This is a genomic window from Tabrizicola sp., assembly GCF_016793705.1.
GTDB lineage: Bacteria > Pseudomonadota > Alphaproteobacteria > Rhodobacterales > Rhodobacteraceae > Tabrizicola.
This window is the reverse complement of the sequence record NZ_JAEULO010000035.1, coordinates 1-55,124: the sequence shown is the minus strand read 5'-3', so window position 1 is coordinate 55,124 and position 55,124 is coordinate 1. Positions and strand designations below refer to the sequence as shown.

At 65.5% G+C, this 55,124-nt stretch carries 57 protein-coding genes; 37 read left to right on the top strand and 20 right to left on the bottom strand.

The annotated features are described in order from the left end of the window. Positions 1-169 precede the first annotated feature (169 nt). The 4 genes from JNJ68_RS07580 to xdhA are packed head-to-tail and all read right to left on the bottom strand — an operon-like array spanning position 170 to position 6,446. Complete coding sequence (locus JNJ68_RS07580) at positions 170-1,723, bottom strand: ABC transporter ATP-binding protein (RefSeq protein ID WP_294980958.1); 1,554 nt, start codon at positions 1,721-1,723, stop codon at positions 170-172. Further along, complete coding sequence (gene xdhC / locus JNJ68_RS07575) at positions 1,683-2,657, bottom strand: xanthine dehydrogenase accessory protein XdhC (protein ID WP_294980956.1); 975 nt, start codon at positions 2,655-2,657, stop codon at positions 1,683-1,685. The genes JNJ68_RS07580 and xdhC overlap by 41 nt, the downstream gene beginning before the upstream one ends. Further along, on the bottom strand, positions 2,650-5,073 hold the full coding sequence (gene xdhB, locus JNJ68_RS07570; protein ID WP_294980955.1) for a xanthine dehydrogenase molybdopterin binding subunit: 2,424 nt from the start codon (positions 5,071-5,073) through the stop codon (positions 2,650-2,652). The genes xdhC and xdhB overlap by 8 nt, the downstream gene beginning before the upstream one ends. Continuing rightward, positions 5,070-6,446, bottom strand: coding sequence for a xanthine dehydrogenase small subunit (gene xdhA, locus JNJ68_RS07565; RefSeq protein ID WP_294980953.1), 1,377 nt, complete (start codon positions 6,444-6,446; stop codon positions 5,070-5,072). The genes xdhB and xdhA overlap by 4 nt, the downstream gene beginning before the upstream one ends. 301 nt (positions 6,447-6,747) lie before the next feature. Here xdhA and JNJ68_RS07560 point away from each other — a divergent pair, with 301 nt between their 5' ends. From JNJ68_RS07560 to JNJ68_RS07545, 4 genes are all read left to right on the top strand, one after another. Continuing rightward, complete coding sequence (locus tag JNJ68_RS07560) at positions 6,748-7,287, top strand: DUF2269 family protein (protein ID WP_294980952.1); 540 nt, start codon at positions 6,748-6,750, stop codon at positions 7,285-7,287. Between the two features lie 42 nt (positions 7,288-7,329). Then, a complete protein-coding gene (gene dnaE / locus JNJ68_RS07555; protein WP_294980949.1) occupies positions 7,330-10,776 on the top strand; it encodes a DNA polymerase III subunit alpha in 3,447 nt (1,148 codons plus the stop codon). Continuing rightward, positions 10,776-12,305 carry a phospholipase D family protein gene (locus JNJ68_RS07550; RefSeq protein ID WP_294980946.1) on the top strand — a complete coding sequence of 510 codons (1,530 nt, stop codon included), beginning with the start codon at positions 10,776-10,778 and terminating at the stop codon, positions 12,303-12,305. The genes dnaE and JNJ68_RS07550 overlap by 1 nt, the downstream gene beginning before the upstream one ends. A gap of 66 nt (positions 12,306-12,371) precedes the next feature. Beyond that, positions 12,372-13,193 carry a ParB N-terminal domain-containing protein gene (locus JNJ68_RS07545; RefSeq protein WP_294980943.1) on the top strand — a complete coding sequence of 274 codons (822 nt, stop codon included), beginning with the start codon at positions 12,372-12,374 and terminating at the stop codon, positions 13,191-13,193. Positions 13,194-13,491: 298 nt separating this feature from the next. Here JNJ68_RS07545 and JNJ68_RS07540 read toward each other — a convergent pair whose 3' ends face one another. The 3 genes from JNJ68_RS07540 to JNJ68_RS07530 form a co-directional block, all read right to left on the bottom strand. Further along, positions 13,492-14,571 carry a helix-turn-helix transcriptional regulator gene (locus JNJ68_RS07540; protein WP_294980941.1) on the bottom strand — a complete coding sequence of 360 codons (1,080 nt, stop codon included), beginning with the start codon at positions 14,569-14,571 and terminating at the stop codon, positions 13,492-13,494. Then, positions 14,568-14,699 carry a hypothetical protein gene (locus JNJ68_RS07535; protein WP_294980938.1) on the bottom strand — a complete coding sequence of 44 codons (132 nt, stop codon included), beginning with the start codon at positions 14,697-14,699 and terminating at the stop codon, positions 14,568-14,570. The genes JNJ68_RS07540 and JNJ68_RS07535 overlap by 4 nt, the downstream gene beginning before the upstream one ends. Before the next feature lie 333 nt (positions 14,700-15,032). Continuing rightward, positions 15,033-15,227, bottom strand: a complete 195-nt coding sequence (locus JNJ68_RS07530) for a SlyX family protein (protein ID WP_294980935.1) — start codon at positions 15,225-15,227, stop codon at positions 15,033-15,035. A gap of 69 nt (positions 15,228-15,296) precedes the next feature. On the opposite strand from JNJ68_RS07530, the gene hisS reads away from it, so the two are divergent. From hisS to hisG, 3 genes are read left to right on the top strand one after another with little or no spacing between them, the layout of a single operon-like run. After that, positions 15,297-16,769 (top strand): histidine--tRNA ligase, encoded by a 1,473-nt coding sequence (gene hisS / locus JNJ68_RS07525; protein ID WP_294980932.1) that lies wholly within the window; start codon positions 15,297-15,299, stop codon positions 16,767-16,769. Next, on the top strand, positions 16,766-17,863 hold the full coding sequence (locus JNJ68_RS07520; RefSeq protein WP_294980930.1) for an ATP phosphoribosyltransferase regulatory subunit: 1,098 nt from the start codon (positions 16,766-16,768) through the stop codon (positions 17,861-17,863). The genes hisS and JNJ68_RS07520 overlap by 4 nt, the downstream gene beginning before the upstream one ends. After that, positions 17,860-18,558 carry an ATP phosphoribosyltransferase gene (hisG, locus tag JNJ68_RS07515; protein ID WP_294980927.1) on the top strand — a complete coding sequence of 233 codons (699 nt, stop codon included), beginning with the start codon at positions 17,860-17,862 and terminating at the stop codon, positions 18,556-18,558. Before JNJ68_RS07520 ends, hisG begins: the two co-directional genes overlap by 4 nt. Positions 18,559-18,630: 72 nt before the next feature. Here hisG and JNJ68_RS07510 read toward each other — a convergent pair whose 3' ends face one another. The 3 genes from JNJ68_RS07510 to JNJ68_RS07500 form a co-directional block, all read right to left on the bottom strand. Then, positions 18,631-19,491, bottom strand: coding sequence for a DMT family transporter (locus JNJ68_RS07510; RefSeq protein ID WP_294980924.1), 861 nt, complete (start codon positions 19,489-19,491; stop codon positions 18,631-18,633). Next, positions 19,488-19,922 (bottom strand): DUF1489 domain-containing protein, encoded by a 435-nt coding sequence (locus tag JNJ68_RS07505; protein ID WP_294980921.1) that lies wholly within the window; start codon positions 19,920-19,922, stop codon positions 19,488-19,490. Before JNJ68_RS07505 ends, JNJ68_RS07510 begins: the two co-directional genes overlap by 4 nt. Positions 19,923-20,001: 79 nt before the next feature. After that, positions 20,002-21,054: an MBL fold metallo-hydrolase gene (locus JNJ68_RS07500; RefSeq protein ID WP_294980919.1), complete on the bottom strand. Its 1,053-nt coding sequence runs from the start codon at positions 21,052-21,054 to the stop codon at positions 20,002-20,004. A gap of 105 nt (positions 21,055-21,159) precedes the next feature. Between JNJ68_RS07500 and JNJ68_RS07495 the strand changes: the two genes are divergently transcribed. Together JNJ68_RS07495 and JNJ68_RS07490 are read left to right on the top strand one after the other, a co-directional pair. Beyond that, the gene (locus tag JNJ68_RS07495) at positions 21,160-21,759 is read left to right on the top strand and encodes a TetR/AcrR family transcriptional regulator (protein WP_294980917.1); all 600 of its coding nucleotides are present in this window, start codon (positions 21,160-21,162) and stop codon (positions 21,757-21,759) included. 106 nt (positions 21,760-21,865) lie between these two features. Continuing rightward, positions 21,866-24,136: an adenosylcobalamin-dependent ribonucleoside-diphosphate reductase gene (locus JNJ68_RS07490; protein WP_294980914.1), complete on the top strand. Its 2,271-nt coding sequence runs from the start codon at positions 21,866-21,868 to the stop codon at positions 24,134-24,136. 39 nt (positions 24,137-24,175) lie between these two features. On the opposite strand, the gene JNJ68_RS07485 is transcribed toward JNJ68_RS07490, so the two are convergent. Together JNJ68_RS07485 and JNJ68_RS07480 are read right to left on the bottom strand one after the other, a co-directional pair. Continuing rightward, positions 24,176-24,889 (bottom strand): hypothetical protein, encoded by a 714-nt coding sequence (locus tag JNJ68_RS07485; RefSeq protein ID WP_294980913.1) that lies wholly within the window; start codon positions 24,887-24,889, stop codon positions 24,176-24,178. 42 nt (positions 24,890-24,931) lie between these two features. After that, a complete protein-coding gene (locus JNJ68_RS07480; RefSeq protein WP_294980912.1) occupies positions 24,932-25,081 on the bottom strand; it encodes a hypothetical protein in 150 nt (49 codons plus the stop codon). A 228-nt stretch (positions 25,082-25,309) separates the two neighbouring features. Between JNJ68_RS07480 and JNJ68_RS07475 the strand changes: the two genes are divergently transcribed. Continuing rightward, positions 25,310-26,116: an N-acetyltransferase gene (locus JNJ68_RS07475; RefSeq protein ID WP_294980910.1), complete on the top strand. Its 807-nt coding sequence runs from the start codon at positions 25,310-25,312 to the stop codon at positions 26,114-26,116. A 97-nt stretch (positions 26,117-26,213) separates the two neighbouring features. Here JNJ68_RS07475 and JNJ68_RS07470 read toward each other — a convergent pair whose 3' ends face one another. Beyond that, positions 26,214-27,104 (bottom strand): NAD(P)-dependent oxidoreductase, encoded by an 891-nt coding sequence (locus tag JNJ68_RS07470; protein WP_294980907.1) that lies wholly within the window; start codon positions 27,102-27,104, stop codon positions 26,214-26,216. A gap of 153 nt (positions 27,105-27,257) precedes the next feature. Here JNJ68_RS07470 and JNJ68_RS07465 point away from each other — a divergent pair, with 153 nt between their 5' ends. The 6 genes from JNJ68_RS07465 (at position 27,258) to JNJ68_RS07440 (ending at position 33,599) form a co-directional block, all read left to right on the top strand. Further along, positions 27,258-28,127 (top strand): DMT family transporter, encoded by an 870-nt coding sequence (locus JNJ68_RS07465; RefSeq protein ID WP_294980903.1) that lies wholly within the window; start codon positions 27,258-27,260, stop codon positions 28,125-28,127. Continuing rightward, positions 28,124-29,023, top strand: a complete 900-nt coding sequence (locus JNJ68_RS07460; protein WP_294980900.1) for a DMT family transporter — start codon at positions 28,124-28,126, stop codon at positions 29,021-29,023. Before JNJ68_RS07465 ends, JNJ68_RS07460 begins: the two co-directional genes overlap by 4 nt. A gap of 96 nt (positions 29,024-29,119) precedes the next feature. Continuing rightward, a complete protein-coding gene (gene gpmI / locus JNJ68_RS07455; RefSeq protein WP_294980898.1) occupies positions 29,120-30,637 on the top strand; it encodes a 2,3-bisphosphoglycerate-independent phosphoglycerate mutase in 1,518 nt (505 codons plus the stop codon). Next, the gene (locus JNJ68_RS07450) at positions 30,634-31,749 is read left to right on the top strand and encodes a peptidase M23 (protein WP_294980896.1); all 1,116 of its coding nucleotides are present in this window, start codon (positions 30,634-30,636) and stop codon (positions 31,747-31,749) included. Before gpmI ends, JNJ68_RS07450 begins: the two co-directional genes overlap by 4 nt. Positions 31,750-31,754: 5 nt before the next feature. Continuing rightward, positions 31,755-33,104 (top strand): S41 family peptidase, encoded by a 1,350-nt coding sequence (locus JNJ68_RS07445; RefSeq protein ID WP_294980893.1) that lies wholly within the window; start codon positions 31,755-31,757, stop codon positions 33,102-33,104. Positions 33,105-33,119: 15 nt separating this feature from the next. Then, a complete protein-coding gene (locus tag JNJ68_RS07440) occupies positions 33,120-33,599 on the top strand; it encodes an RNA pyrophosphohydrolase (RefSeq protein ID WP_294980890.1) in 480 nt (159 codons plus the stop codon). Here the strand turns inward: JNJ68_RS07440 and JNJ68_RS07435 are convergent. Beyond that, a complete protein-coding gene (locus JNJ68_RS07435) occupies positions 33,580-34,155 on the bottom strand; it encodes a hypothetical protein (RefSeq protein ID WP_294980887.1) in 576 nt (191 codons plus the stop codon). The genes JNJ68_RS07440 and JNJ68_RS07435 overlap by 20 nt on opposite strands. Further along, positions 34,152-34,679, bottom strand: coding sequence for a lysozyme inhibitor LprI family protein (locus JNJ68_RS07430; RefSeq protein ID WP_294980884.1), 528 nt, complete (start codon positions 34,677-34,679; stop codon positions 34,152-34,154). The genes JNJ68_RS07435 and JNJ68_RS07430 overlap by 4 nt, the downstream gene beginning before the upstream one ends. Positions 34,680-34,886: 207 nt before the next feature. Between JNJ68_RS07430 and JNJ68_RS07425 the strand changes: the two genes are divergently transcribed. Further along, positions 34,887-35,261, top strand: a complete 375-nt coding sequence (locus JNJ68_RS07425; protein WP_294980881.1) for a hypothetical protein — start codon at positions 34,887-34,889, stop codon at positions 35,259-35,261. A gap of 227 nt (positions 35,262-35,488) precedes the next feature. Continuing rightward, complete coding sequence (locus JNJ68_RS07420) at positions 35,489-37,195, top strand: bifunctional sulfate adenylyltransferase/adenylylsulfate kinase (RefSeq protein WP_294980879.1); 1,707 nt, start codon at positions 35,489-35,491, stop codon at positions 37,193-37,195. A gap of 48 nt (positions 37,196-37,243) precedes the next feature. Here the strand turns inward: JNJ68_RS07420 and JNJ68_RS07415 are convergent, their stop codons facing one another. The 3 genes from JNJ68_RS07415 to JNJ68_RS07405 form a co-directional block, all read right to left on the bottom strand. After that, complete coding sequence (locus tag JNJ68_RS07415) at positions 37,244-37,717, bottom strand: cytochrome b/b6 domain-containing protein (protein ID WP_294980876.1); 474 nt, start codon at positions 37,715-37,717, stop codon at positions 37,244-37,246. Between the two features lie 65 nt (positions 37,718-37,782). Then, the gene (locus JNJ68_RS07410; RefSeq protein WP_294980874.1) at positions 37,783-38,010 is read right to left on the bottom strand and encodes a DUF1150 family protein; all 228 of its coding nucleotides are present in this window, start codon (positions 38,008-38,010) and stop codon (positions 37,783-37,785) included. After that, a complete protein-coding gene (locus tag JNJ68_RS07405) occupies positions 38,007-38,450 on the bottom strand; it encodes an Hsp20 family protein (protein WP_294980871.1) in 444 nt (147 codons plus the stop codon). Before JNJ68_RS07405 ends, JNJ68_RS07410 begins: the two co-directional genes overlap by 4 nt. 210 nt (positions 38,451-38,660) lie before the next feature. On the opposite strand from JNJ68_RS07405, the gene JNJ68_RS07400 reads away from it, so the two are divergent. The 19 genes from JNJ68_RS07400 (at position 38,661) to urtE (ending at position 53,974) form a co-directional block, all read left to right on the top strand. Further along, positions 38,661-38,879 carry a DUF465 domain-containing protein gene (locus JNJ68_RS07400; RefSeq protein WP_294980868.1) on the top strand — a complete coding sequence of 73 codons (219 nt, stop codon included), beginning with the start codon at positions 38,661-38,663 and terminating at the stop codon, positions 38,877-38,879. Between the two features lie 59 nt (positions 38,880-38,938). Further along, on the top strand, positions 38,939-39,418 hold the full coding sequence (purE, locus tag JNJ68_RS07395) for a 5-(carboxyamino)imidazole ribonucleotide mutase (protein WP_294980865.1): 480 nt from the start codon (positions 38,939-38,941) through the stop codon (positions 39,416-39,418). Then, positions 39,411-40,475, top strand: coding sequence for a 5-(carboxyamino)imidazole ribonucleotide synthase (locus tag JNJ68_RS07390; protein WP_294980862.1), 1,065 nt, complete (start codon positions 39,411-39,413; stop codon positions 40,473-40,475). Before purE ends, JNJ68_RS07390 begins: the two co-directional genes overlap by 8 nt. A 373-nt stretch (positions 40,476-40,848) precedes the next feature. Then, the gene (locus JNJ68_RS07385) at positions 40,849-41,661 is read left to right on the top strand and encodes an urease accessory protein UreD (RefSeq protein WP_294980859.1); all 813 of its coding nucleotides are present in this window, start codon (positions 40,849-40,851) and stop codon (positions 41,659-41,661) included. 9 nt (positions 41,662-41,670) lie between these two features. Continuing rightward, positions 41,671-41,973, top strand: coding sequence for an urease subunit gamma (locus tag JNJ68_RS07380; RefSeq protein WP_294980856.1), 303 nt, complete (start codon positions 41,671-41,673; stop codon positions 41,971-41,973). 9 nt (positions 41,974-41,982) lie between these two features. Next, positions 41,983-42,156, top strand: coding sequence for a hypothetical protein (locus tag JNJ68_RS07375; RefSeq protein ID WP_294980853.1), 174 nt, complete (start codon positions 41,983-41,985; stop codon positions 42,154-42,156). Next, positions 42,153-42,461: an urease subunit beta gene (locus JNJ68_RS07370; RefSeq protein ID WP_294980851.1), complete on the top strand. Its 309-nt coding sequence runs from the start codon at positions 42,153-42,155 to the stop codon at positions 42,459-42,461. The genes JNJ68_RS07375 and JNJ68_RS07370 overlap by 4 nt, the downstream gene beginning before the upstream one ends. Before the next feature lie 63 nt (positions 42,462-42,524). Then, a complete protein-coding gene (locus JNJ68_RS07365) occupies positions 42,525-43,340 on the top strand; it encodes a cyclase family protein (RefSeq protein WP_294980848.1) in 816 nt (271 codons plus the stop codon). Beyond that, the gene (locus JNJ68_RS07360) at positions 43,340-43,735 is read left to right on the top strand and encodes a carboxymuconolactone decarboxylase family protein (RefSeq protein ID WP_294980845.1); all 396 of its coding nucleotides are present in this window, start codon (positions 43,340-43,342) and stop codon (positions 43,733-43,735) included. The genes JNJ68_RS07365 and JNJ68_RS07360 overlap by 1 nt, the downstream gene beginning before the upstream one ends. 134 nt (positions 43,736-43,869) lie before the next feature. After that, positions 43,870-44,184 carry an antifreeze protein gene (locus JNJ68_RS07355; protein ID WP_294980841.1) on the top strand — a complete coding sequence of 105 codons (315 nt, stop codon included), beginning with the start codon at positions 43,870-43,872 and terminating at the stop codon, positions 44,182-44,184. A 9-nt stretch (positions 44,185-44,193) separates the two neighbouring features. Next, on the top strand, positions 44,194-45,900 hold the full coding sequence (gene ureC, locus JNJ68_RS07350; protein WP_294980838.1) for an urease subunit alpha: 1,707 nt from the start codon (positions 44,194-44,196) through the stop codon (positions 45,898-45,900). Positions 45,901-45,902: 2 nt separating this feature from the next. Then, entirely contained in the window at positions 45,903-46,412 is a 510-nt protein-coding gene (locus tag JNJ68_RS07345; RefSeq protein WP_294980835.1) for an urease accessory protein UreE, read from the top strand. After that, positions 46,409-47,041 carry an urease accessory UreF family protein gene (locus JNJ68_RS07340; protein ID WP_294980832.1) on the top strand — a complete coding sequence of 211 codons (633 nt, stop codon included), beginning with the start codon at positions 46,409-46,411 and terminating at the stop codon, positions 47,039-47,041. The genes JNJ68_RS07345 and JNJ68_RS07340 overlap by 4 nt, the downstream gene beginning before the upstream one ends. Next, positions 47,038-47,664 (top strand): urease accessory protein UreG, encoded by a 627-nt coding sequence (gene ureG / locus JNJ68_RS07335; protein ID WP_294980829.1) that lies wholly within the window; start codon positions 47,038-47,040, stop codon positions 47,662-47,664. Before JNJ68_RS07340 ends, ureG begins: the two co-directional genes overlap by 4 nt. A gap of 356 nt (positions 47,665-48,020) precedes the next feature. Continuing rightward, positions 48,021-49,262: an urea ABC transporter substrate-binding protein gene (gene urtA / locus JNJ68_RS07330; RefSeq protein WP_294981446.1), complete on the top strand. Its 1,242-nt coding sequence runs from the start codon at positions 48,021-48,023 to the stop codon at positions 49,260-49,262. Positions 49,263-49,389: 127 nt separating this feature from the next. Beyond that, positions 49,390-51,324, top strand: coding sequence for an urea ABC transporter permease subunit UrtB (gene urtB, locus JNJ68_RS07325; RefSeq protein WP_294980827.1), 1,935 nt, complete (start codon positions 49,390-49,392; stop codon positions 51,322-51,324). A gap of 3 nt (positions 51,325-51,327) precedes the next feature. Next, complete coding sequence (gene urtC, locus JNJ68_RS07320; RefSeq protein WP_294980824.1) at positions 51,328-52,539, top strand: urea ABC transporter permease subunit UrtC; 1,212 nt, start codon at positions 51,328-51,330, stop codon at positions 52,537-52,539. Next, complete coding sequence (urtD, locus tag JNJ68_RS07315) at positions 52,536-53,279, top strand: urea ABC transporter ATP-binding protein UrtD (RefSeq protein WP_294980821.1); 744 nt, start codon at positions 52,536-52,538, stop codon at positions 53,277-53,279. The genes urtC and urtD overlap by 4 nt, the downstream gene beginning before the upstream one ends. Next, positions 53,276-53,974: an urea ABC transporter ATP-binding subunit UrtE gene (gene urtE / locus JNJ68_RS07310; RefSeq protein WP_294980819.1), complete on the top strand. Its 699-nt coding sequence runs from the start codon at positions 53,276-53,278 to the stop codon at positions 53,972-53,974. Before urtD ends, urtE begins: the two co-directional genes overlap by 4 nt. Positions 53,975-54,028: 54 nt before the next feature. On the opposite strand, the gene JNJ68_RS07305 is transcribed toward urtE, so the two are convergent. Then, positions 54,029-54,718, bottom strand: a complete 690-nt coding sequence (locus JNJ68_RS07305) for an alpha/beta hydrolase (RefSeq protein ID WP_294980815.1) — start codon at positions 54,716-54,718, stop codon at positions 54,029-54,031. A gap of 58 nt (positions 54,719-54,776) precedes the next feature. Beyond that, a partial coding sequence (locus JNJ68_RS07300; protein ID WP_294980812.1) for a low affinity iron permease family protein occupies positions 54,777-55,124 on the bottom strand: 348 nt, incomplete at its 5' end.

Genomic DNA, 55,124 nt, shown 5'->3' with positions numbered 1-55,124 from the left:
GCCCTCCATTTTCTGTCTACAAATATTCCGGGGGGTCTGGGGGGCTGGCCCCCCATCCGACATCACCCCTCGCGTTTCGACGCAGGACTGCAGACTACCCTTGCAACCCGCGCCTCCCCTCCCCCTCCGTGGGGAGGGGCTGGGGGAGGGGGGCACCCGGCCAGACACCTCAAGCCACATGATGCGCGACCTCCATGCCATGCGCCCCGCCCATCATCAGCCCGATCTCGTCCATCGTCAGCCCCTCGGTCGGACGCGGCTTCGTCAGCCGCCCCTCGTTCAAGACGGCAAAGCTGTCCGACACCTCCAGCAACTCATCCAGGTCCTGGCTGATCACCACCACCGCCGCACCTTCGCCCGCCCGGTCCAGGATCGACTGCCGGATCTGCGCCGCCGCCGCCGCGTCCACCCCCCAGGTCGGCTGGTTGATCACGATGACCGACGCCCCCTGCATCAGCTCGCGCCCCATCAGGAACTTCTGCAAATTCCCCCCCGACAGCGCCCGCGCCGCCACATCCGGACCGGGGGTCCGCACGTCATACCCCGCGATGATCTCCTCGGCGAACCTGCGCGTCCCCGCCCAGTCGACAAAGCCGTTCTTCACCAGCCCCTTGCGTACCCCCGCCGTCAGGAAAGCGTTCTCCACCAGCGACATATCCGGCGCCGCCGCATGGCCGTAGCGATCCTCCGGCGCGGCCACCAAGCCCACTTTCCGCCGGTCCACCGGCCCCAGGTCGCCGACCGCATGGCCTGCGATCCGCACCTTGTCCGGCGCCGCCTTCAACTCCCCCGACAGGGCCAGCAGCAACTCGTCCTGCCCGTTGCCCGCGACCCCGGCGATCCCCAGCACCTCACCCTTGGCCACGGTAAAGCTGATCCCCTTCAGCGAGGTCCCGAAGGGAATGGGCGAAGCTGCCGACAGGTCCGAAACCCCCAGCGCCACCTCTCCCTTCTCCGCCACCCGCCGCTCCGGCGTCTTCAGCGCGCTGCCGACCATCAGCTCTGCCATCTCCCGCGCCGTCCGTTCGCGCGGCGTGCAGGTGGCCACCACCTTCCCCCGCCGCAGGATCGTCGCCTCGTCGCAGAGGCTCCTGATCTCCTCCAGCTTGTGCGAGATATAGAGGATCGCCGTCCCCTCGCTCGACAGTTGCCGCAGCGTCTTGAACAGGATCTCCACCTCCTGCGGCGTCAGCACCGAGGTCGGCTCGTCCATGATCAGCAGCTTCGGGTCCTGCAGCAGACACCGGATGATCTCCACCCGCTGCCGCTCCCCCGCGCTCAGGTCGCCGACCATCCGCGAGGGGTCCAGCGGCAAGCCGTATTCCTCGGACACCGCCCTGATCCGTGCCGCCAGTTCCCGCATCGGCGGCGGGCTTTCCATCCCCAGCGCCACGTTCTCCGCCACGTTCAGCGCCTCGAAGAGCGAGAAATGCTGGAACACCATCGCCACGCCCAACCGCCGCGCCTCCGCCGGCTTGCCCGGCTGATAGGCCGCCCCGCGCAAGGTCATCTGCCCGGAATCCGGCCGGATCAGACCATAGATCATCTTGACCATGGTCGACTTGCCCGCCCCGTTCTCGCCCAAGAGCGCATGGATCTCGCCCTCGCCGATGGCGAATGAGACATCGCTGTTCGCGATCACTCCCGGATAGGCCTTGGTGATGCCCTTGACCGCCAGCAACTCAGGCCGAGCGTCCGCGCCTTGTCTTTCCGTCCCTGTCATCCGCGATCTCCGTCTCGGATTTGTGTTTGTTCTTCAAGAGTTGCAATCCCACACCGATGGCGATGGCCTGCGGATGCTTGCCCAGGCTCACGTCCCCGATGGGACAGGTAATGCGGTCGATCTCCGCACCGGAATGGCCCAGGGCCCTGAGACGCGACCGGAACCGCGCCCATTTCGTTGCGCTTCCGATCAGGCCCAGCCAGCCGAACCCCCGGCCCAGAAGCCGGTGGCACAATTCCAGGTCCAGAGCATGCGAATAGGTGACGATCAGATGCTCCGCCGCCACCGGCACATGGCCCGCCAGCGCCTCGGGCCGCTCCGCCCAGACCGGCGTGACCCCCTCCGGCACCCCCTCGGGAAACCGCTCCGGCCCGGTATCGACCCAGGTGATCGCGATCCCCGGCAAGGGTGCCAGCACCGCCACCAGCGCCCGGCCGACATGCCCCGCGCCCCAGATCCAGACCTGCCGCTGCGCCTCCGCCACCGGCTCGACCAGCCAGCCCGCCACCAGCCCGGAGGCAGGCCGCAGCCCTTGCCCCCGCGCGGCGACCAGCACCCGCTTCACCGCCAAGGGCATCGTTCCCGGTCCCCGCGCCACGACACCTGCCACCGGTTCCGGCAGCGCCTCGAACACCTCGGTCCACAACGTCACCGCCCCGCCACAGCATTGGCCAAGGCTCGGGCCAAGCGCGACCCGCTCGACGCGGGGCGCAACCGCCTGACCAAGGGGCCACGCCGCCAGCCACGCCCGTGCCTTCGTCACCGCCTCGAACTCCAGCGCCCCGCCGCCAATCGTTCCCGACTGGCCGGTCTCCCAGACCAGCATCGACGCGCCCACTTCACGCGGACTTGACCCGTCATGCGCGGCAATCACCACGCGAGCCACCCGGCCATACACAGCCAGCGCTGAGGACAAGGCAGCCAGGTCAAACACCTTCGACCCTCCGCACCGCCATCAGCACCCGCTCCGCCGTCGCCGGGGCATCCAGCGCCGGATAGACCGAGCCATCCCCGCACGCCGCCACCGCATCCGACAGCGCATACAAGGCCGAAATCCCCAGCATGAACGGCGGCTCCCCCACCGCCTTCGACTTGCCGACCGACTCCTCGCGGTTCGGCCTCCCCCACAGCGCCACCCGGAAATCCCGGGGCCGGTCCGAACAGGCCGGGATCTTGTAGGTCGACGGCGCATGGGTCGCCAGCCTCCCCTTCCCGTCCCAGACCAGCTCCTCGGTCGTCAGCCACCCGGCGCCCTGCACATAGGCCCCTTCCACCTGACCCACGTCCAAAGCCGGGTTCAGCGAGGTCCCCGTGTCATGCAGCAGATCCGCCCGCAGGATGCGGTTCTCGCCGGTCAGCCGGTCGATCACCACCTCGGTCACCGCCGCGCCATAGGCGAAATAGAAGAACGGCCGCCCGGTGCCCTTGACCCGGTCCCAGACGATCTTCGGCGTGGCGTAGTAGCCGGTCGAGGACAGGCTGACCCGCGCCTGATAGGCCCAGGCCACCACGCGCTCCCAGTCATAGCTTTCGCCAGCGACCTTCACCTCCCCGTCGACGAACCTCACCGCCTCGGGCTTCACCTGATGCTTCTCGGCCAGAAACTCCGCCAGCCGCCCGCGGATGGTCTCCGCCGCCGCCTTCGCCGCCATCCCGTTCAGGTCCGACCCCGAGGACGCCGCCGTCGCCGAGGTATTCGGCACCTTCCCGGTATCCGTCGCGGTGATCTTCACCATCCCCACATCCAGCCCGAAGACCGAAGCCGTCACCTGCGCGACCTTCTGGAACAGCCCCTGTCCCATCTCGGTCCCGCCGTGGTTCAGCGCGATGGAGCCGTCCTGATAGACATGCACCAGCGCCCCCGCCTGGTTCAGCCAGGTCAGCGTGAAGCTGATCCCGAACTTCACCGGCGTCAGCGCGATCCCCCGCTTCAACACCGGCGACCCCGCGTTCCAGCGGGCAATCTTCGCCTTCCGCGCCCGATAGTCGCTCGTCCGCTCCAGCTCCGCCACCAGCTCGTGCCCGATGAAATCCTCCACCGGCATGTGATAGGGAGTCGTCTGCACCGCGCCATCCGTCGGCAAATCGTGCGACCCCACCGGCAATGCCGCGCCCCGAGAAGAAAGGTCCACCTCTCCCTCCTTCGCGCCCTTCGACATTTTCTGTCCAGAAATATCCCGGGGGTCCGGGGGCTGGCCCCCGGGGGCATCCATCTCGCGATAGAAGTTCAGTTTGCGCACCTCCAGCGGCTCCCGCCCCACGGCGAATGCCACATGGTCCAGCACCCGCTCGACCCCCACCATCCCCTGAGGACCCCCGAAGCCGCGATAGGCTGTGGCGCTGCAGGTGTTGGTCTTCAGCCGGTGGCTCTCGATGCGGACATGGGCCAGATGATAGCAGTTGTCCGCATGGAGCATCGCCCGGTCCGCCACCGGCAGCGACAGGTCCTGCGACCAGCCGCAGCGGAACAGATGGGTGAACTCCAGCCCCAGAATCCGCCCCTCATCATCCACCCCCGCGCGGTACAAAATCCGCAGGTCATGCCGCTTCCCCGTGATGACCATGTCGTCATCCCGGTCATAGCGCATCCGGCAGGGCCGCCCGGTCAGCCGCGCCGCCACCGCACAGGCAATGGCCAAGGCGTTCCCCTGCGATTCCTTGCCGCCGAACCCCCCACCCATCCGCCGCACTTCCACCCGGACTGAACTCATCGGCAGGTGCAGCGCATGGGCCACCTTGTGCTGTACTTCCGTCGGGTGCTGGGTCGAGGAATGGACCACCATGTCGCCCCCCTCCTGCGGCACTGCCGCGGCGACCTGGCCTTCCAGATAGAAATGCTCCTGCCCACCGACCTCGAACGACCCTTCCACCAGCCGGGGCGCCCCGGCAATCGCCGCGCTTGCGTCACCCTTCTGCCAGATCACCGGCCCGCCCTCGAACCGGCTGTCCGCCGCCAATGCCGCGTCCACCGTCAGCAGCGCGGGCAATTCCCGATACGAAACCTTCCCCAGCCGCGCCGCCTTCCGCGCCGCCAGATGGCTCTCGGCCACCACCAGAAACACCGGCTGCCCGACGTAATGCACCGTCCCCACCGCCAGCAAAGGCTCGTCATGCATCGAAGGCGAGCAATCCGGCATGTCCGGCAGATCCTCCGCCGACAGCACCGCCACCACGCCGGGGGCCGAACGCACCGCCGACAGGTCGATCCCCGTGATCTCGCCATGCGCCACGGTCGACAGCCCGAAGGCCAGATGCAGCGCATTCGCCATCGACAGATCGTCGATATACCGCGCCTGTCCCGTCACATGCAGCGGCGCCGCATCGTGCGGCAGGGCTTTCCCCATGCTCATGCCGACACCTCCAGCACCGAGACACCCACCCCGTTCAGGTCATGGAAATACCGCCTGAGCAGATTCTGCGCCGTCAGCATCCGATACCCGGCACTCGCCCGCATGTCGGTCATCGGCGCGAAATCCCCCGCCATCGCCTCCGCCGCCGCCTCGACCGTGGCTTCAGTCCACACCTTCCCGACCAAAGCCGCCTCGGCTGCCGAGGCCCGCTTCGGCACCCCCGCCATGCCGCCAAAGGCGATCCGCGCGGACGTCACCACGCCCGCCTCGATCGTCACATTGAAACACCCGCAGACCGCCGAAATGTCCTGATCGAACCGCTTGGAAATCTTGTAGCACCTGAACGCCGGAGCCCGCTCCGGGAAGGACACCCCCGCCACGAACTCACCAGGGCGACGGTCCTGCTTGCGATAGTCCAGGAAGAACGCCTCCAGCGGCAGCGACCGCATCTCGTCCCCCCGCCGCAGGTGCAACGTCGCGCCCAAAGCGATCAGCGCCGGCGGCCCGTCTCCAATCGGCGAGCCATTCGCGATATTCCCCCCGATCGTTGCCGCATTCCGCACCTGCACCGACGCATAGCGCCGCAGCATCTCGCCGAACGAAGGCAACCGCTCCGCCACCGCCTCGCGCAGCGCGGAGATCGTCACGCAGGCCCCGACATGCAGCTGCCCGCCCCGCACCTCGATCCCCTTCAGGTCCTCGACGCCCCCCAGGAACGCCACCGGCTTCAGCTCGCGCAGCTGCTTCGTCACCCAAAGCCCCACATCCGTCGCCCCGGCCACCAGCACTGCATCCGGGTGCGCCAGATACCACTCCGCCAGCGCATCGGAATCCGCAGGCCGGAACACCCCAGCCTCTCCCGCCGCGAAGCCGGCAACCGCCGCCCGGTCCGCCACCATCCACTCCGGCACCGCCTCGCCCGCTGCCGCCTCCGCCGCCCGCACGATCGGAGCATACCCCGTGCAGCGGCACAGGTTCCCCGCCAGCGCGTCGTCGTGGCCGGTATCGCCGTTCAGATGCGCCACCGCCATGCTGACGACAAACCCGGGAGTGCAGAACCCGCACTGGCTGCCATGATGCGACACCATCGCCGCCTGCACCGGATGCATCTCGCCCTTCGGCCCGGAGATTCCCTCGACCGTCCGCACCGCCTTGCCGTGCAGCTGGGGCAGGAACAGGATGCAGGCGTTCAGCGCGCGCGACCCCTCGGCATCCGTCACCATCACGGTGCAGGCCCCGCAGTCGCCCTCGTTGCATCCCTCTTTCGTGCCGCGAAGGCCCCGCGTGTCGCGCAGCCAATCCAGCAGCGTCCGCGTCGGGGCTTCCCCCTCTACGCGAACCGGCGTTCCGTTCAACAGAAACGCTACGCTCATTCGTCTGTCCGCCGCGGTCTCCCCGTTTAGGGCAATCTGCGTGGCCGCCCGATGCGGCGTAAAGCGGTCCACGCGACCCTTCTTCTGGTTATCATTCCATCAAGCCGGGCCTGCCGATTCAAGGCAAGAACAAATTCCTCGCGAAAAGGCGAAGCTGTTTTCAGGATTTGCCGAAAATTCCGCCACAATTCGCCCGGGCGGCGGGCGGTGACGCAGGGGTAAGCCATACCCTACTCGCCCGCGCTTCACGCTGCGACTATACGCCTCACACTGTTAGCATGCATACAAATGGATTTTCCCCATGGACTTCGCAACCCTCCTCAAATTCGCCCATGTTTTCGCCGCGATCCTCTGGGTCGGCGGCGGCTTTACCGTGATCATCGCCGGCATCATCCTGGCCGGTCGCAGCACCGCCGACACCCAGCTCGCCGTGGTCCGCGCCACCGTCCTGCTTGCACCGCGCCTCTTCATTCCGGCCAGCGTCTTCACCCTTGCCTCCGGTGTCACCCTCCTCTTCGCCGCAGGCTGGGGCTGGCAGCCCTTCACCGTCCTAGGGCTTGCCGGAGTGATCTTCACCGCAGGCTTCGGCGCCACCGTCCTCGGCCCGTCCTGCGAGAAAGCGGTCAAGACCGCCGACGCCTGGGGCGCCGTCTCGGCCCTGCCGATCCTGCGCCGCACCCAGCGGCTGGCGATGATCGACTATGCCGTGCAGTTCGCCATCGTCTTCCTGATGGTGGTGAAACCCGGCTGGAGCGACCTTGCCGTCTTCGGTGGCATCGGTTCGGTCATCGCACTGGCCGTCCTCGCCGCGCTGCGCCCCGTGCCGCACGCCACCGCCTAAGGGGTCTTCCCCCTCCGCGCCGGGCCGGGTTACGCTAGACCCATGCCCGGCGCGACCCCCCGATTCATCCACCTCCGCACCCATACCGAACACTCGCTCCTCGAAGGCGCGGTGCCGGTGAAGAAGCTCGTCGACCTCTGCGTGAAATCGCGGATGCCCGCCGTCGCCGTGACCGACACCAACAATATGTTCGCCGCGCTGGAGTTCTCCGTCACCGCGATGGGGGCAGGGGTCCAGCCCATCCTCGGCTGCCAGATCAGCATCGCCCACGACCCCGCTCAGCCGGGCGAACGCCCGCGCCTGCCCGCGCCCATCGTCCTCCTCGCGCAAAACGAACGGGGCTACCTGAACCTGATGCGGCTCAACACCCGGCTTTACATCGACGGCGCGATGACAGGCTCCGCCAACCTGCCGCAAGTCACCTTGGACGAACTGGCCCAGAACGCCGACGGCCTGATCTGCCTGACCGGCGGCCCCGACGGCCCGCTTGGCCGCTTCCACGCCACCGGCCAGCAGGCCAAGGCCCGCGTCCTTCTGGAACGGCTCGCGGCGAACTACCCCAACCGCCTCTATGTCGAACTGCAACGCCACCCCGGCCCCGGTGGCGCTCTGCCGGAGACCGAGGCCTTGGCCGAACGCGGCGCCATCGACCTCGCCTATGAATTGGGTCTCCCCATCGTCGCCACCAACGACGTCTACTTCCCCAAGGCCGAGATGTACGAGGCGCACGATGCCCTGATCTGCATCGCCGAAGGTGCCTATGTCGACCAGCAGCAGCCCCGCCGCCGCCTGACCCCGCAGCATTACTTCAAGTCCGAGGCAGAGATGGTCGCCCTCTTCGCCGACCTGCCGGAGGCGCTGGAAAACACCGTCGAGATCGCCAGACGCTGCGCCTATGCGGCCTCGAAGCGCAAGCCGATCCTGCCGAAATTCGCCGATGACGAGGTGCAGGAACTGCGCCGTCAGGCGAACGAGGGGCTACAGGCCCGGCTCAAGGTCATCCCGCATTCCGCCACGCCCGAGGAGTATCAGGAACGCCTCGATTTCGAGCTGTCGATCATCGAGAAAATGGGCTTCCCCGGCTATTTCCTGATCGTGGCCGATTTCATCAAATGGGCCAAGGACCACGGCATCCCCGTCGGTCCGGGCCGGGGCTCCGGCGCAGGCTCGCTGGTCGCCTATGCGTTGACGATCACCGACCTCGACCCCCTGCGCTATGCGCTCCTCTTCGAACGCTTCCTGAACCCCGAACGCGTCTCGATGCCCGACTTCGACATCGACTTCTGCATGGACCGCCGGGAAGAGGTGATCACCTACGTCCAGCAGAAATACGGCGTGGACAAGGTCGCCCAGATCATCACCTTCGGCGCGCTTCTCTCAAAAGCCGCCGTCCGTGATGTGGGCCGGGTGCTGCAACTTTCCTACGGCCATGTCGACAAACTGTCGAAGATGATCCCGGTCGAAGGTGTGAAGCCGGTCAGCATCACCAAGGCCCTCGCCGACGAACCCCGCTTGCGTGAGGCGGCGAAGGAGGAAGTCGTCGGCCGCCTCCTCGACTATGCCGCCCAGATCGAGGGCCTGTACCGTAACGCCTCCACCCACGCCGCCGGTGTGGTGATCGGCGACCGCCCGCTGGACCAGCTGGTCCCCCTCTACCGCGACCCGCGCTCCACCATGCCCGCCACCCAGTTCAACATGAAATGGGTCGAAGCCGCCGGTCTGGTGAAGTTCGACTTCCTGGGCCTGAAGACCCTGACGGTCATCCAGAACGCGATGGACCTCCTGAAGCTCCGGGGCATCACCTTCGACATCAACCTGATCCCGCTGGACGACAAGCCCAGCTACGACCTCTACGCCAGCGCCAAGACCGTCGCCGTCTTCCAGGTGGAAAGCTCCGGCATGATGGACGCGCTCCGCCGGATGAAGCCCACCTGCATCGAGGACATCGTCGCCCTCGTCGCCCTCTACCGCCCCGGCCCGATGGAGAACATCCCGACCTATTGCGAGGTCAAGAACGGCCTCCGCGACCTCGAATCCATCCACCCCACCATCGACCACATCCTCGCCGAAACCCAGGGCATCATCGTCTACCAGGAACAGGTGATGCAGATCGCACAGGTCATGGGCGGCTATTCCCTCGGCGGCGCCGATCTCCTCCGCCGCGCAATGGGCAAGAAGATCGCCGAGGAGATGGCCAAGGAACGCCCCAAGTTCATCGAGGGCTGCAAGGCCACCCACAACATCGACGCCAAGAAGGCGGGTGAGGTCTTCGACCTCCTCGAGAAATTCGCCAACTACGGCTTCAACAAGTCCCACGCCGCCGCCTATGCCGTGGTCAGCTACCAGACCGCCTATCTCAAGGCAAACTACCCGGCCGAATTCATGGCGGCGGTGATGAACTGCGACATCCACCTCACCGACAAGCTCGCCGTCTACAAGCGCGAGGTCGACAAGCTGGGCCTCGCCACCGTCGCGCCTTGCGTCAACACCAGCCTCGCCACCTTCACCGTCCGCGATGGCGCCGTGGTCTACGGCCTCGGCGCCCTGAAGAACGTCGGCGTCGACGCCATGCAGCTGATCGTGCAAGCCCGCGCCGACAAACCTTTCGTCACGATCTTCGACTTCGCCCGCCGCGTGGACCTCAAACGCATCGGCAAGCGCCCCCTCGAAATGCTCGCCCGCGCCGGGGCCTTCGACCAACTCGACCCCAACCGCGCCCGCGTCTTCGAAGCCCTCGACGCGCTCGGAGCCTACTCCGCCGCCATCCACGAAGCCGCCGCCTCCGCCCAGAACTCGCTCTTCGGCACCGCCGGGGCCGACCTCCCCGAACCCCGCCTCCCCTTCCGCGACGACTGGCTGCCCACCGAGCGCCTCGCCCAGGAACACCAGGCCATCGGCTTCTACCTCTCCGGCCACCCGCTCGACGACTATATGTCCGCGCTGCGCCGCAAGGACGTCAAAACCCTTGCCGAGGTCACCCAACTCGCCGAACGCGGCCCCCTCATCGCCAAGCTGGCAGGCTCCGTCTCCTCCCGCCAGGAACGCAAATCCGCCCGTGGCAATCGCTTCGCCTTCGTCCAGCTCTCCGACCCGACCGGCCTCTACGAAGTCACCTGCTTCTCCGAGGTGCTGGAAGCCTCGCGCGACCACCTCGACGCCGGCCAGAACGTCGTCCTCACCGTGAAAGCCGAACTCGAAGGCGACACCCTGAAGCTCCTCGCCCAAGCCATCACCCCCATCGACACCGCCACCGCCACCGCAGGGGCGCAAGACCTCCGCATCCACCTCGCCCGCCCCGAGGCCGCCCAGTCCCTCGCCGCCCTCCTCAGCAAGGTCGAAGCCCGCACCCGCGCGGCCATCACCCTCTGCGTCACCGACGCCGCAGGCCGCGAGATCGACATCGACCTCCCCGGCCAATACCCCGTGACCCCCCAGATCAAGGGCGCGATCAAGGCCACCCATGGCGTCCTGGCGGTCGAGGAAATCTGATGCGCCGCCTTCTGGTCATCCTTGTCTTTCTCCTGCTGGCTCTCGCCCTGGCCCGCTATCTGCTCCGCCTGCCGCCGAACGACGGGGCGACACCCTCCCACTCCTTCGTGCCCGGTCCCGATACCAGGCTTGGTCAGGCGCTCCTGCCACAGGCCACCGCGCATCCCGGCCTCAGCGGCATCCGCCCGCTCTGGCCGGGGATCGAGGCCTATGCCGCCCGCATGGCCCTGGCCCGCGCGGCGGAACAGTCGATCGACGCCCGCTACTACATCTGGCAGCGCGACAGCACCGGCCTCTCGCTTCTCCAGGAACTGAAGGCCGCCGCCGACCGGGGCGTCCGCGTCCGGCTTCTCGTCGACGACAACGGCACGCCGGATCTCGACGCCGAACTGGCCGCGCTGAACAGCCTGCCGAATTTCGAGGCCCGCGTCTTCAACCCCTTCTCGCTGCGTTCACCCCGCGCCCTGTCCTACCTTCTGGACTTCCCGCGCATCAACCGGCGGATGCACAACAAGTCCTTCACGGTCGATGGCGTCGCCACCATCGTCGGCGGCCGCAACATCGGCGACATCTATTTCGCCCGCGATGCCGAGATCCAGTATTCCGACTTCGACGTCCTCGCCACCGGCGCCGTCGTGGGCGATGTCGCCACGGATTTCGACGCCTACTGGAACAGCGCCAGCGCCTATCCGCATGACCTCCTCGTCACCCCGCCGCCCGACCTCTCCGCCCTCGACGCCGCTGCAGCCGAAGTCCTCGCCGACCCCGACACCGCCGCCTATGCCCGCTCCGTCAGCGACAGCCGGCTCGTGCAGGACATGCTCGCCCACACGCTCGTCCTCGAATGGGTTCCGGTCACGCTCCTCTCCGACGATCCGCGCAAGGCCCTCGGCGAAGCCCCCGCCGGCACGCTCCTCGCCACCGCCCTTGGCCCGCTCATCGGCACCGCCCGACAGTCCATCGAGGTGATCTCCGCCTATTTCGTCCCCGGCCGCGAGGGCACCGAACGCCTCGCCTTCGCCGCCCGCCAGGGCCTTCGCGTCCGCATCCTGACCAACAGCCTCGAAGCCACCGACGTCCTCCCCGTCCACGCCGCCTACGGCAAGTACCGCGCCCCCCTCCTCTCCGCCGGAGTCGAGATACACGAACTCCGCCGCACCCCCCGCACCGAGGCCGAACGCAATGCGCTGGGCCTCCTCGGCAGCTCCGGCTCCAGCCTGCATGCCAAGGTCTTCGCCGTTGACCGCCGCGCCGTCTTCGTCGGCTCCTTCAACTTCGACCCCCGCTCGGTCTGGCTGAACTGCGAGATGGGCTTCTGGATCGAAAGCCCCGCCCTCGCCACCGCCATCAGCGACGCGCTGGACCGCGGCGCCACCACCACCTGGCAGGTCGGCCTCGACGCGGGCGGCGCCCTTACCTGGACCGGCAGCGACAGCGCCACCCCCCTCAGCGACGAACCCGGCTCCACCGCCTTCAAGCGCGCCGCCCTGGCCCTCCTCGGCCGCCTCCCGATCGAGTGGATGATGTAGCCGCCCGCCCGCCATACCCCGCCTTAACCCATCCGCGCTTCCCTCCCGCCAAAGGAGAACAGCGCCATGTCCCCCCTCCACCACCTGCCCATAGCGGAAATCGCCCCCCACGCCCTCCTCCGCGACCGCACCGCGCTCGACAGCCAAGCCCTCCACCTCCTCCAGCACTCCATCGCGACCGAGGGCCTCCGCACCCCCATCGAGGTCTGGCGCCTCTCCACCCCCAACGACGGCCACACCTACGGCCTCATCTCCGGCCTCCGCCGCCTCACCGCCTGCCGCGCCCTCGGCCACACCACGATCCCCGCCTTCCTCCGCGCCCCCCAGACCATCGCCCAGGCCCTCGCCCAGATGGTGACCGAGAACGAGATCCGCGAACCCGTCACCCCGTGGGAGAAGGCCACCCTCATCCTCAACGCCATCCACGAGGGCCACTTCGACACCCCCGACACCGCCATCGCCGCCCTCTTCCCCGCACTCCCCCGCACCACCCGCACCCGCATCCGCAACCATGTAAGCGTGGTTGAGGCCCTCGCCCCCCTCCTCACCGACCCCACCCACCTCACCACCCGCCAACTCGACACCCTCGCCGCCGCGATCCAGTCGGGGCACGAGGACCTCCTCACCGCCACCCTCCACCCCGTCATGGGCCAGGGGAGCGAGACCCAATGGTCCACCCTCCGCCCCGTCCTGCAGGACGTGCTGCGAGAGCCCACCAACCCCACCACCCGCCGCCCCCGGAGGCTGTTGAAGCTCCGCCAGGGCCTGACGATCACGCGGGAGGCCTGCCCCGGCGGCTACACCCTCCGCTTTACGGGCGCACAGGCGAAGTCCGGCCTGATCGACGACGTGCTGGACAAGGTGGAGATGTGGTTCAGCAAAGACTAAGCGCCACCCCGTAGGTCGGGCTTCAGCCCGACTCTCCTCACCACCCCTCCCCACCTGTCATCCCACACAGGGCCGCGCCCACCCTCGGGTGGGCGCGTCGACGGCCGATGTAGGCCCTTTATCCCACAACCCCTCCCACCGCTGTTCGGGTGAGCACCGTCGCAAGAGCGCCCTCCCGGGGGGAGGGAGGGCGCGGCCCAGCGGGCTTACGCCCTTGATTCCGGGCCAAGGGAGTCAGTATTCGGGATCGGCCGAATGCGCTTTTCGTATACCACAGATTCTCAAATTATTTCTTCAATTAGAACTTATCTCGATCCCTGCTCATTCTAGCGATTACAGCGGGCTGCTTGAAGTAAGCCCCGTATCTTTCTACATTTTCCCTTACTGCACTATAGTCCTTTGCGATCTGATAGAAGGGCCGACCGCGTGCTAGCTCGGTCCAAGGCACCAAGAGCAAGGTTGCAAAGCATTCGGCTTCTTCTTCCACCAGAGTATCAATGACTGGCGCGAAGAAGAAACCTGGCGGTGGGTCAGCATCACTCAGTTCAAGATCAAGAAAGGCGTAGTCTGAAGGTGGCAGATAGCACTCTGAGCCGGTTTCTAGTAGGTCGGCATGAAGCACATGGTGGGCATATTCGTGCAGAATTTCATGCCGAAAGAAAGCGTTCCCGCGAACACCAACTCTGAATCTGCGCTCTTCCACAATTATTCGATGCCCATCTGGCTGTCCAACGATTACCGCGTATGCCGCCCTCGCAAAAGAAGGCATTTGATCAACAATGTCGAAACATACGCTGCTGTCTTCAGCCTCCGTCTGAGCCATAAAGTGCTCAATGTTTATCCGCTCTCTGTCCGAAGCAAAGCGCTTTCGAATTTCCCAAGCGAGAAGACAAAGCTCGACAAATCGGTCGAGATCAAGCCCAGGCCGTCTTTTGATCTTGCCTGAAGGCTTCCTATTTGTTGCAGAGAATGTCCCTCTGGACAAGCGAAGGGTTGCAACATCCTTGCCCTTCTCTTCCTCAACAATCTTTCTTATCTCGTCGAGAGCAGCTGTAACCCGCTTCTTTCCCTTTTCGGAAAGATTTGGGAAAACCTCAACTAGAAGCGTTGCTACGTCCGCATGCGGAACGTTCTTTGCTTGAAGCCCCCTTTTTGTGTTGGAGAACTCTGCTGCCTCTCGCAACTTTTGTGCTTCAGCCTCATTGGCAGCTAGATTGTCAATGTATTTCATGAGGACTGCATCACCGATATGGGTCCGCTGGTACTCAAGGTTGCTTACACGGGCAATTGGCTCTCCAATCTTGTTGGCGAACTCTGTCTGTGAAAGGCCAATCCGGTGTCGCAGTGCTTGTGCAAGGCTTCCAAAGGTCGATCTCATTCTCCGTTACTCCCTTTCGAATCCTTGTTCGGCGGATCGCGTCGTGATCCATGAGCAATTTGCACGCCGAGTGCCACCGATGCGATGACGATACCGGCAACCGATACAACGGTCATGAAGACATCCATGGCAGCCTCTACTGACTATACTCAGAAAAAATATAGACTAGATGCCGTCCGGAATCAACTTAATCTAGAAGGGGCTATCACATTTAGCGAAAGCGGCACATTGGGGCACAATATCTAGGAGTGGCGGCCTGCTGGCACAATATATAGTTGAACGACATGCTGCTTGCAGCATTATGACACTAAATACAGAGAATGACTAGTGGCCCACCGGTATCATCGCACAGCACTACTGATCTATGGTGGATACGTAAACTACCTTAACAAACCCCTAACGTCTGCGACCATCCCTTTGTAATCAAAACGGAATCCGGAAATGTCCACCGTGGACACCCCTCACCAGTGAGGCGGGCGGACGTTCGCTTCCGGAGCCTCTCCCCGCAGGGCCTCCTCCTCCGCGGCCCGCTCCATCAGCAGCCGAACCCGCCGCTCCAGCCCCGCGATCTCGGTCGCCTGCCGGGCCACCACGTCCGACAGGTCCTCCACCGCCCGGATCAGGTGGGCCACCTTCTCTTCCAGATCGACCGACATTCCCACCCCCGCTTGCCGCCTCTCCCCCCATCCGATACACGGACGGCGATCAAAAGCGAAGGTCCGACCATGGCCGACAAGCCCCCCCGCCGCCCCCGCGCCGAGACCCCGAAGGGATTCCGCGACTACTTCGGGGCCGAGGTCACCGAACGGAAAGCCATGCTCGACCGCATCGCCGGGGTCTACCACCGGTACGGGTTCGACCCGCTGGAGACCTCTGCCGTGGAAACCGTCGAGGCCCTCGGCAAGTTCCTCCCCGACGTCGACCGCCCCAACGAGGGCGTCTTCGCCTGGCAGGACGAGGACGCCGACTGGCTGGCCCTGAGGTACGACCTCACCGCCCCCCTCGCCCGCGTCGCCGCCCAGTACCGCAACGACCTCCCCAGCCCCTACCGCAGGTACGCGATGGGACCCGTCTGGCGGAACGAGAAACCGGGGCCGGGAAGGTTCCGCCAGTTCTACCAGTGCGACGCCGACACGGTGGGCTCCGCCTCGGTCGCCGCCGACGCCGAAATCTGCGCGATGCTGGCCGACGCGCTGGAAGAGGTCGGCATCCCCCGCGGCGATTACGTGGTGAAGGTGAACAACCGGAAGGTCCTGAACGGCGTGATGGAAGTCGCGGGCCTTTCTGGTGACGACAAGCACCACGAACGCGGCATCGTCCTGCGCGCCATCGACAAGATCGACCGGCTGGGTCCGGAAGGCGTGCGGGCACTGCTGGGCGAGGGCCGCAAGGACGAGAGCGGCGACTTCACCAAGGGGGCGGGGCTGTCGCCCGACCAGGCCGAGGTCGTCATGGGCTTCACCTCCGCCAAGCGCGACACGGGGGCCGCGACGGTCGCCCGGCTGCGGGAGCTGGTGGGAGCCTCCGTGATCGGCTCCGAGGGCGTCGCCGAGCTGGAAAGCATTGCCGCACTTCTCGAGGCGCAGGGCTACGGGCCGGACCGGATCGTGCTGGATCCGGGCGTGGTTCGGGGTCTCGGCTACTACACCGGCCCGGTCTATGAGGCCGAGCTGACCTTCGAGATTCTCGATGAAAAAGGCCGCAAGCGCCAGTTCGGCTCGGTCGCCGGGGGCGGGCGGTATGACGGGCTGGTGAAGCGGTTCACCGGGCAGGACGTCCCGGCGACGGGGGTCTCGATCGGCGTGGACCGGCTGCTCGCCGCGCTGCGGGCCAAAGGGCGTGTGGGCGGCGAGACGGCGGGGCCAGTGGTGGTCACGGTGATGGATCGCGAGCGGATGGCCGACTACATGAGCATGGTGGGCGAGCTAAGGCAGGCAGGCATCCGGGCCGAGGTCTATCTGGGCAACCCGAAGAACTTCGGCAATCAGCTCAAATACGCCGACAAGCGCCAGTCTCCGGTAGCAGTGATCCAGGGCGGGAACGAGGCCGAGAAGGGCACCGTGATCCTGAAAGACCTGATCCTGGGCGCTAAGATCGCCGAGAGCGCAACGCTTGAGGAATGGAAGGATCGACCGGCCCAGGTCGAGGTCGCCCGTGCCGATCTGGTGGCTGCGATCAGAAAGATGCTGGGGCAATGACCCCGAAGGCCGCGATAAGGGCCGAGGGCGAGCGGTTCCTGCAGGCCTTCGTCGCGGCCGGCGCGGTTCCGGTCGAGGCCGATATCCTGCAGCCCGCGGGCACGCTTCTTGACCTTTACGGCGAGGATATCCGCGCGCGGGCCTACGTCACAGACGACCCGGTCCGGGGCGAGATGATGTTGCGGCCGGACTTTACCGTGCCGGTCGTGCAGGCCCACATGGCGCATGGTGCGGAACCGGCGCGCTACGCCTATCTGGGAGAGGTGTTTCGCAAGCAGGCCCGCGGATCTGGGCGGGCCAGTGAGTATCTGCAGGTCGGATACGAGGTCTTCGACCGCGCCGCTCCCGAGGCGGCCGATGCCGAGGTCTTTGCGCTTTTCCGCGATCTTCTGTCGGGGTTGGACCTGCGGCCCGTCACCGGGGATATCGGCATTCTCATGGCAGCCGTCCGGGGTCTGGACACGACCGAGCGGCGGAAGTCGGCCCTTCTGCGGCATGTCTGGCGACCGGCCCGGTTCCGGGCGCTTCTCGACCGGTTTGCCGGGCGGGCGCCGGTCCCTGCCGGGCGGCTCGCTTTGCTGGAGCGGCTGAAAGCCGGGTCACCGGCACAGCTGATCGAGGATGCCGGGACCTTTGTCGGCCTGCGCAGTCCCGAAGAAATCGCGGCGCGGGCCGAGGCGCTGGTGGCCGATGCCGGGACGCCGCCGATCAAGGCTCCCGAGGCGGCACTGCTCTATGATCTCCTCAGCCTCGAAGCTCCGGCGGCGCACGCGCTTGCCCATCTGCGGGGCATTACCTCGATGCTGCCCGCCATCGCCCCGGCGGTGGACCGGTTCGCAGCACGGCTGGAGGCCCTGTCGGCGAAGGGCGTGGACGTCACGACCCTGGCGTTTGAGGCGAGTCATGGCCGGACGGCGCTGGAATACTATGACGGGTTCGTCTTCAGCTTCCTGAAGGACGGGATGCCCCCGGTGGCCTCGGGCGGGCGCTATGATGCGCTGACGGCGGTCCTTGGTGCGGGGGCCTTCATTCCGGCAGTGGGCGGGGTCATCCGGCCCGGGCTGGTCGCGCGGCTGAAGGGGGCAGTGGCATGATCCGGATCGGAGTGCCGTCCAAAGGGCGGCTGATGCAGGACTGCTTCGACTGGTTCGGCGCGCGCGGCGTGGTGATGCGGCGGACCGGCTCGGACCGGGAATACTCTGGCGTAATCGAAGGCTTCGAGGGCGTGGCCCCGGTGCTTCTGTCGGCGGGCGAGATCCCGCGCGAGCTGGCGGCGGGGCGCATTCACCTTGGCGTCACCGGGTCTGACCTTGTGCGCGAGCAGCTTGGCGACGAAGAGGTGGCCGAGGTCGCAAAGCTGGGCTTCGGCCAGGCCGACCTGATCCTGGCAGTGCCGAATGTCTGGATCGACGTCGAGACGGTGGATGACCTTGATGCCGCCGCCGCAGGGTTCCGCAAGGCGCATGGGCATCGCTTGCGGATCGCGACCAAGTATCACCGGCTGGTGCGGGAATTCCTGCAGGCGCAAGGGGTTGCCGACTATCAACTGGTCGACAGCCAGGGCGCGACCGAGGGAACCGTGAAGAACGGAACGGCAGAAGCGATTGCCGACATCACCTCGTCGGGCGAGACGCTGCGCGCCAATCACCTGCGCATTCTGTCGGACGGTTTGATCCATTCCAGCGAGGCGGTCCTCTGGGCGTCGCGCACGGCGGAATGGGCGGCAGCGGACCGTGCCGCCTATGCCGGTCTGGCGGCGAAGCTGGGAGTTGCCGCGCGGCCCTTCTGACTGCGGCTCGGCGATCACTTCGTAACTTCTCGTGGGCACCTACGACGGTACGACTTCGTCGTCCGAGGAGCTCTACCTGCGGGCCAGCGCGACACCGATCCCGGCAAGCGCCATCCCGGCCCAGGCCAGGGGTGGCATCGCCTCGCCCAGAAGCGGCCAGGCGAAGAGCGCCGAGAGCGGCGGGACCAGGTAGAAAAGCGCGGACACCCGGGCGACCTCTCCGGCGCGGATCATCGCGAGGAGGAGGGTGATTGCCACCAGCGAATTGCCGATGATGAGATAGGCGAGCACGCCGAAAAGCTCGGGTGTCCAGTCGGCCTGCAACCCCTCGGCCGCTAATGCGACGGGCAGGGTGAAGGCCGCGCCCACGGCGTACTGGATCAGGTTTGCCGGTACGGGATGGGTCGTCACGCCAAAGCGTTTTTCATAAAGCGTTGCGGCGGTCATGCCGATCAGGCCTCCTACAGCGGCCAATACGCCGAGCGGCGGCTCATGCGCTACGCCCGAGCGGGCGAGGATCACCGTAAGTGCCCCCGAAAGGCCGAGGGCGAGGCCGATCCAGCGAAGGCGGCTTACCCGCTCGCCGACCATCCATGGAGCAATCAGGCTGACGAGGATCGGCTGCAGGCAGACGATGATCGCCACGCCCCCTGCCGAAACCCCGGTCTTGAAGGCGATGTAGCAAAGGCCAAAGTACCCGACCTGGATCAGGAAGCCGGTCACCGCGATGTCGAGGGCGGCTCGGCCCTTCGGCAGATCCGGCTTCAGGATCGGGACCAGTGGCAACAGGACCAGCACCGCGATCAGATAGCGCAGCGCAAGCAGCGTGAAGGGTCCGGCATGGAGGAGGCCGATCTTGGCCACGGCAAACCCGGCCGACCACAGGAGCAGGAAGATCACCGGCGCGGCGGTCAGCCAGAGAGGCTTGGTCATCTGAGGCCGATCTCGGCCAGGGCCTGGGCCAAGGCCGGGGGCAACGGGTCATCCGCCGCCCGGGCCTTCGGCAGATCGCGAGGAGAATCCTTGGGGTCAAGGTAGCGCCAGCCCTGGAAGGGACGGCGGGGGGCGGATTCGGTGCGGATGACCTCGCGGTCCATGATCAGGGCGCAGCGCGGGATGCCGTCGCCGAGATTCACTTCCTCCAGCTCCAGAATGCGCTGGCGACAAAGGATCAGACCCTTGATCACCCAGTATAGCGAGCCGCCATTCAGCACCTCGGCCTCGCGCTTTGGCCACATGCGGGTGACATGGATCGACCGGCCCTCGGGCCAGCGGTGGCTTTCGCTGTCGATCCAGGCGATCTGGTCCTCGACGCTGTCGGCACCGACGCAGAGCTTCAGAAGGTTGACGAATCCGGCTGGCATGGTTCCCCCGCCCAAGACCTAGCAGGCGGGCGGGGGGAGGTGAAGGGGACCGGCCGGAAAGCGCGCGGCCGGTCAGGGGTCAGAGGCTCGGTCCGTCGACGCGGATGCTCTGCTCCATCGCCATGCACTGGTCGTAGATGAAGACGTCAAAGCCCGAGAGCTTGTCCCGCCATTCCGGGGCCAGTTCGGCCACGCATTGCACGGTGACCCGGTCGATGAAATTGTCGAACACCGCCCAAGGGTTGGTCGTGTCCGCCGGGGCCATGCCCTCGGCAATGGCGGTCGAGCCAAGCGCGTTCAGCGCCGCGCCATGCAGGTCGGTCATGAAGGCAAGCTGTTCTTCCACATCCGCCTTGGTGCCCGCGCGCCCGACATGGCCCGCAACCAGATGTTCGAAGTCATATTTCGCGTTGATCTGGCCCACGAGGTCGAACACCCCAGGAATGTCATGCGCGATGGCCATGCGCCGCCACATCATCCAGCCGGGGAAGATGACGTCGATCAGCATCAGGGTCCGGCTTTCGGGGTGCCAGATCTCGATGTTGCCCGGTTCGTGGTTCGGACCCGAGTAGTTGAGTTCCAAAAGCTGGTTTGCGGCCGTCACCTGGAACGGCGTGTCGATGCCGTCGAAAGTCACCGTTGGCAGCGGGCGGTTCGGGTCCGCCGCGCGGGCCAGGATGTTTGCCGTTTCCTGATGCGCGATGATCTGCATCTCGGGATTGGTGGCGAGGATCTGGGCCGCAAAGCCGATATGGTCGACATGGGCATGGCTGTAGATCAGATGGGTGATCTTGGCCCCGGGAGCGATGTCTTCGGCCGCTTTCAGGATCTTGTCGCCGATCGGCGGCGGTGCATCGACGACGACCAGACCTTCGTCGGTCTGGACGATCATCATCTGATAGACGCCTTCGGTGACCATGAAGGCGCCGGCGCCCAGGTCCTCGATCCGGTAGCCCTTTTCGGGGTCGATGTCGGGGGCGAGACCGGCCTCGTGGATCGGGTCGTAATGGTCATTGTGGGCCATGGGCGGCGCAATGTCGGTCGCGCCCGGGTAGGGGGTCAGGGTCTGGGCGTAAGTGGGCAGGGCCAATGCCGTCAGCATCAGCCAGCCCGCAAGACTGCGGGTGCGCATGTAAGGTTCCTTATGATGAGGGACGCAAGAAGCCGTTGGCCATTTGCATCTGGTTAGTGTAGTGATCGATACAGAAGTCGGAATCGCGCCGCAAGGGGTTTTTTAGTGACCGATACAAAAGAGGCGAAACGCACTGGCCGCCCCCGGGCGTTCGATGCCGAACAGGGCGTGGCGACTGCGGCACGGCTTTTCTGGGAAAAGGGCTACGATGCCGTGGGCGTGGCCGAGCTGGCGCAGTCCATCGGGATCAACCCGCCCAGCCTCTACGCAGCTTTCGGCAGCAAGCGTGAGCTTTTCCAGCGCGCGCTTGGCCACTATTCGGCCACGCAGGGGCAGTTCTTCTCCTGGCTCGAAACCCCCGATGCCCCGGCCTATGAGACGCTGGTCCGGGTCCTGGCGGAAGCCGCGCGGTCGGGCACGGCGGATGCGGCGGCGCGCGGCTGCCTGGTGCTGGACGGCACCCGCAACTGCACTGACCCGGCCGCAAGGGCGCTGACAGCGGCAGTCCGGGCCGAACTGCGGGAAAAGGCGCGGGCCCTGGTCGCGCGCGAACACCCTGCCATGGCCGAGGCAGCGGCGGACTATTTCATGTTCGTCCTGACGGCGATTTCCGGTTCGGCCATCGAAGGCACCCCCCTGCCGCGCCTGATGCAGGACATCGACCTGGCCAGCCGAGGCCTGCGCAACATGCTGGGGCAGGGCTAGCCCCCAGATATCGCGCCTCTTCCCGACCTGCCCGCAATGCCTGTTGAAAGGAACCGCTCTGGGGCGTAGCTTGGGCGTTCCCCGCATTCCTGAAAGCCTGCCCGCCATGAGCGCCTTTTCCGCCCCAATCGCCGAAGCCATCTGGGACATGAAATACCGCTTCAAGGAAGCGGATGGCACGCCCATCGACGGCACGGTCGAGGACAGCTGGCGCCGCATCGCCCGGGCCCTGGCCGAGGTCGAAAAGGACCCGGCAAAGTGGGAGGGCGAATTCTACGCGGCGCTTGAAGGCTTCAAGTTTCTGCCCGCCGGACGGATCACGGCGGGGGCGGGAACCGGACGGCAGGTGACCCTCTTCAACTGCTTCGTCATGGGCACGATCCCGGACACGATGGAAGGCATCTTCACCGGCCTGAAAGAAGCCGCGCTGACCATGCAGCAGGGCGGCGGGATCGGTTATGATTTCTCGACCATCCGCCCGCGCGGGGCCGAGGTGAAAGGCGTCGCCGCCGATGCCTCCGGCCCGCTGAGCTTCATGGATGTCTGGGACGCGATGTGCCGGACGATCATGTCGGCAGGCAGCCGCCGCGGTGCGATGATGGCGACGATGCGCTGCGACCACCCGGACATCGAGGCCTTCATCGAAGCGAAGAAAGACCCCGCGCGACTCAGGATGTTCAACCTCTCGGTCCTGGTCACTGACGCCTTCATGGCAGCGGTGAAGGCAGATGGCCCGTGGGAGCTGGTCTTCGGCGGCCGCATCTACAAGACGGTCGAGGCGCGCGATCTGTGGAACAGGATCATGCGCTCCACCTTCGATTTCGCCGAACCGGGGGTGATCTTCATCGACCGCATCAACGCGATGAACAACCTCGGCTATGTCGAGACCATCGCCGCCACCAACCCCTGCGGCGAGCAGCCCTTGCCGCCCTATGGCGCCTGCCTCTTGGGCTCGATCAACCTGCCGACACTGGTGAAGGACGCCTTCGAGACCCATTCGTCGATGGACATGAAGGCGCTGGACCATCTGGTCCGCGTCGCCGTCCGGGCAATGGACAACGTCGTCGACGCCAGCCGTTTTCCTCTGCCGGAGCAGGCGGCGGAAGCCAAGGCCAAGCGGCGGATCGGCCTCGGGGTCACCGGGCTGGCCGATGCGCTGCTGATGGTCGGCCTGCGCTATGGGTCGGAGGAGGCCGCGAAGGTCACCGAAATCTGGATGCATGCCATCGCGCGCTCGGCCTACCTCGCCTCGGTCGATCTGGCGAAGGAGAAGGGGGCATTTCCGCTCTTCGAAGCGGAGGGCTACCTCGCCAGCGGCAACATGCAGCAGATGGACAAGGACGTCCGCGAGGCCATCGCCAAGCATGGCATCCGCAATGCCCTTCTGACCTCGGTCGCGCCGACCGGGACGATCTCGCTTTACGCCGGAAACGTCTCATCCGGGATCGAGCCGGTCTTCGCCTATGCCTATACCCGCAAGGTCCTGCAGAAGGACGGCTCCCGCACCGAGGAAGAGGTCGTCGACTACGCCGTCCGCCTCTGGCGCGAAAGGCATGGCGACGCGCCCCTGCCCGAACATTTCGTCAACGCCCAGACCCTTCCGCCCTTGGACCACGTCCGCATGCAGGCGGCGGCGCAGAAATGGGTCGACAGCTCGATCTCCAAGACCATCAACTGCCCGGCCGACATCAGCTTTGACGACTTCAAGGAGGTCTACATGGCCGCCTGGGATCAGGGCTGCAAGGGCTGCACGACCTATCGCCCGAACGACGTGACGGGGTCCGTCCTGACCGTCAGCGAGAAGGAAACCGCCCCGGTGTCCTCGCAGCCGGTGACGGGGGGAGAAGTGGTCTATCTGTCAGACCCGCTGGACCGCCCCGCCGCGCTGGAAGGCCAGACCTACAAGGTCAAATGGCCGGGGTCCGAGCACGCGCTCTACATCACCATCAACGACATCGTCATCGCCGGCCACCGCCGCCCGTTCGAGGTGTTCATCAACTCCAAGAACATGGAGCATTTCGCCTGGACCGTAGCCCTGACCCGGATGATTTCGGCCGTGTTCCGGCGGGGCGGGGATATCTCTTTCGTCGTGGAAGAGCTGAAAGCCGTCTTCGACCCCCGCGGCGGCGCCTGGATGGAGGGGCGCTACATCCCCTCGATCCTCGCCGCCATCGGCGGGGTGATCGAACGCCACCTGATCGACATCGGCTTTATCGAGGGCGAGGGGCTGGGCCTGAAATCCGACCCGAAGGCTGAGCTGTTGCGGGTCGGAGAGGCTCCGAGGGGGAAGGCGTGTCCGTCCTGCGGAAGCTATGACCTGCGGATGGTGGAAGGGTGCCTGACCTGCGGGTCGTGTGGGCATTCGAAGTGTGGGTGAGGGGGAAGCGTTGGTCGCATCTTAAGAGGACGCGCCAAGCTATCGCGCTTTTTCGCCGGTAGGCTCTTCCGGAGTCTTTGCAGTCTGATCCTCAATAAGCGAAGGCGCACTGCTTTCGCTGAGAGCCGGTGCAGGCGGGATCAGCGTAATCCAGTTGAGCCACTCAAGTTGCCTAATCAGGTGTGCCTCCTGAGGACCGAAAAACAAAGTCACCCGCAAGAACTTGCAGCCACGAAAAGTACAGTTTCGCAGACTGGCGCCATTGAAGAACTGCCGTTCGCCAGAAAGTGCAACCGCATCAACCGTACCCGGCTGAACGTTGTTGATTGCATTGTCAGACTGCAAGAAGAGGTTCGCAGGACCCACGATCTCGCAATCGACAAAGGTCTTCCCGTCTACAAAGGGGTTGGATGGCAAGATGAAGTCGTTCAGGAAGATGCGCTTTCCCTCGAATACCTTGGCAAGTGGGTCCACACCACCCGTGGCTGCCATGAACTTGGCATCATAGCGAGCCCTTACCGCACGACCTTGCCCGAAACCGTAAAGAGCGACGCATCCGGCGTATAAGAACAGCCCCAAGAACCCCGCAGCAACCCACGAAAAGGGACTATACGCGCTCAGTATACCGGTGGCCCAAGTTGCCCACGCAGGCAAGACAATGGACGTAGCCGGGAAAAGGATTCCCCAAATTGCTGCGCCGAGTGACAGTCGCCACTCGATGCCGGACAAAAACTGATTGAACTTTGAAAACATGGTCTCATCATGCCTCACTGGGCAATGGTTGTGGAGTCCCCATTAGCCCCCTACCCCGTTCGCCCGCGCCACGAAGTCGGTCAGGTGGGGCACATAGTCCTCCGGCCCCGCGCCGCCCTGCGCCACCGCCGAGGCAAACCTGTTCTTCGCGGCACTCGCCATCGTGGTGGTGACGGTGGCGGCGTTGGCCATGTACACCTGATAGCGCAGGTCCTTGTGGGCATTCGAAGTGTGGGTGGGGGCGAGCGGAAGCCCTTCAGGACCACCAAGCTTGTGACCGATTGGTCGGAAGTGCTCTGACCCGCTGCATCAAGCCCGCCAGGACCGCGCGCGGGAAAGCCAGCCTCCTCTCAGTATAGTTTTGACCTGCAGTCCTTCACCCGTCAGGCTTGCGCGGCGGCATCATGAAAGGCCAGCCAGATGAGAGACGAGGTCTTTGGAAGCGACGATCAGCGCGCGCTGTTGCGCCGCGGCAGAAGCCTGGCTGCCCTGCTGGGACATGACAGGCGCTACAGCTATTACGGTCGCTCGGTCGGCTTGCCCGGACCCGAGGACGGCGACATCGATCACCTTGCGGCCCTCGCCATCGTCCAGGGCAGCGCGACCTATCTGGCCGTTCCGCTGGACCAGGTCGAAGCCATCAAGGCTTCGGTCGTGGCGCGCGGTCTGGTGCCCATGGTCTATGACAGGTGGGACGGGTCTGACCTTGCCATCGCCGCGGCCCGACGGGTTGTTGCCACTTGCTCCTTGCCCGATGACGTGACCATGCAGCGTCTGGATGCGTCGTCGGCGGAGGGGCATTTGGCGTCACTGGCCGAGATGGCCCTGGGCTGCGGTGTCCTGCCGCCCTGTGGCGAGGTCCTGCGCGGCCTCTTGCGGCCCGCCGTCTGTCTGGTGGCCATTGACCGCAGCTCCAAGGTGGTGTCCTGCGCGGCGTCCTCGGCCTATGCCCATCAGGATCACCCCCGACAGGGCAGGAAGGCTTGGTGGGGCATGCTGGCCACGGACATGGCGCGGCGTGGTCAAAAGCTGTCGCTCATTCTTGGGGCACATGCCTTGCTTGAGATGGAATCACGCTTCGGATTTGGCGATTTCATGACCGGGGTCGAGCCCGGGAATGCGCCATCAGAAGCCATCTGCGCCCGAATGGGGCTTGCCAAGGGGCAGTCTGCGGTCATCGGATGCACCGATCTGCGCGCCCTGGCGAGTGGACGCATGACGAAATAGGGCTTGGGGCGGCCGCATCCGCGCAGCGGACCTGACTTTAGTTGGTATCCCCGCCCTGACCAAGTCGCAGCGACCGGAACTGGCGCGGACCTGGGCCCTACTTCACCCCGTTCGCCCGCGCTACGAAGTCGGTCAGGTGGGGCACATAATCCTCCGGCCCCGCCCCACCCTGCGCCACCGCCGAGGCAAAGCTGTTCTTCGCCGCACTCGCCATCCTGGTGGCGACAGTGGCGGCGTTGGCCATGCTCTCCAGATAGCGCAGGTCCTTGTAGGCGTTCGTGAGCGTAAAGCGGTGGGCCTCGCGGTTGCCCTCCAAAGCGTAGCCCATGAAGGTCTGGTAGAAGCCGCAGTCCATGCGGCCCTCCCGGATCACGCTGTCGAACGTGGTGGTAGAGATGCCGACCTTGGCGGCCAGCGCCAGCGCCTCGGCATAGATCGCGGCATAGCCGAGAGAGAGGAAGTTGTTCAGAAGCTTCATCCGGTGCCCGTCGCCGACCCGGCCAATGTGGACGATCTTGCCGGCCCAGGTGGCGATGACGGGCTGGATGCGGGCAAAGATCTCGGGTTCCGCGCCCACCATGCAGTCGAGCGTCCCCGCCCAGGCCTCTTTCGGCGTGCGGGAGAGGGGGGCGTCGGCAAAATGGATGCCTTTGGCGGCAAGGTCGGTGGCGAGGCGTTCGGTGACGGTGGGGTCGGAGGTGGAGCAGTCGACGATCACGGCACCGGGCCTCAGGTGGGGGGTCATCTTCGCCACAGCCTCGGCCACCTGGGGCGAGCCGGGGAGGGTCAGGAAGATGATCGTCGACCGGGCAGCGAGGTCTTCGAGGTTGGCCTCGACAGCACCCCGCCCGATCAAGTCATCGACCGGCGCGCGGTTGCGGTGGGCCGTGACGGTGAGGGGATAGCCCTTCTCGACGATGTTCTTCGCCATGCCGTGGCCCATGAGGCCGGTGCCGACAAAGCCGATGGTTTCCGGGGTCTCAGTCATGGTCGCTCCCTCTGCGGACCCGGGTAGTGTCGGACCTTCGCTCGCCCGGGACAAGCGGCCTGTTGGACTTTCGGCAACGGAGGTGCGGATCGGGCTGGTAGCCCGCCTCATGCCCTTTCCCCTTCGGCAACCGCGTGTTATCGCCCCCGCGTCATGTCGTCCTCGAAGAACCCCGTCAAAGGCATCTGGCTTATGGTGGCCGCCGTCGCCGCCTTTGCGGCGCAGGACGGGTTTTCCCGGCATCTGGCCGGGGAATATTCGACCCTGATGATCATCATGATCCGCTACTGGGCCTTCGCCGGTTTCGTGATCGTTCTGGCATTGCGCCGCCCCGAGGGCCCCCGCGCTGCGATCCGGTCGACCCGGCTTCCCGCCCATGTGCTGCGCTCTTGCCTTCTGGTGGCCGAGATCTGCCTGATCGTCTGGGGGTATACATTGATCGGCCTGATCAACAGCCACGCGGTCTTCGCCGTCTGCCCGCTGTTGATCGTCGCGCTGTCCGGCCCGATCCTGGGCGAGCGCATCAGCTGGCAGCGCTGGGCGGCGGTCGCGGCCGGGCTGGCGGGGGTGCTGATCATCCTGCGGCCGGGGCTCGGCGTCTTCTCCTGGCCTGCGCTCTTGCCGCTTGCCTCGGCCTTCCTCTTCGCGATGTATTCCGTCCTGACCCGCCTCACCACCCGGGACGAGCCGACCTTCCCCGCCTTCTTCTGGCCCGGCGTGATTGGCGCGGTTCTGATGACCGCGATCGGCCTGCCGCAGCTTGAACCGATGGTCCCGCAGGATATGGGTTTCCTGGCGCTCTATTGCGCTCTGTCGATCCTGTCGCACTGGCTTTTGCTCAAGTGCTACGAGGCGATCGAGGCGGCACGGGTGCAGCCCTATGCCTATCTGCAGATCGTGTTCGTGACGCTCATCGGCCTTACTGTCTTTGGCGAGACGCTGGAACTGCCGGTGGCCCTGGGCGCCGTGGTCATCATTGCCGCCGGGCTCTATGCCCTGTCGCTTGAGCGCAAGCCCGCATGACCCCGGACCATCACGCCCCGCAGAACACCAAGCTGGGCATCTGGCTGATGATCGCGACCACGGTAGTCTTCGCGGTGCAGGACGGGATCTCGCGCCATCTGGGCTCGACCTACTCGGTCTACATGGTGGTGATGGTCCGTTTCTGGTTCTTCGCCCTTTTCGTCATGGCCCTTGCCGCCCGCGCACCAGGAGGCCTGAAAGCCGCAACGCGCTCGGCCATGCCTATGGTGCAGCTCGCCCGGGGCCTGATCCTGGTGGCGGAAATCGCGGTGATGCTGGTGGCCTTCGTCAAGCTGGGCCTGATCGAGGCGCATGCCGTCTTCACCTGCTATCCGCTTCTCGTCGCCGCTCTTTCCGGTCCGATCCTGGGCGAAAAGGTCGGCTGGCGGCGGTGGACCGCGATCCTGGTGGGCTTTGCCGGTGTGTTGATCATCCTGCAGCCGGGCTTCGGGGTCTTTTCGCCCTGGGCGCTGGTGCCGCTGCTGTCAGCCACGATGTTCGCGATCTACGGCCTGCTGACACGCTATGTCGCCCGCAAGGACAGCGCATCGGTCAGCTTCTTCTGGACCGGTGTCGTGGGCGCCGTGGCGATGACACCCTTTGGGCTTTTGCACTGGACCTGGATGACCCCGGCCGACTGGGGATGGATGGCGCTTCTGTGCTGCACGGCGGCGCTCAGCCATTGGCTCCTCATCAAGTCCTATGCCGTGGCCGAGGCATCGGCGATCCAGCCGTTCGCTTATTTGCAGCTGGTCTGGGCCAGCGGGATCGGCCTTGTGGTTTTTGGCGAGACGCTCCGGATCAACGTCGTGATTGGCGCGGGGATCGTGGTGGCTGCCGGGATCTTCACGCTCTGGCGGCAACGGGTCCGTGAAAAGGCCGCGCTGCGGGCCTGACGCCCAGGAACGCGTGATCCCGGCAGCAAAGCGCACTGGTTGCCCCGCCCCTCTCCTGCGCGTAAAACCCTGCCAACAGAAGACAGGAGCCCGCCCATGCCCGCCCCGAAACCCGTCGTCCTATGCATCCTTGACGGCTGGGGCATCGGTCCGGACCCGGCGACCTCGGCCCCGGCGCAGGCCAATGTGCCGAACTTCAACCGGCTCTGGGCCAATTGCCCTCATGCCACCCTGACGACCTTCGGGCCGGACGTGGGCCTGCCGCGCGGACAGATGGGCAATTCCGAGGTCGGCCACACCAACATCGGCGCGGGCCGCGTCGTGGCGATGGACCTCGGCGCCATCGACCTTGCGGTCGAAGATGGCAGCTTCGCCCAGAACCCCGCCATTCTCGACTTTGCCGCGAAGGTGAAGGCCAAGGGCGGCACGGCCCATCTGTTGGGCGTCGTCTCTGACGGGGGCGTGCATGGCCATATCAGCCACGTCATCGCCGCTTGCACCGCGCTCACCGCGCTTGGGGTTCCGGTCGCGCTGCATGCGATCACCGATGGCCGGGATGTGGCCCCCTCCTCGGCGGCGGGCTTCGTCGCGCAACTGGCCGCCGCCATGCCGGAAGGCGCCCGGATCGCCACGGTCTGCGGCCGTTACTGGGCGATGGACCGCGACAACCGCTGGGACCGGGTCGAGCGTGCCTTTGCCGCCATGGTCCGCGCCTCGGGCGAGATCGCCCCGGATGCGGCAAGCGCCGTGACCCATTCCTATGCCAAGGGCGAGACGGATGAATTCCTCGCGCCTTCGGTGATTGCGGGCTATCAGGGCATGAAAGACGGCGACGGGCTCTTCTGCCTCAATTTCCGCGCCGACCGTGCGCGCGAGATTCTCGCGGCGCTCGGCGACCCCGGCTTCACGGCTTTCGATGCCGGGGCGCGGCCGCACTGGTCGGCGATGCTTGGCATGGTCGAATATTCCGACGCCCATAACGCCTATATGGGCACGGCCTTCCCAAAGCGGGTGCTGGTCAACACGCTGGGCGAATGGGTAGCCTCGCACGGCCTGACCCAGTTCCGCCTGGCCGAGACCGAGAAATACCCCCATGTCACCTTCTTCCTGAACGGCGGCCGCGAGGTGCCCTATCCGGGCGAAGACCGCGCCATGCCGCCTTCACCCAAGGTCGCGACCTATGACCTGCAGCCCGAGATGAGCGCGGATGAGGTCTCTGACCGCTTCGTCGAGGCGATCGAAAAGGGCTATGACCTGATCGTGGTCAACTACGCCAACCCCGACATGGTCGGCCATACCGGCAGCCTTCCAGCCGCGATCAAGGCCTGCGAGGCGGTGGACCGGGGCCTTGGCCGCGCGCTGAAGGCGCTGGAGGCCCGGGGCGGTGCGATGATCGTCACGGCTGACCACGGCAATTGCGAAGTCATGGTCGATCCCGTCACCGGCGGCCCGCATACCGCGCACACGACCAACCCGGTTCCGGTGATCCTGGTCGGCGGCCCCAAGGGGGCAAACCTGCGCAGCGGAAGACTCGCCGATCTTGCTCCCACGATCCTGCAGCTCATGGGCCTGCCGCAACCGGCGGAAATGACCGGGACCTCGCTTATCGCATGATCCGCGCCGCCCTCCTTGCGCTTATCCTGTCGGGTCCGGTCGCGGCCGAAACCGTGGCAGAACAGGCAGCGAAGGCTTCGGCCGAGCTGCAGAGCGCCGTCGCAGCCCTTGAGGCCGCGACCGAGGCACGGGATCGGGTCTCGGCCCTGTCGCAGACGATCCGCGCCTATGAGCAGGGCCTCTCCGCCCTGCGGGGCGCACTGCGTGAGGCCGCCCTGCGCGAGACGGCCCTCACGCGCCAGTTCGAGTCCAAGCGAGACGGGATCGGCCGCCTGCTTGGCGTGCTGGCCACGATGGAGGCCAACCCGGGACCGCTCCTGCTTCTGCATCCCGAGGGTGCGCTTGGAACCGCACGGTCGGGCATGATCCTTGCGGATGTGACCCCGGCGCTCGTGTCCGAAGCCTCGGCCCTCAAGGCCGAACTCCTGGAACTGTCCGAGCTTCGGGCCCTCCAGCTCTCGGCAGGCGCGGTGCTGGAAAAGGGTCTGGTAACGGCACAACTCGCGCGCACGGAACTGTCGAAGGCGATTTCAGACCGTACCGACCTGCCTCGTCGTTTCACGGAAGACCCCGAAGTCCTTAAGGGCCTTCTAGACAGCGCCGACACGCTGGATGCCTTCGCGGCTGGCCTTTCGCCCGACGCCGAAAGTGGTACGTCCTTTGCCGACCAACTTGGAAAGCTGCCGCTACCGGTGCTGGGAACCGTCCTGCGCCTTCCAGGAGAACCCGACGCGGCCGGAACCCGCCGGCCTGGCGTGACCCTGGCCACGCAGGCCCGCGCCCTTGTCACCGCGCCGTGGCCCGCGACCATCCGTTACCGGGGGCCGCTCCTTGACTACGGAAATGTGATGATCCTTGAACCGGGCGACGGCTATCTTCTTGTGCTCGCCGGCATGGATATCCTGTATGGCGAAGTGGGAGAGGTCGTCGCCGGCGATGCCCCCCTTGGGCTGATGGGCGGCCCCGAGGCGGCAACGGCGGAATTCATGGCGCAGGCACCAGATCGGTCTGGTGGGCGCGATACGGAAACGCTTTATATGGAACTCAGACAAGGCGCATTGCCCGTGGACCCGATGCAGTGGTTCGCAGGCCTGGCCCGTACAGGAGACTGACGAGGATGAAGAAGCAAGTGATGGCCGCGCTGGCCGGGACCGTCGCGGGGGCCGTTTTGACCACGCAGGTCGCGGGACCACTCGTCGCCCAGGAATCGGTACAGGACAGCTCGGTCTACGAACAGCTGGACCTGTTCGGCGACATCTTCGAACGCGTCCGCGCCCAGTATGTCGAAGAGGTTCCGACCGACGAACTGGTGACTGCCGCGATCAACGGCATGCTCACCTCGCTTGACCCGCATTCGTCCTATCTGTCCGCCAAGGACTTCGAGGACATGCAGGTCCAGACCAAGGGCGAATTCGGCGGCCTCGGGATCGAAGTGACCCAGGAAGAGGGCTTCATCAAGGTCATCTCGCCAATGGATGGCACCCCCGCCGCCAAGGCCGGGATCCAGGCAGGCGACTTCATCACCCATGTCAACGGCGAGCCGCTTCTGGGCTTGATCCTTGACGAGGCGGTCGAAAAGATGCGCGGCCCGATCGGATCCGAAATCATCATCACCATCGTCCGCGAAGGCACGCCGGAACCCTTCGACGTCTCGATCATCCGCGACACGATCAAGCTTGTCGCCGTTCGGGGCCGGGTCGTGGGCAACACCGCCGTTCTGCGGATCACCACGTTCAACGACCAGACGACCTCGGGCATGATCGAGGCGTTGAACAAGGGGATCGAGGAACTGGGCGGTGCCGAAAACCTTGATGGTGTGGTCATCGACCTGCGCAACAACCCCGGCGGGCTTCTGAACGAGGCGATCTCGGTATCGGACGCCTTCCTCGACAAGGGCGAGATCGTCTCGACCCGGGGTCGCGTTGCCGGCAGCGGCGAACGCTACAATGCCCAGCCGGGCGACGTGATCTATGGCAAGCCGATCGTCCTTCTGATCAACGGCGGCTCGGCTTCGGCCTCGGAAATCGTCGCGGGGGCGCTGCAGGATCACCGCCGCGCTGTCGTCGTCGGGACCAAGAGCTTCGGCAAGGGCTCGGTCCAGACGCTGATCCCGCTTCGGGGCGACGGCGCCATGCGCCTGACCACGGCGCGCTATTACACGCCCTCGGGCCGTTCGATCCAGGCGCTCGGCATCTCGCCCGACATCGTGGTGAACCAGCCCGAGCGCCCGCCCGTCGATCCAAACGCAACCGAGGAAGAGAAGAGCGCTGCGCTGCGTGAACAGTCCGAGGCCGATCTGCGCGGTGCGATCAGCAACGACTCGATGACGGATGAGGAAAAGCGGCTCTACGAGGAGGAACTCGCCCGGGCCGAGGAAGCTGCCAAGCTCCGGGACGAGGATTACCAGCTTGCCTATGCCGTCGACATCATCAAGGGGCTCACCGCAATCGCCCCTGCCGCACCGTAAGCAGCCGGGCGGCCGATGACTGACCCGAATGACCTGCCTTACCGGCCCTGCGTGGGCGTCGTCCTGATCGACGCCCGCGGTCTGGTCTTTGCCGGGCAGCGGATCGACAGCCCCTCACCCGCCTGGCAGATGCCGCAGGGCGGAATCGATGACGGCGAAAAGCCGCGCGAGGCCGCCTATCGCGAGCTTTGGGAAGAGACGGGGGTCACGCGTGACCTGGTTGAGTTCGTCGGCAAGACGCATGGCTGGGTGACCTACGACCTGCCGCCCGAGCTTCTGGGCAAGGTCTGGGGCGGCAAGTACCGGGGCCAGAAACAGAAATGGTTCCTGTTCCGCTTCAAGGGGCAGGACAGCGACATCAGGATCGCCACCGACCACCCCGAATTCGCGCAGTGGCGCTGGATTCTGGCCGACGAGATGGCCGCAAGCATCGTCCCCTTCAAACGCGCCGTCTACGACGAGGTCATTCGGAGTTTCAGGGCTTATCTGGCGTAACCTGATCCTTCAAACGATTGCGGTAGCTATGCAACCAGTTCCGTTCGCTCCTGAGATAGAAGATGCGTTCCGCGTACATCCGATCCATGCAGTAAGTCAGCGGCAACATTCGACGTTCGGCGTAGCTTAACTCGGCCACCACGAGGCCTTCCACGCTGCAACTGCTCAAGGCGTAATCTGACCATGCAAGCTCGGCCTCGACAGCAGCTCGCATCATGCCGACGGTCGTGACCAAGTCCATTTCAAAGCGTTCCTGGTCCAGCAAGTCAGCCGCACGCAGTTGCAACATCAGTTCGGCCTGATGCAACGACTCCCAGGCGCTTCGGCGTGGAAAGCAGTTCCGCGGTTCCGGGTAGGGCCATTCGCCAATTTCACCCAAGCATTCCCGCGTTGCTTTCCCTGCGCATGATACCGCCTCACTGTGGCTGGTTGCTGCGTCTATGCAGCTCTCAGTCCGCTCCCGGATTACAATGAAGTCGCGCGCCCAATCCTCGTAGTCATCTGCGTGAACGGGGGACGCCAAAGAAGCCAGAACAAGAAGCATAAGCGCTTTCATGGCTGACTCTCGATTTTGATCTCGCGCAGGAATGCACGAAGCGCGAACATTCGTTCTACCACAAGGTCCATTTCGCAATGCGGTCCAACGGTGATCGCGGCCGTGCCCCCGGCAACCTGCTGTACGTCAAACACACACTGAGCAACGCGGTACTTCGCCCAGTTCTCTTGAGCCTTCAGAAAAGTCTGATGGGCAAACGGGGAGCGTTCAGCTTTCTGGGCGATTTCGTTGTCCTTCAGCACGGACCATGCCTCGAGGTTCCTTTCCTGAATTGACAGGAGATGATCCCATAGGGCCAGCTCCCGCCGATTGCATCCCGCTTGATCTGGATGGATCGGTTCTCTCCCCATCCTCCCCAAGCAGCCCTCATAGGTCAGGTTTACGCAGCCCTGCGCGGCCTCCGAGGTCTCTGCCGCATCAAAACATGTGGAAATCAGCGCAAGGTCTTCACGGGCGTCCTTGTCGAAGTCAACATCAGCCGCCGCTGGGGCCGCCAAAAGCACAGAAAGGAACAGGACGCGCATCGTGGCAACCGTTCAGATGTGAATGGACTCATCTTTCCATGGCCTCCGAGCCGCCACAAGGCCGGGTCGGTTCCACTGCGGTGGGGGGTGACCCATGTCGCCCGTGCCAAATCCAGAGTGACCTTCCGGCAGTGGCATTGACACATCGCAAGGCGAACCCGGGCATGACCGGGCAGACTGGGCTTTCTGCAGCCAAGGGGTCCAGCCATGCGTTTCGCCCTTACCACCTCCCTGGTCTTTCTCGCTCTCTTCGTCGTGCCCATCATCAGCTACGGCATCTTCTCGCGGTTCACCGGCCTGCAGCCGCCCGGCGATGACCCCACTGCTTTTCTGGCCGGCGTCGCGGTCTCGAAAATCGGTACCGCCATCGCCTTCACCGGCATCTGGCTTGTCGGCCGCGAGGCGCTTGGGCCGCAGTGGGCGCTTTACGTCCTGCTCTGGTGGGGGATGTTCGTCCTGGGCGAGGTCGGCCAGGCCCTTGGCCCGGATTACAGCTGGCAGGAAGCCATCGCCGGGATCCTGTCCGAGACGATCTATCTGCCGCTTTCCGGCCTGATCGTGGCCCGGCTTCTGCCGGTCTAGCCCCGCCCAGACGGAACAGCGTTCCTTGGTTTCCGTTCTTGTCCCGGTTCCATGGGAAATCCGCCCCGCCTGACGCTGCAGCGCAGAACCGTTGCCTTTCGGGGCCATTTCCAACGGCATTTCCGCCTTTTCTAGTGCGAAATCCCCGCATTCGCTTGAATTCGGCCCCTTTCCCGCGCTACGGACCCGCGCAAATGCGGCCCTGACCGCGCAGAAAGGTTGAACCGATGTCCCTTGCGAACCATGCCCCGATCCCGGAGCTTTACGTCTCATACGACTCTGCCCAGAAGCTGAAAATTGAGGCCGGGCAGCTCCCCTCCTGGGACCTGACGCCCCGGCAGATCTGCGACCTGGAACTGCTGATGAACGGCGGGTTCAACCCGCTCAAGGGCTTCATGGGGCAGGCGGATTACGAGGGCGTGGTGGAAAACATGCGCCTGGCAAGCGGCGCGCTGTTCCCGATCCCGATCACACTGGACGTGTCCGAGGCCTTCGCCGACAAGGTCGAACCCGGCCAGGACATCGCCCTGCGCGACCAGGAAGGGGTGATCCTCGCCATTCTGTCGATCTCCGACAAATGGGTGCCGAACAAGGCGAATGAGGCCGAGAAGGTCTTTGGCGCCGATGACCTTGCCCATCCGGCGGTCAACTACCTGCACAATACGGCCGGCAAGGTCTACCTCGGCGGCCCGGTGACCGGCATCCAGCAGCCGGTGCACTACGACTTCAAGGCCCGCCGCGACACGCCGAACGAGCTTCGCGCGCTTTTCCGCAAGCTCGGCTGGCGCAAGGTCGTGGCTTTCCAGACCCGCAACCCGCTGCACCGCGCGCATCAGGAACTGACCTTCCGCGCCGCGCGTGAGGCGGAAGCGAACCTCCTGATCCACCCGGTCGTCGGCATGACCAAGCCGGGCGATGTCGACCACTTCACCCGCGTCCGCTGCTATGAGGCGGTGCTGGACAAGTACCCGGCCCAGACCACGGCCCTGTCGCTCCTCAACCTCGCCATGCGCATGGCGGGCCCGCGTGAGGCTGTCTGGCACGGCATCATCCGCAAGAACCACGGCTGCACCCACATGATCGTCGGCCGCGACCACGCCGGTCCGGGCAAGAACAGCGCAGGCAAGGATTTCTACGACCCCTACGCCGCGCAGGAGCTTTTCGCCCAGCACGCGGCGGAAATCGGCATCGAAATGGTCGACTTCAAGCACATGGTCTATGTGCAGGAGAAGGCCCAGTACTACCCGGCGAACGAGATCCCGGAAGGCTCGACCGTCCTCGACATCTCGGGCACCGAGCTTCGCCGCCGCCTGCGCGAAGGGCTGGACATCCCGGAATGGTTCTCCTTCCCCGAGGTGGTGACCGAACTCCGCAAGACCAGCCCCGCGCGGTCGAAGCAGGGCTTTACCGTCTTCTTCACCGGCCTTTCCGGCAGCGGCAAATCCACCATCGCCAACGCGCTGATGGTCAAGCTGATGGAGATGGGCGGGCGCCCGGTCACGCTTCTGGACGGTGACGTGGTGCGGAAACACCTGTCGTCGGAACTGGGGTTCTCCAAGGAACACCGCGATCTGAACATCAAGCGGATCGGCTATGTCGCCTCGGAAATCACCAAGAACGGCGGCATCGCGATCTGTGCGCCGATCGCGCCCTATACCGCGACCCGCCGCGCCGTCCGCGAGATGATCGAGGCGTTCGGGGCCTTCGTTGAAGTCCATGTCGCCACCTCGATCGAGGAATGCGAACGCCGCGACCGCAAGGGGCTCTACAAGCTCGCCCGGGAAGGCAAGATCAAGGAATTCACCGGGATTTCCGACCCCTACGAGGCGCCGACTGCCGCCGAGCTGGTGGTGGACACCGAGAATGTCGATGTCGACCACTGCGCGCATCAGGTGCTGCTGAAGCTGGAACAGATGGGCCTGATCCGGGCCTGATCGCCGATCTTGAGGAAAAGGCCGCGCCCAGGGCGCGGCCTTTTTCGTTCACTCGGCCCGCATCATCCGGCGCAGGAGCCCGTCCTTCAGCACATACTGGTGGTAAAGCGCCATCAACGCATGGCCCAGGACCACAAGCATCAGGATATTGGCCGCAAGGCTGTGGATTTCCCCCACCTCGAGGCCCAGGAAGAACACGCTGGCCCCGCCCAGCGGCACCGCGACCATCAAGAGATAGATCAGACGGTGCCCCCAGTCGGCCGCCATGACCGAAAGGCTGCCCGGCGTGCCGGGCGCTGTGGGAGCCCCGCGCGACAGTCGCACCAGGATCCGCACGACGACCAGCAACAGGATCGCAAGCCCAAAGGCCACATGCGGCACAAAGCCCAAGACGCCGCCGTTTTCGGCGGCTTCCATCGCCTCTTCCGCGCCCTCTCCTGAAAGCCAGGCTGCCAAGATCAGCACGGCGATCAGCCAGTGCAAGGCAATCTGGATGCCTGAATATCCTTGTGTGGTTTTCACCGTGACCTCCGTTCGCGACTGAACCGCATACGCGTCAGCCTATCCCTTCCGTCGCGAAAGGCCAGTCAGTGCACGCTTACCGGCGTGAAATCGTGCTCGCGCGCGAGATGGAAGGCGAGCTTGCGATCCGCAACCAGCGCCAGCTGGCGTCCGTCGATCCCGTGAACGGAATAGACGACATCCAGCCCCCCCATCTGCTCGCGCACTTCATCGGGCAGATCGCCCACCGCGACTTCGCGGACATAGACGATCCGGTCACCGCCCTGCGGCAATCCGTTGAATGGCGTGTTCATTTCTTGCCCCCTCCCTTCTGGCTGGCATCCTTTCGACCGATCCGGATCGTCTGCACCACCGTCTCGGGGACGTGCCGGCGCAGGTCGACGTGGAGAAGCCCGTTCTCCATCGTGGCACCCGCGACCTCGACCCCGTCGGCAAGAACAAAGCTGCGCTGGAAGGCGCGGCTGGCAATGCCCCGATGCAGGAAGACCCGTTCGCCGATATCCTCGGCCTGACGGCCCCGCACCACAAGCTGCCGGTCCTCGACCGTGATCGACATGTCTTCCTCACGGAAGCCTGCGACGGCCAGCGTGATCCGGTAGGCGTTTTCCGACACGGCCTCGATGTTGAACGGAGGATAGCCCTCGGCCCCCGATTTCGCTGTGCGCTCGACCAGCCTCTCCAGCTGCTCGAACCCCAGAAGGTAGGGATGGGCCCCAAAGCTCAGTTTCGTCATCGGACAGTCCTTGGCATAAGCGACGGTTCGGTCTTGGCGGCCCCGGTACAGGCACCGCATGCGATCAATATGGGGCCCGCCGCCCGACCCCGCAAGGCCGGGGAATGCCGAAGACTGCATGCGTCCTGCGGGAATTTTCGCAGAAACCTTCACCCAAGAGCAGTGCTTTCCTATATCCTGCAGGAAAGGCAGGAATCGATTCGCCCCACTATGAACGCCCCCTCCGAACTCAGTCATGAAGAGATGCTCGGCATCAAGCTTGAGGTCATGCGTCGCGAACACCGCGACCTGGACGAGGCTATCCATGCCCTCGAAACCACCGGCCGCCCCGATCAGCTCACGCTTCGCCGCCTGAAGAAGCAGAAGCTTGCTCTGAAGGACCAGATCGTGAAGATCGAGGACATGCTGATCCCGGATATCATCGCCTGACGCTTGCCCCTACGCCCGCGCCAAGGTAAGCGCGCCACCAAAGCAATGCGGAGGCGCCGATGGCCGTTGACGTGGGAATCATCATGGGGTCGCAAAGCGACTGGCCTACGATGAAGGGCGCCGCCGAGATCCTGGATGAGCTGGGCATCGCCTACGAGACCAAGATCGTCTCGGCTCACCGTACCCCCGACCGGCTTTGGGACTATGGCAAGACCGCCGTGTCGCGCGGCCTCAAGGTGATCATCGCCGGGGCCGGTGGGGCTGCACATCTGCCCGGCATGATGGCCTCGAAGACCCGGGTCCCGGTGATCGGGGTTCCGGTCCAGACCAAGGCGCTGTCGGGCGTCGATTCGCTCTATTCCATCCTGCAGATGCCCAAGGGCTACCCGGTCGCCACCATGGCGATCGGAGGGGCCGCCAACGCAGGCCTTATGGCCGCAGCGATCCTCGCCACCTCCGATGCGGTCGTGGCCGCAAGGCTTGACGCCTGGCGCGAGGCGCTGTCGGCCTCGATCCCCGAGGAGCCGAAGGATGACTGAACTTCCGCAAGGCGCGACCATCGGCATCCTGGGCGGCGGCCAGCTTGGCCGGATGCTCTCCGTCGCCGCCAGCCGCCTCGGCTATCGCTGCCACATCTATGAACCCGGCGCCGCCCCGGCCGGGGACGTGGCCCTGAAAGTGACAACGGCACCCTATGAGGACGAAACCGCTCTTCGCGCCTTCGCCGCCTCGGTCGATGTCATCACCTACGAATTCGAGAACGTCCCGACCTCCGCGCTCGACCTCCTCGAAAGCCTGAAGCCGATCCGGCCCAACCGCCACGCACTCGCGATCAGCCAGGACCGGATCAGCGAGAAGTCTTTCCTGAATGACCTCGGCCTGCAGACCGCCCCCTGGGCCGCCGTCAATTCCGAAGTCGACCTCCGCGCCGCGGCCGAAAGCCTCGGCCTGCCGGCCATCCTGAAGACCACGCGGCTTGGCTATGACGGCAAGGGCCAGGTGAAGCTGGACGCCGAGGCTGACATCCCTGCCGCCTGGGCCGCGATGAATGGTGCGCCTTCGGTTCTGGAAGGCTTCGTCGCCTTCGACCGCGAGGTCTCGGTCATCGCCGCCCGCGGCCTCGACGGGTCCGTCGCCTGCTTCGACCCCGGCGAGAACATCCACCGCGAAGGCATCCTGCGGACCACCACTGTCCCCGCGCGCCTGTCCCCCGGCCAGCGCCCCGATGCCGTGCTGATCGCCGCCCGCATCCTGAACGCGCTCGACTATGTCGGCGTCATGGGGGTAGAGCTTTTCGTCACTCCGCGCGGCCTGCTCGTCAACGAGATCGCCCCGCGTGTCCACAACTCGGGCCACTGGACGCAGGCAGGCTGCACAGTGGACCAGTTCGAACAACACATCCGAGCGGTCGCGGGCCTGCCCCTGGGCGATGGCAACCGCTATGCCGATGTGGTGATGGAAAACCTGATCGGTGACGATGTCCTGCGGGTGCCCGAGCTTCTGAAAGCCCGCGACACCGCTGTCCACCTTTACGGCAAGGGCGCCCCGCGCCCCGGTCGCAAAATGGGCCACGTGAACCGGGTGGTGCGGGGCTGAAGGCCAATCCCTCTTGGGTCTCGTGCCGACACTGAATGGCGGATGCGAAGATAGGCCGTGGCCGGGATAACACCCTTGGAACCAGCTGCCCTCGATTGCGCTCATCCAATGCGCCGAGGGGCGACGCCGAATGCCGGACCCGACGCGCTTCCGGGCGCGGCATTAAGAACCAGGTCTCCGACAGAACCGGGTCAGCGACGCCTTCCCGCCCGTCATCGCGGGATTTCCAGGACTGACGCCTTTGTAGGCAAACTGCCTGCGTTTTCGTCAGATGCGCCCTTCCCTGCGCAGCGGCACCCCGGCTTTGCCATTTTGGCCCAAGACCCCAGTGCGACCAGGAGTTACCCCAGCGGAAGCAACCCCGCAGGTCCTGATGATCGCTTGCCCCGCTTCCACCGCCGAACGCAGTCACGGCGCCGCGCGTCTCAGTTTCCGCCGCGCCGGGGTCTGGACGCGGCTTGAGAGGCTACACCAGTCCGGGTCGGCCAAGGCCTTCGTGCATCCCTCGGTGTCGGCACCGGACGTGGTGTTCCTGAACACTTCGGGTGGGATGACTGGCGGGGATCGCTTGTCTTACCGGCTGGCACTGGGTGCCGGTTGCCGGGTGACGGCCACGACGCAGACGGCAGAACGGGCCTATCGCAGCGTCGAAGGGATGGCGAGGGTCGAGGTAAGCCATGAGGTCGGGCCGGGCGCGCATCTCGACTGGTTGCCGCAGGAGACGATCCTTTTCGACCATTCCGCGCTGGAGCGGGTGACGACGGTCTCGCTCGCCGCAGGCGCCTCCTGTCTGTTGCTCGAGGCCGTTGTCCTGGGCCGCGCCGCGATGGGCGAGGTGGTGCGGCAAGTGAACCTCTTGGACCGCCGCCAGGTCCTGCGCCAAGGCGTGCCGGTTCTGGTGGAGCCCTTGCGGCTGAACAGCACCGCACGGGAGGCGGGCTTGGGCATTCTGGGCAAAGCGCGGGCCTTTGCAAGCATCGCCCTGGTGGCCGAAGGCGCCGAGGCGCGGGTGGCAGCGGTGCGGGCGGTTCTGAATGAACCCGGCGTTCAGGCCGGCGCCTCGGGCTTTGACGGCAAGCTGACGCTGCGGCTGATGGCTGTAGATGGCTGGCCAATGCGGCGGCAAATCCTGCGGGTGCTGGAGGTGCTGCGCGACGGCCCCCCGCCCCGTGTCTGGCAGATGTAAGGAAAAGGCATGAACCTGACCCCCCGTGAACGGGAAAAGCTTCTGGTCAGCGTGGCGGCGATGGTCGCACGGGGCCGTCTTCAGCGCGGCGTCAAGCTGAACCACCCCGAGGCAGTGGCGCTGATCTCCGATTTCGTCGTCGAGGGTGCTCGCGACGGCCGCACCGTTGCCGACCTGATGGAAGCGGGCGCGCATGTGATCCGGGCCGACCAGTGCATGGACGGCATCCCCGAGATGATCCACTCCGTCCAGGTCGAGGCGACGTTCCCGGACGGCACCAAGCTCGTCACCGTGCACCACCCCATCCGCTGAGAGGCCCTGATGAAACGCCTTGTCCTCCCCTTTGCTCTCTTCCCCACCTCCGCACTCGCCCATCCGGGCGACCATCACGGTGCCGGGCCCTGGCATCTGCTGACCGAGCCGGACCATCTGGCGATGATCGGCGCCGTTGTGGCCGTGCTGGGCTATGCGATCTACCGGTGGGCGCGGTCGTGATCCCCGGGGAAATCCTGCCTGCTGCGGGCGACATCGAACTCAACGCGGGTCAACCGGTCACGGTGCTGATGGTCGCCAACACCGGCGACCGACCGGTGCAGGTGGGCAGCCATTACCACTTTGCCGAGACGAACACGGCCCTTTCCTTCGACCGGGACGCCGCCCGTGGCCAACGGCTCGACATCGCCGCAGGCACCGCTGTCCGCTTCGAGCCGGGACAGAGCCGCGAGGTTCGGCTTGTCCCCTTCGGTGGCGCACGCGTGGTCTACGGCTTCAACCAGAAGGTGATGGGATCGCTGGGATGACACTTGACGCAAGGGCAATGGCAGGGGGACGCTGGACGTTCCAACCAACAGGGAGAACGACCCATGTGTGACGCCTGTCTGATCGAAAACATCAAGTCCCAGATGCTCTCGCGCCGTGCCCTCTTTACCGGGGCCGCAGCGACGACCGCTGCCGTTGTCGCGACCGGCCTGACCACGGCCAAGCCCGCCCTTGCGCAATCCGCGGGCAAGGTCGTGGACCTGACCCATGCCTATGACGGGGCCTTCCCGACCTTCGACGGCAACCCCGGCATCTTCTATGAACCGGCCGTGAAGTTCGCGGACTCCGGCTATCAGCTTTGGAAGCTGACGATCTACGAACACACCGGCACCCATATCGACGCGCCCTTGCACTTCACCGAGGACGGCACCTCGGTCGCCGACCTCGCGCCCGAGAAACTGGTCTGCCCACTATGCGTGCTGGACCTGACGGCGAAGGCGAAAGATGACGCCAACGCGATGGTGGAACCCGCAGATATCGAGGCCTGGGTCTCTGCCAATGGCGAGATACCCGCCGGGGCCTGCGTGGCGATGAACTCGGGCTGGGCCGCGAAGGTCGGCGATCCGCTCTACCGCAACACGCCCGACGGCAAGTTCGCCTTCCCCGGCTTTTCCAAGGCCGCGACGGACATGCTGGCGGGGATGGACGTGGCCTGCATCGGTGTGGACACGCTGTCGCTCGACCCCGGCAACTCGGCCGACTTCGCGGTGCATTTCAGCTGGCTCCCCGGCGGACGCTTCGGGATCGAGAACATGGCCAACCTCGACCAGCTGCCCGCCACCGGCGCGACGGTCTTCATCGGCGCACCGAAGCACAAGCAGGGCACCGGCGGCCCGGCCCGCGTCATGGCGGTGCTGTGATGGCGGTCGTTCCGCTTCTGAGCGACGAGGAGGCGGGGGCGGAAGCCCTGGCCGTCTTCGACGACATCCGGGCGAAGCGCCAGACCGACTACGTGAACAACTTCTGGCGCGCTCTGGCACATGATCCGGCGACGCTTAAGGCGACATGGGACCGCGCGCAGGCCGTCATGGCCCCCGGAGCGCTCGACCCGCTGGTCAAGGAGCTCATCTACATCGCCGTCTCCACCGCCAACGGCTGCGACTACTGCGTCCATTCCCACACCGCCGCCGCCCGCGCCAAGGGCATGACCCCCGCCATGCATGGCGAGCTTCTGGCAGTGATCGCGATGGCCAGCCAGACCAACGCACTGGCCACGGCCCTGTCTATCCCGGTCGACGAAAGGTTCATGGCATGAGCTTTGGTCCGATCGAACACCAAGACGTGACCGGATCTTGCGGCCTGTCCGCCATGTTCGCGCGTTACCCCGGTGCCAGTTCACCCGGTGCCACCACGGCACCCGGTGGTGACTGGCTTTAGGAGAGTACCCCCATGTACCCGATGATGACCCCGGCCCAGATGATCCAGCTGTCGATGAAGACCGGCATGATGCTGATGGAAGCGCAGATGGTGATCGGCATGCGGATGATGGGACTGGCCGGCTTCTGGCGTGTTCATCCGTCCGAGAACGCCATGATGTCGTCCGAGAAAGTCTCGGCGGTCAGCCAGTCGGCCATCGCATCCTCAAAGGCGATCATGTCCGGCAAGTCCCCGTCCTTCATCGCCGAGGCCGCGCTGGCCCCGATCAGCCGCCGCACCAAGTCCAACGTCAAGCGCCTGGCCCGTCGCGGGCCTGGCAAACCCTGAAGGTTTCCAATGCCAGCCCTGATCAGCCGCCAGTCCTATGCTTCAATGTACGGCCCCACGACCGGGGACCGGTTGCGGCTGGGGGATACCGAGCTGATCGTCGAGGTGGAGCGCGACCTCACCACCTACGGCGAGGAGGTGAAGTTCGGCGGCGGCAAGGTGATCCGCGACGGGATGGGGCAGTCCCAGGTCTCCCGGGCCGGGGGCGCGGTGGATACGGTGATCACCAACGCGCTGATCATCGACCACTCCGGCATCTACAAGGCCGATGTGGGCCTGCGCGACGGGCTGATCGCGGCCATCGGCAAGGCGGGGAACCCGGACACCCAGCCCGGCGTGACGATCATCATCGGGCCGGGGACCGAGATCATCGCGGGTGAGGGGCGGATCCTGACGGCGGGCGGAATGGACGCGCATATCCATTTCATCTGCCCGCAGCAGGTAGAGGACGCGCTGCATTCCGGGATCACCACCATGCTGGGCGGCGGGACCGGTCCGGCGCATGGGACTTTGGCGACGACCTGCACCCCCGGCCCCTGGCACCTGGGGCGGATGATCCAGGCGGCGGATGCGCTCCCGATGAACCTGGCCTTTGCCGGGAAGGGCAATGCCAGCCTACCCGAGGGGATTGTCGAGCAGGTCCGGGCAGGTGCTGCGGCGTTGAAGCTGCATGAGGATTGGGGGACCACCCCCGGCGCCATCGACTGCTGCCTTGGGGTTGCCGACGAGATGGACGTGCAGGTGATGATCCACACCGACACGCTGAACGAAAGCGGGTTCGTCGAGAACACTCTGGCCGCCTTCAAGGGCCGCACGATCCATGCTTTCCACACCGAAGGCGCGGGCGGCGGGCATGCCCCCGACATCATGAAGGTGGTGGGCTGGCAGAACGTGCTGCCGTCCTCGACCAACCCGACGATGCCCTATACGGTCAACACCGTCGAAGAGCATCTCGACATGCTGATGGTCTGCCACCACCTCGACAATCGCATCCCAGAGGACGTGGCCTTCGCCGAAAGCCGCATCCGGCGCGAGACGATCGCGGCCGAGGACGTGCTGCACGACATGGGGGCGTTCTCGGTGATCTCGTCGGACAGCCAGGCGATGGGCCGGGTGGGCGAGGTGATCACCCGGACCTGGCAGACGGCGCACAAGATGAAGGTCCAGCGCGGACGGCTGGCGGAGGAGGTGGGGCAGAACGACAACCTCCGCGTCCGGCGATACATCGCCAAGTACACGATCAACCCGGCCATCGTGCATGGGGTCAGCCAGCACATCGGCAGCGTGGATGTCGGCAAGCGCGCCGATCTGGTGCTGTGGAACCCCGCCTTCTTCGGCGCCAAGCCCGAGATGGTGCTGATCGGCGGCATGATCACCGTGGCGCAGATGGGCGACCCGAACGGCTCGATCCCGGTCCAGCCGATGTATTCCCGCCCGATGTTCGGAGCGCTTGGCCGGGCCGTGGAACGTTCCGCGGTCGTGTTCGTGTCGAAAGCCGCGCTGGAGGATGACCTGCGGTCGCGCCTTGGGACCGCCAAGGCGATGGTGGCGGTCGAGAACACCCGCGAGATCGGCAAGCGCGACATGGTGCTGAACAACGCAATGCCGAAAGTCGAGGTCCACCCCGAAACCTACGAAGTCCGCGCCGACGGCGAAGTGATCACCTGTGCGCCTGCGACCGAGCTACCGCTCGCACAGCGCTATTTCCTGTTCTGACCATGACAAGACTTCTGAAATCGGCCCCTTCTCTTGCCCATGACCGGGTGATCCTCGACTACGACCAGCGCTTGATGCGGCGGAAGCTTCTGACCAGTGCCGGGGGCCGAGAGTTCCTGGTAGACCTGCCCTCTGTCACCAACCTGGACGACCACTGGGGTTTCGCGGTTGACGGCGTGAACATCGAGATCGTCCCCGCGCCCGAGGCGGTTCTGGTCATCACCGGTGACCTTACCCGCCTCGCCTGGCACATCGGCAACCGCCACACGCCCTGCCAGATCCACCCCGACCGCCTGATCATCCGCGAGGATCATGTGCTGGAGCGGATGCTCGAAGGCCTTGGCGCGACGATCCGGCGCGAGAGCCTGCCCTTCAAGCCGGAAGGCGGTGCCTACGGCCACGGCCGGACGATGGGCCATTCCCACGGCGACGAGACCGAAGCCGCCCGGTTCGGCTGGCACCACCATGGCGATGGGCAGTTGCACTTTCACGCTCCGAAAGGGGCCAAGTGACCGCGCTCTTGACCCTTGTCCAGTGGCTCTCCCCCGCCTTTCCGACCGGGGCCTTCGCCTATAGCCACGGGTTGGAGCGGGTCATCGCCGCCGGGGACGTCACTGACGCGCAAACCTTTGAGCAGTGGCTCCGCAATATCCTCCACTACGGCGCGGGCTGGCAGGATGCGGTCCTTCTGACCCAGGCTCTGGCAGAAGGGGCGGACCACGCCGCACTCGACGCCCTCGCCCGCGCTTTGGCCCCGTCAGCCGAACGGCTGCAGGAAAGCGCCGAGCAGGGTGCAGCCCTGGCGAGGATGGTCTCCAGCCTGACCGGGCGCACCCTTCCGCCACGGATGCTTCCCATTGCGGTGGGAGAAGCCGCCGCCCCGTTGGACCTTCCGCCGGGACAGGTCGCGCAGCTTTACCTGCAGAACTTTGCCGGCAACCTCTGCACCATCGCCACCCGTCATGTCCCCTTGGGCCAAACTGCTGGGCAGGGGGTTCTGATGCGGCTTCTGCCGGAAATTGAAGCTTTGGGCACTAAGTCGGCGTCCGCCAGCCTGGACGACCTCGGCAGCTGCGCCCTTGCTGCGGACCTGGCGGCCTTCCAGCACGAAACCCAGGATGTAAGGATCTTCCGCACATGACCCATGGCCCCCTCCGCGTCGGCATCGGCGGTCCTGTCGGTGCGGGCAAGACCACGCTGACCGAGAAGCTCGCCCGTGCGCTTGGTCCCCGGCTGTCGATGGCCGTCATCACCAACGACATCTACACCCGCGAGGACGCCGAGGCCCTTACGCGCGCGCAGGTCCTGCCCGCGTCCCGCATCCGGGGCGTCGAAACCGGCGGCTGTCCGCATACCGCGATCCGCGAGGACGCGTCGATCAACCTTGCCGCCGTGGCCGACCTGAACCGGGCCTTCCCCGACCTCGACCTGATCCTGATCGAAAGCGGAGGCGACAACCTTGCTGCCACGTTCAGCCCCGAACTTGCCGACCTGACGATCTACGTCATCGACACGGCAGCGGGGCAGGACATTCCACGCAAGCGCGGGCCGGGGGTTACGAAATCCGACCTCCTCGTCGTCAACAAGACCGACCTTGCCCCCCACGTCGGCGTGGACCCGGTCCTGCTGGAGGCCGATACCGGCCGCGCGCGGGGCACCCGTCCCTATGTGATGGCCCAACTGCGCCACGACAAAGGCGTGGATGAAGTCGTCGATTTCATCGTCAAGCACGGCGGGCTGCGGTTGAAGACTGCCACGGCGTAACCCGCGACTCAGGCTGGAACGCGCGGGCGGAAGGGGCCTCCTTTCCGCCCGCTACCGTTTGCAAAAGGCTCGCAGATCGCCCCGACAGCGCCTTCGCATCCGCAGAATGCTCGCTTTCTGCGCTGCAGCGTCGGCAGCCGCTCAAATTCTGGCCATCGGAGTGAAAGGCCCTGCCCGGTTGCCCGGTTCCGCTGGCCGCCCGTTCCACGCACGGCTTTCCTGATGCCAGCCTAGGCCACTGCCAAGGCCCAGAAGACCAAACACGCCTGGCCCGTCCGCGGCCAACGAAACAGGGGACTGACACCATGAAACTGACCAGACGCACGCTTCTGTCCAGCGCTGCAGCTGCCGCTGCAATGACCATGCCGCGCTTTGCCTTCGCCGAAGGGGAAACGATCAAGATCGGCGTGCTGCACTCGCTTTCCGGGACCATGGCGATTTCGGAAACCACGCTGAAAGACACCATGCTGATGCTCATCGAGCAGCAGAACGCCAAGGGCGGTCTTCTCGGCAAGCAGCTTGAGGCGGTGGTCGTCGACCCAGCCTCCGACTGGCCGCTCTTCGCCGAAAAGGCGCGCGAGCTTCTGACCGTCTCGAAGGTCGACGTCATGTTCGGCTGCTGGACCTCGGTGTCCCGAAAATCCGTGCTCCCGGTGATCGAGGAACTGAACGGCCTCCTCTTCTACCCCGTCCAGTACGAGGGCGAGGAATCGTCGAAGAATGTCTTCTACACCGGCGCCGCGCCGAACCAGCAGGCGATCCCGGCGGTGGACTACTACCTGGAAGAGCTTGGCGTCACCAAGTTCGCTCTCCTCGGCACCGACTACGTCTACCCGCGCACCACGAACAACATCCTCGAGGCCTACCTGATCTCTAAAGGCATCCCGAAGGAAGACATCTTCGTCAACTACACCCCCTTCGGGCATAGCGACTGGTCGAAGATCGTGGCGGACGTGGTGGCTCTGGGTGCCGACGGCAAGAAGGTCGGCGTCATCTCGACGATCAACGGTGATGCGAACATCGGCTTCTACAAGGAACTGGCAGCCGCTGGCGTTTCCGCCGACACCCTGCCGGTCGTCGCCTTCTCGGTCGGCGAAGAGGAACTCTCCGGCCTGGATACCTCGAATCTGGTGGGCCACCTGGCGGCCTGGAACTACTTCATGTCGGCCGACACGCCCGAAAACGCCGCCTTCATCGCGGCCTGGAAGGCCTTCATCAAGGACGACAAGCGCGTCACCAACGACCCGATGGAAGCCCATTACATCGGCTTCAACATGTGGGTGAACGCGGTGACCGCCGCCGGAACCACCGAAGTCGACGCTGTCCGCACCGCGATGTGGGGGCAGGAATTCCCGAACCTCACCGGCGGCATGGCTGTGATGGGTGCCAACCACCACCTGACGAAACCGGTGCTGATCGGCGAGATCCGCGCTGATGGACAGTTCGACATCATCAGCCAGACCGAGCCGGTCCCCGGCGACGCCTGGACCGACTACCTGCCGGAATCGGCAGTGCTGGAGGCCGACTGGAAGGACCTTCAGTGCGGGATGTACAACAAGGACACCAAGACCTGCGTCCAGCTGACGTCGAACTACTGACCCCGTCCGCCGCGGCCCGACGCCGGGCCGCAAGCGCTTCCCCTCCCCCGATCGTGGGGAGGGGTTGGCGGCGGGGGGCTATCCGCCCGCCGCCCTCCCTGTCGACCCCTTCAGTCCCGGACGCCCCATGCGCCTGACCACCTGTCTTCTTGTGGCCTTCTGTCTGCTGCCGTTGCCTTCCCTTGCCCAGGAAGCGGCCCGGATCGTCGCGGAAAACCGCGCCCAGATCGAAAAGCCCTCGCGCCAGACCATCGGTCCGCTGATTGCCGAACTGGTGGGCAGCAACGATCCTATGGCCGATGACATCCTTTCCGCCTGGGCCGACAAGCGGCTGGTGATCCGCAAGTCCGACAGCGCGATGTTTGTGGCCGTGGCGGAGGGCGACGGCTTTGCCCTGATCGCGCTGGACGGGACGCCTGCCGGAACGGCCGCCAAGGCCGAGCTGACCGAATTGAAGCCCAACGCCGGTGTACGCGGCCTGATCGCGACGGCGCTGGTGCAGTTTACCCTCTCTGACCCTGATCCCCGAAAGCGCCAGGCCGCGCTGACCTCGATCGCGCAGGACCCGACCGCCGAGGCGCTGGAGCCGCTGCGCGCCGCCATCGCGTCCGAGGAGGACGCGGGGTTGAAAGCGCAGAAAGTACGCCTCGAACGCCTTCTGACCCTCCGCTTCGATCCGTCGTCTCAGGCACGCGTCGCTGCCATCGACAGCTTCGGCTCCGACCTCGGCCTCGACCTTCGCGCAGCACTCAACCCCCTGGTCGCCACCACCCGCATCGCCTCGTCCACTCCCCCCGAAGGCAACATCGCCCGCGAGCTGCGTCTCGGCTCCGACATCCCCGAGGATGAGGCCTATGTCCTCCTCGTCGCCGCAAGCCTCGCCCCCGCCCGCCTGACGCTGGAAGACCAGCGCGCCGCCCTGCTTGCCAACCTCAAGGACGGTATGGTCGCTGGCGTCCCCGTGGCCGAGTTGAACACCCAAGCCGCCCGCGACCGCGCCTATACCGCGCTGGAGGCTTCCGGCGCCGTCCCCGTCGCCGCCACCGATGACGAGGCGAAAGCCGCGCTCAAGGCCGCGAAGTTCTACGAGGTCTATGTCGAGCCCGACCCCGCCGTGACCGAGGCTGCGGAAGAAGCGCTCACCCGCATCGGCACCAAGGTCGGCATCATGCAGACGGCAGACCTTGGCCTCGACGCCCTGTCGCTCGCCTCGATCTACTTCCTTGCCGCCATCGGTCTGGCCATCACCTTCGGCGTCATGGGCGTGATCAACATGGCGCATGGCGAGTTCATCACCATCGGAGCCTATACCGGCTATGTCGTCCAGCTGTATGTGCCCGACTACACGCTCTCCATCCTTGTCGCACTTCCCCTGGCCTTCGCGATCACCTTCGCAGCCGGGGTGGCCCTTGAACGCCTGGTCATTCGCCACCTCTACAAGCGACCGCTGGAGACCCTCCTCGCCACCTTCGGCATCTCCATCGCGCTGCAGCAGATCCTGAAGAACGTCTTCGGCACCCAGGCCCGCCCCCTCACCTCCCCCGCCTGGCTGGACGGGGCGCTGGTGATCAACGACGTCGTCTCGATCAGCTACATCCGCATCGCGATCTTTGTCCTGGCGCTGATCTTCCTCGCCTTCTTCCTCTACCTCATGAAGCGCACCCGCCTTGGCCTGGAAGTCCGCGCCGTCACCCAGAACCCCGCGATGGCCGCCTCGATGGGGATCGATCCCGACCGCATCAACATGCTGACCTTCGGTCTCGGCTCGGGCATCGCGGGCATCGCCGGGGTCGCCATCGGGCTCTTCGCCAAGGTCACGTCCGAGCTTGGCACCGACTACATCGTGCAAAGCTTCATGACCGTCGTGGTCGGTGGCGTCGGCAGCATCTGGGGCACGCTGTCAGGCGCCGTGATGATCGGCAGCTTCCAGAAGGTGATCGAGTTCTTCAATCCCTCCAACACCTTGGCCGCGCAGACCTACATGATCCTTTTCATCATCCTTTTCATCCAGTTCCGGCCCCGCGGCATCATCGCGCTTCGTGGTCGCGCGGCGGGGGATTGATCCATGACCCACCCCCGCCACCGCTCCGCCCTGATCTTCCTCGCCAGCCTCGCGATATTCACCATCGCCGTGACCATCGCCGCGCAGTTCGGTCTCGTCTCCACCTCCTTCGTGAAGACGCTGGGCAAGACCCTGTGCCTCTGCCTCGCGGCCTTGGCGATGGACCTGATCTGGGGCTACGCCGGAATCCTTTCGTTGGGCCACATGGCCTTCTTCGCGCTTGGCGGCTACATGGTCGGCATGTGGCTGATGTATGCCCGGACCGAGGAGATCGTGATTGCCTCGATGTCCAACGGCGGCCTACCGGCCACGCCCGAGGAAATCAGCCAGGGCATCGCCACCCAGATCTTCGGCGTTGTCGGGGCATCGGACCTCCCTGCGATCTGGAGCTTCGCGAATAGTCTACCCCTGCAACTGGCGCTGGTCGTCGCCGTCCCCGGCCTTCTGGCCCTGATCTTCGGCTGGCTCGCCTTCCGGTCCCGCGTCACCGGGGTCTATCTGTCGATCCTGACCCAGGCGATGACGCTGGCGCTGGCGCTCTACCTCTTCCAGAACGACAGCGGATTGCGCGGCAACAACGGGCTTTCCGGCCTGCAGAACCTGCCCGGCGTCACCGCAGGCCAGGACGCCGTAAGCCTGTGGTTCTTCTGGGCCTCTGCTGCGGCCCTCGCCCTGACCTATGTCGGCCTCCACGCCATCGTCTCGGGCAAGTTCGGCAGCGTGATCCGGGCAATCCGCGATGATGAAGCGCGCGTGCGGTTCCTGGGCTATTCGGTCGAGGGCTACAAGCTTTTCGTCTTCACCCTGACCGCCGTGATCTGCGCCTTCGCCGGTGCGCTCTATTACCCGCAGGCGGGCATCATAAACCCGGCCGAACTGGCCCCCATCGCAAGCATCTACCTCGCGGTCTGGGTTGCGGTCGGCGGGCGCGGCCGGCTTTACGGGGCCGTCATCGGTGCGGCGCTGGTATCGCTCCTTTCCAGCTGGTTCACCGGCGGCCGGGTGCCATCGGTCGACCTTGGCATCGGCACGATCAACTGGGTGGACTGGTGGCTCGTCCTTCTGGGCCTGACCTTCGTCTGCGTCACGCTTTTCTCGCCCAAGGGCATCGGCGGGCTCTTCGACCGCTTCGCCGGTGTCCATGCCCCCGACCGCAAGGGGGCTCCGCTTGGGCCTGACGACGGATCCCTGCAAGAGAAGGAGGCGCAGGAATGAGCGCGCTTCTTGAAGTCTCGGGCGTGACCGTCAGCTTCGACGGCTTCCGTGCGATCAACAACCTGACCTTCTCGATCGGGGCAGCCGAGCTTCGCGCGATCATCGGACCGAACGGGGCGGGGAAAAGCACCTTCATGGACATCGTCACCGGCAAGACACGACCCGACAGCGGATCGGTCAACTTTGGCGAACGACCTGTCTCTCTGCTGAAACTCTCCGAGGCCCAGATCGCCCGCGCTGGCATCGGCCGCAAGTTCCAGCGGCCCACGGTCTTCGAGGATCAGACGGTGCACGAAAACCTGACGCTGGCCCTTAAGGCCGCCCGCAGCCCTTGGGCCGTGCTGGCCTGGCGCAAGTCGGCGGCTGACGAAGACCGGATCGCCGCGCTGACGGCTCAGGTTGGCCTTGCGGACAGCCTGGCCAAGAAAGCCGGCACCCTGAGCCACGGCCAGAAGCAATGGCTCGAGATCGCCATGCTGCTCGCGCAGGAACCCCGGCTGCTGCTGGTCGACGAACCCGCTGCGGGGATGACGTTGGCCGAGCGGGAAAAGACCACAGAGCTGCTCGTGGACATCGCACGGACCCGCGCGGTGGTGGTGGTCGAGCATGACATGGACTTCGTCCGTCGCCTGAACTGCAAGGTCACTGTCCTGCACGAGGGCGCCGTCCTGGCCGAGGGGAGCCTGGATCATGTGACGAAGAACCAGACGGTGATCGACGTCTATCTGGGGCGCGGATGATGCTGAAGACCAAAGGCCTGACCCTGCACTATGGCGGCTCGCAGATCCTGCACGGGATCGACTTTCAGGCGAAAGCCGGGGAAGTGACCTGCATCATGGGGACGAACGGAGTAGGCAAGACCAGCTTCCTGAAAGCGCTTGCCGGGACGCACCAAAGGTCCGGCGGGACTATTGAGTTGGACGGTGAGACCCTTGGCCGCCTGCCTGCGCAAGAGATGGCGCGTCGGGGCCTGGCAGTGGTGCCGCAAGGGCGGATGATCTTTCCGCTGCTCACGGTGCGCGAGAACCTGGAGACGGGCTTTGCCCTTTTGCCAAAGGCCGAACACAAGGTCCCTGACAGCATCTACGAGCTTTTTCCGGTCCTGAAAGACATGTCGAACCGCCGGGGCGGCGACCTTTCGGGCGGGCAGCAGCAGCAACTGGCCATCGCCCGGGCAATGATCACGAAGCCCAAGGTCCTGCTTCTGGACGAGCCGACCGAGGGCATCCAGCCCAACATCATCCAGCAGATCGGCCGGGTGATCACTTACCTCAAGGACCAGGGAACCATGGCCATCGTCCTGGTCGAGCAGTACTTCGACTTCGCCTATGGACTTGCCGACCATGTCTATGTGCTGCGGCGCGGGGCGGTTTCGACGCAGGGGCCGATTGCTGGCTTTGACAAGGCCAGCCTCAGGGCCGAAGTCTCGGTCTGACGCCCCCGGGCTGCCGCCAGGTCCGTCTTCAGGTCCCCCGGGCATCGCCTGCCCCTACCGGTCAAACCGCCCGTGTCGCAGGAAATGCATCACCTGCCGGATCACCGTCGGGTTCACCATCATCCAGGTATGGCTGACCGGCAGCACCAGGTGGTCGGCCATACCTTCCAGCTTCGTGCTTTCCACCGTTACCTTGCCGTCGTCCGGTCCGGGCAGAAGCTGGCTGAACCAGGGGCTGACCGACCTCGTCCCTGCAATGATCCCCAAAGGATAGTCCGGTAGGGGAAGCCGGTTCGGCCAGCTCTCCGGGCCGGTTCCAAGGCTCATCCCGGCTGGGCCATTCACCATCTCGAAGGCCTTCCAGTCCCCGAAGGCATCCACCAGTTCCGAACCATGGTTCGGCGGGGCCAGCATCACCACTCGGCCCAGACCCGGCGGATGCCCCCGCGCCAGCCAGTCGCGCACAAGGATCCCGCCCATCGAATGGGTGACAAAATGCGTCGTGCCGAAGAAGGGCGCCGAAAAGGCCGCCGCGACCTGATTGACCAGAACCTCCGGCGTGGCCCGGGTCGAAGGATAGGCGGCGCGGCTGACGGCATATCCCCCCGCCCGCAGTGCCAGCCCCATGGCCGCCAGTGAATTGGACGACCGGGCAAGGCCATGCACCAGAATCACCCGTTCCCGAACCGTGCTGCCAGAAGCAGCGTCGGCAGGGGCGGCAAAGGGAAGGCGCAGACGGGTCATGCGCCGATCATTGCCCGGTACGCTGCGGATGGAAAGCGCGGCTTCCGCTGACCTTGCGTCATGGCTCGGGCGCTCCGGTGTCGTCGATCCCCTGGGCCAGTCCGGTCCGAGCATCCCGCGCCAGCCGTTCATACCGGGCCCGGAAGGCCTCCAGCATGGTCTCGTCCAGCTCTTCCAGGTCAAGAAGCGCGTTATGCGCGCCTTTCGTCGCCCGGATCAGCTCGTCCAGCTTCAGCTGGATCGCCGCCGTGTCGCGGTTCTGGGTGTTCTGGATCAGAAAGACCATCAGGAAGGTGATGATGGTTGTCCCGGTATTGATCACCAGCTGCCAGGTATCGGAATAGCCAAAGACCGGCCCGGTCAGGATCCAAACCCCGATCACCCCCAGCGCCAGCAGAAATGTCGT

Bases quoted from the DNA above. Each gene is read 5' to 3' on its own strand.
- ureG (WP_294980829.1), top strand. From the start codon at position 47,038: ATGACCCATGGCCCCCTCCGCGTCGGCATCGGCGGTCCTGTCGGTGCG.
- JNJ68_RS07580 (WP_294980958.1), bottom strand. From the start codon at position 1,723: ATGACAGGGACGGAAAGACAAGGCGCGGACGCTCGGCCTGAGTTGCTG.
- hisG (WP_294980927.1), top strand. From the start codon at position 17,860: ATGATCCGGATCGGAGTGCCGTCCAAAGGGCGGCTGATGCAGGACTGC.
- JNJ68_RS07460 (WP_294980900.1), top strand. From the start codon at position 28,124: ATGACCCCGGACCATCACGCCCCGCAGAACACCAAGCTGGGCATCTGG.
- dnaE (WP_294980949.1), top strand. From the start codon at position 7,330: ATGCCCGGCGCGACCCCCCGATTCATCCACCTCCGCACCCATACCGAA.
- JNJ68_RS07480 (WP_294980912.1), bottom strand. From the start codon at position 25,081: ATGGCCAACGCCGCCACCGTCACCACCACGATGGCGAGTGCCGCGAAG.
- JNJ68_RS07560 (WP_294980952.1), top strand. From the start codon at position 6,748: ATGGACTTCGCAACCCTCCTCAAATTCGCCCATGTTTTCGCCGCGATC.
- JNJ68_RS07475 (WP_294980910.1), top strand. From the start codon at position 25,310: ATGAGAGACGAGGTCTTTGGAAGCGACGATCAGCGCGCGCTGTTGCGC.
- JNJ68_RS07450 (WP_294980896.1), top strand. From the start codon at position 30,634: ATGATCCGCGCCGCCCTCCTTGCGCTTATCCTGTCGGGTCCGGTCGCG.
- urtB (WP_294980827.1), top strand. From the start codon at position 49,390: ATGCGCCTGACCACCTGTCTTCTTGTGGCCTTCTGTCTGCTGCCGTTG.
- JNJ68_RS07390 (WP_294980862.1), top strand. From the start codon at position 39,411: ATGACTGAACTTCCGCAAGGCGCGACCATCGGCATCCTGGGCGGCGGC.
- JNJ68_RS07410 (WP_294980874.1), bottom strand. From the start codon at position 38,010: ATGAACACGCCATTCAACGGATTGCCGCAGGGCGGTGACCGGATCGTC.
- JNJ68_RS07425 (WP_294980881.1), top strand. From the start codon at position 34,887: ATGCGTTTCGCCCTTACCACCTCCCTGGTCTTTCTCGCTCTCTTCGTC.
- JNJ68_RS07520 (WP_294980930.1), top strand. From the start codon at position 16,766: ATGACCCCGAAGGCCGCGATAAGGGCCGAGGGCGAGCGGTTCCTGCAG.
- gpmI (WP_294980898.1), top strand. From the start codon at position 29,120: ATGCCCGCCCCGAAACCCGTCGTCCTATGCATCCTTGACGGCTGGGGC.
- JNJ68_RS07385 (WP_294980859.1), top strand. From the start codon at position 40,849: ATGATCGCTTGCCCCGCTTCCACCGCCGAACGCAGTCACGGCGCCGCG.
- JNJ68_RS07355 (WP_294980841.1), top strand. From the start codon at position 43,870: ATGTACCCGATGATGACCCCGGCCCAGATGATCCAGCTGTCGATGAAG.
- JNJ68_RS07505 (WP_294980921.1), bottom strand. From the start codon at position 19,922: ATGCCAGCCGGATTCGTCAACCTTCTGAAGCTCTGCGTCGGTGCCGAC.
- JNJ68_RS07430 (WP_294980884.1), bottom strand. From the start codon at position 34,679: ATGCGCGTCCTGTTCCTTTCTGTGCTTTTGGCGGCCCCAGCGGCGGCT.
- JNJ68_RS07485 (WP_294980913.1), bottom strand. From the start codon at position 24,889: ATGTTTTCAAAGTTCAATCAGTTTTTGTCCGGCATCGAGTGGCGACTG.
- JNJ68_RS07465 (WP_294980903.1), top strand. From the start codon at position 27,258: ATGTCGTCCTCGAAGAACCCCGTCAAAGGCATCTGGCTTATGGTGGCC.
- JNJ68_RS07420 (WP_294980879.1), top strand. From the start codon at position 35,489: ATGTCCCTTGCGAACCATGCCCCGATCCCGGAGCTTTACGTCTCATAC.
- JNJ68_RS07435 (WP_294980887.1), bottom strand. From the start codon at position 34,155: ATGAAAGCGCTTATGCTTCTTGTTCTGGCTTCTTTGGCGTCCCCCGTT.
- xdhB (WP_294980955.1), bottom strand. From the start codon at position 5,073: ATGAGCATGGGGAAAGCCCTGCCGCACGATGCGGCGCCGCTGCATGTG.
- xdhA (WP_294980953.1), bottom strand. From the start codon at position 6,446: ATGAGCGTAGCGTTTCTGTTGAACGGAACGCCGGTTCGCGTAGAGGGG.
- purE (WP_294980865.1), top strand. From the start codon at position 38,939: ATGGCCGTTGACGTGGGAATCATCATGGGGTCGCAAAGCGACTGGCCT.
- JNJ68_RS07470 (WP_294980907.1), bottom strand. From the start codon at position 27,104: ATGACTGAGACCCCGGAAACCATCGGCTTTGTCGGCACCGGCCTCATG.
- JNJ68_RS07445 (WP_294980893.1), top strand. From the start codon at position 31,755: ATGAAGAAGCAAGTGATGGCCGCGCTGGCCGGGACCGTCGCGGGGGCC.
- JNJ68_RS07305 (WP_294980815.1), bottom strand. From the start codon at position 54,718: ATGACCCGTCTGCGCCTTCCCTTTGCCGCCCCTGCCGACGCTGCTTCT.
- urtD (WP_294980821.1), top strand. From the start codon at position 52,536: ATGAGCGCGCTTCTTGAAGTCTCGGGCGTGACCGTCAGCTTCGACGGC.
- JNJ68_RS07345 (WP_294980835.1), top strand. From the start codon at position 45,903: ATGACAAGACTTCTGAAATCGGCCCCTTCTCTTGCCCATGACCGGGTG.
- JNJ68_RS07545 (WP_294980943.1), top strand. From the start codon at position 12,372: ATGTCCCCCCTCCACCACCTGCCCATAGCGGAAATCGCCCCCCACGCC.
- hisS (WP_294980932.1), top strand. From the start codon at position 15,297: ATGGCCGACAAGCCCCCCCGCCGCCCCCGCGCCGAGACCCCGAAGGGA.
- urtA (WP_294981446.1), top strand. From the start codon at position 48,021: ATGACCATGCCGCGCTTTGCCTTCGCCGAAGGGGAAACGATCAAGATC.
- JNJ68_RS07550 (WP_294980946.1), top strand. From the start codon at position 10,776: ATGCGCCGCCTTCTGGTCATCCTTGTCTTTCTCCTGCTGGCTCTCGCC.
- urtE (WP_294980819.1), top strand. From the start codon at position 53,276: ATGATGCTGAAGACCAAAGGCCTGACCCTGCACTATGGCGGCTCGCAG.
- JNJ68_RS07405 (WP_294980871.1), bottom strand. From the start codon at position 38,450: ATGACGAAACTGAGCTTTGGGGCCCATCCCTACCTTCTGGGGTTCGAG.
- JNJ68_RS07535 (WP_294980938.1), bottom strand. From the start codon at position 14,699: ATGGATGTCTTCATGACCGTTGTATCGGTTGCCGGTATCGTCATCGCA.
- JNJ68_RS07360 (WP_294980845.1), top strand. From the start codon at position 43,340: ATGGCGGTCGTTCCGCTTCTGAGCGACGAGGAGGCGGGGGCGGAAGCC.
- JNJ68_RS07440 (WP_294980890.1), top strand. From the start codon at position 33,120: ATGACTGACCCGAATGACCTGCCTTACCGGCCCTGCGTGGGCGTCGTC.
- JNJ68_RS07365 (WP_294980848.1), top strand. From the start codon at position 42,525: ATGTGTGACGCCTGTCTGATCGAAAACATCAAGTCCCAGATGCTCTCG.
- JNJ68_RS07540 (WP_294980941.1), bottom strand. From the start codon at position 14,571: ATGAGATCGACCTTTGGAAGCCTTGCACAAGCACTGCGACACCGGATT.
- JNJ68_RS07375 (WP_294980853.1), top strand. From the start codon at position 41,983: ATGAAACGCCTTGTCCTCCCCTTTGCTCTCTTCCCCACCTCCGCACTC.
- JNJ68_RS07490 (WP_294980914.1), top strand. From the start codon at position 21,866: ATGAGCGCCTTTTCCGCCCCAATCGCCGAAGCCATCTGGGACATGAAA.
- JNJ68_RS07400 (WP_294980868.1), top strand. From the start codon at position 38,661: ATGAACGCCCCCTCCGAACTCAGTCATGAAGAGATGCTCGGCATCAAG.
- JNJ68_RS07500 (WP_294980919.1), bottom strand. From the start codon at position 21,054: ATGCGCACCCGCAGTCTTGCGGGCTGGCTGATGCTGACGGCATTGGCC.
- urtC (WP_294980824.1), top strand. From the start codon at position 51,328: ATGACCCACCCCCGCCACCGCTCCGCCCTGATCTTCCTCGCCAGCCTC.
- JNJ68_RS07530 (WP_294980935.1), bottom strand. From the start codon at position 15,227: ATGTCGGTCGATCTGGAAGAGAAGGTGGCCCACCTGATCCGGGCGGTG.
- JNJ68_RS07380 (WP_294980856.1), top strand. From the start codon at position 41,671: ATGAACCTGACCCCCCGTGAACGGGAAAAGCTTCTGGTCAGCGTGGCG.
- ureC (WP_294980838.1), top strand. From the start codon at position 44,194: ATGCCAGCCCTGATCAGCCGCCAGTCCTATGCTTCAATGTACGGCCCC.
- JNJ68_RS07510 (WP_294980924.1), bottom strand. From the start codon at position 19,491: ATGACCAAGCCTCTCTGGCTGACCGCCGCGCCGGTGATCTTCCTGCTC.